Here is a 57,671-nt window from a genome sequence, read left to right as displayed (position 1 = left end):
GGTTGCGGCGACGAAGCGTCTCATGGACCCGTGCAGACGGTCCCCGAAGTCAGCGTCCAGACCATCACGCCGCATACCGTTGTGTCGAGCACCGAATTGTCCGGACGGCTCTCGGCGATTCGCGTCGCCGAAGTCCGGCCGCAAGTCGAAGGCATCGTCAGAAAACGCCTGTTTACCGAGGGCTCGCAGGTCGCGGCCGGCGCCGTGCTGTATCAGATCGACGCGTCCAGTTATCAGGCCGCCTATGACCAGGCGGTCGGCACGCTGGCCAAAGCAGTGGCGACGGCGAGCGCCGCGCAGACCAAGGCCACGCGCTACGCCGAGCTCTCGAAGATCCAGGGCGTGAGCCGCCAGGACTACGACGACGCCGTCGCCGCGCTGGACGAGGCGAAAGCCGACGTCGTCGCCGACCGCGCCGCGTTGAAGACCGCCGCGATCAATCTCGGCTACACAAAGGTGGTGGCACCGATTGCGGGCCGCATCGGCAAATCGAGCGTGACCGAAGGCGCGCTCGTGACCGCCGAGCAGACCACCGCGCTCGCAACGGTGCAGGCGACGAGCGAGATGTATCTCGACGTCACACGCTCCTCCGCGGACTGGCTGCGTCTGCAGAAGGAATTCGCGAGCGGTCAATTGCAGCAGGCCGGCACGGACGGCGCCGTCGTTCATCTGGTGATGGAAGACGGCAGCACCTATGCGCAGCCCGGCAAGCTGCTGTTCTCCGATATCACCGTCGACGCCACCACCGGGTCCGTGACCTTGCGCTGCGTATTCCCGAATCCGGACGGCGTGTTATTGCCCGGCATGTTCGTGCGCGCGCGACTCGAAGAAGGCGTGAACCAGCAGGCAATCACGGTGCCGCAACTCGCGGTCTCGCGTGCGTCGGACGGCTCCGCCAGCGTGCTCACCGTCGGCGCCGACAACAAGGTCGTGCAGAGAACCGTGACGGCCGACACCGCATCGGGCAGCGACTGGCTCGTCACGAGCGGCCTCAAAGCGGGCGATCGCGTGATCGTCGCGGGCTCGCAGAAAGCGCGCACCGGCTCGCTCGTCAAGCCCGTCGAAAGCCCCGGCACATCGGGCACCTCGGCCACGCCCGCCACCGCGGACAACACGTCGGCAGCCCATAGTTAAAGCGAGATTCTCATGGCAGGATTTTTTATCAACCGACCGATCCTCGCGTGGGTCATCGCCATCGTCATCATGATGATCGGCGGTGCTTCCATCGAGACGCTTCCGGTCGAACAGTATCCGAGCGTGGCGCCGGTTTCCGTGCAAATTACGGCAACCTATCCGGGCGCCTCCGCCGAAACCATCGCCACGACCGTCACGCAGGTGATCGAACAGAAGCTGAGCGGCATCGACCATCTGCTCTATATGTCGTCCACCAGCAGTTCGTCGGGACAGGCGCGCATCACGCTCACGTTTCAGCAGGGCACCAATGCGGATATCGCGCAGGTGCAAGTGCAGAACAAGGTCGAGCAGGCCAGTTCGTCGCTGCCTGAGACGGTTCAGGAGCAAGGCGTGCAGGTCGCGAAAGCGGCCAACGCGTTCCTGATGATCGTGTCGCTGTCGTCGAGCGACGGCAGCATGAATTCCATCGATCTGGGCAATATCATCGCGACGCAGATCGAGGACCCGCTCACACAGATCAACGGCGTGGGCGACGTCACGCTGTTCGGCGCGCAACACGCCATGCGCATCTGGCTGGACCCGGTGAAGTTGCAGGCAGTCGGACTCACCACCGCCGACGTTACTACCGCGATCACGAATCAGAACGTGCAACTCTCGGTGGGCCAGATTGGCGGCTCGCCGTCCACGAAAACGCAGGCCATCAACGCGACGATTTCCGCATCGAGCCTGCTCACCACGCCCGCGCAGTTCGGCGCGATCCTGTTGCGTGTAAATAGCGACGGCTCGAAAGTCATGCTCAAGGACGTCGCGCGCGTCGAGGTGGGCGGCGACGACTACAGCACGGACTCGCGCCTGAACGGCGCGCCGGCGGCCTCGCTCGCGGTCAAGCTCGCGAGCGGCGCGAATGCGATGAGCGTCGCGAAAGCCGTGCGCGCCAAGCTCGACGAACTGAGCGGGCAATTGCCGCGCAACGTGGTGGTCGACTATCCGTACGACACCACGCCGTTCGTGAGGATCTCGATCGAAGAAGTGGTGAAGACGCTGATCGAAGCGGTCATGCTGGTTTTTGTCGTGATGTACGTGTTCCTGCAGAACCTGCGCGCGACGCTGATTCCGACCATTGTCGTGCCGGTCGCCCTGCTCGGCACGTTCGCGGTGATGTCGGTGGTCGGCTTTTCGATCAACGTACTGTCGATGTTCGGGCTGGTGCTGGCAATCGGCCTGCTGGTGGACGACGCCATCGTGGTCGTCGAAAACGTCGAGCGGTTGATCGCCGAAGAAGGACTGTCTCCGGTCGAAGCCACGCGCAAGGCAATGAAGCAGATCACGGGCGCACTGGTCGGCATCACGACGGTGCTGATCGCCGTGTTCATTCCAATGGCGTTCTTCTCGGGCTCGACCGGCGCGATTTACCGGCAGTTTTCCGTGACGATCGTCGCGGCGATGCTGCTTTCCGTGTTCCTCGCGCTGACGCTCACGCCGGCGCTGTGCGCCACTTTGCTGCGGCGTAACGACGTCGAGCATCACGCGAAACGCGGCGTGTTCGGCTGGTTCAACCGCGTGCTCGCGCGCGGCACGGATCGCTATGACTCGGCGGTCTCGCGCGTGATCGGCAATCCGATGCGCTACATGGTGATCTATGTGTTGATCGCGGGCGTCGTGGCACTCCTCTTCATGAAGCTGCCTTCGTCTTACCTGCCCGACGAGGATCAGGGGATCATCATCACCTCGATTTCCGCGCCGGTCGGCACGCCCGCCGCGCAGACGCTGGAAACCGTGAAGAAGGTCGAAGCCTACTATCTCGGGCTTCCGCAGGTCGACAAGATCATCGCACTGACCGGGTTCAGCTTCAACGGTTCCGGACAGAACAACGCGTTGGCGTTCGTGAAGCTCAAGGACTGGAGCACCCGGCGCGGCAAGGACGGCTCGGCGGCGGCACTCATCCAGCACGCCAACATGCACTTCGCCGCCACGCGCGACGCGCAGATTTTCGCGCTCAATCCGCCGGCCATTCAGGAACTCGGCACACAGAGCGGCCTCGACTTCGAACTGGAAGACCGCGCGGGCCAAGGCCACGACAAGCTGATGGCCGCGCGCCAGCAACTGCTCGCGCTCGCGGCCAGAGACAGCGCGTTGTCCGGCATGCGTCCCGGCGGTCTCGACGACACGCCGCAGTTCCATGTCGATATCGACCGTGAGAAGGCGAGCGCGCTCGGGCTGTCCATTGCCGATGTGAACGACACGTTGCAGACGGCGTTCGGTTCTTCATATGTGAACAACTATGTCGATACGGGGCGCATTCAAAAGGTCTACGTCCAGGCCGACGCGCCATACCGGATGATGCCGTCGGACATCGGCCGATGGTATGTGCGCTCGAGCACCACGAGCAGTTCGGGCAGCACCACTTCGACGAGCACCAGCTCGACCAGCAGCTCAACTAGCAGTTCAACCACCAGCGGCTACGACGGCGAGATGGTGCCCTTCTCCGCCTTCGCCACCGGCAAATGGACCTTCGGGCCGCCGCAGATCGAGCGCTTTAATCGCACGCTGGCAATGGAAATGACCGCGCAAACCGGTGCAAATACAAGCACCGGCCAGGCGATGGACGCGGTCGATGCGCTCGTCAAGAAACTGCCCGCGGGCTACAGCATCGACTGGACCGGGCAATCGTATCAGGAGCGCATAGCCGGCTCGCAAGCGATCTATCTTTACGCGATTTCGCTGATCGTGGTGTTCCTCTGTCTTGCCGGCCTGTATGAAAGCTGGTCCATTCCGATCGCGGTGATTCTAGTGGTGCCGCTCGGCGTGCTCGGTGCGGTGTTGGGCGCGCATATCCGCGGGCTCTCCGACGACATCTATTTCAAGGTCGGCCTGCTCGCGACCATTGGCTTGTCCACCAAGAACGCAATCCTGATCGTCGAATTCGCCAAGGATCTGCAGGCGCAGGGGCGCGGGCTGATCGAAGCCACCATCGAGGCCGCGCGGTTGCGGTTGCGGCCGATTCTGATGACCTCGCTCGCCTTCATATTCGGCGTCCTGCCGCTCGTGATCAGCACGGGCGCCGGCTCGGCGAGCCGTCATGCAATCGGCACCGGCGTGATGGGCGGGATGATCGCCGCCACGTTCCTTGCGATCTTTTTCGTGCCGGTTTTCTTCGTCGTCGTGCGACGCCTGTTCGGCGAGCACGGCGACACCAAGCAACAGGAAGGTGTTGAATGATGGGACTCAAACTCGGTGCCTGTGCAGCGGCGCTCGCGCTCGCGCTGCTCGCGGGCTGCACGCTCGATCCGCACTATGAACGGCCCGCCGCGCCGGTGGCGGTGGCGTATCCGCACGGCGATGGCTACGAAAGCACGAGCGCCGCGGCGAGTTCGACAAGCGCGAGCAGCACGGGCGTCACACCGCCGCTGGCCGCCGATACCGCATGGCAAAGCTTCTTTCGCGATGAGCGTCTGCAGCGGTTGATCAGCATCGCGCTGGCGAACAATCGCGACCTGCGCGTGGCGGCGTTGAACGTCGCCGAGTACGAAGCGCAATACCGGATCACGCGCGCCGCGCTTGCGCCGTCGATCAGCGCGAGCGGCAGCCTGACTCGGGAGCGAACCCAAGGCGTGACGAGCAGTGTCAGCGATCTCAATGTCGGCACGACGTCGTGGGAAATCGATTTCTTTGGACGCTTGCGCAGCCTCAAGCGTCAGGCGCTGGAAAACTATCTCGCCACGGACGCGTCGCGCCAAAGCACGCAGATCAGTTTGATCGCGACGGTGGCGACCGACTACCTGACCTTGCTGTCCGATGAACGCCTGCTGCAATTAACCGAAGACACGGTCAAGGCGGATCAGTCGACCTACGAGGTCACGAAGCGTGTTCAGGAGTTGGGCAACTCTTCCCTGCTCGACGTGCAACAAGCCGAGAATTCGTTGGCGAGCGCGAAGGCCAGCCTGGCGGCTTACCGTCGTGCCGTCGCGCAAGACCGCAACAATCTGGTCGCTGTGCTCGGCGCGCCGATTCCCGACGACCTGCCGCCTGCCCGCTCATTCGACGACGAGTCCATGTTCGCCGACATCGGCGCGGGCGTGCCGTCCCTGTTGCTCACCCGTCGTCCTGACATCGTGCAGGCCGAGCATGCGTTGAAAGCGGCGAACGCCAACATCGGAGCCGCGCGCGCGGCGTTCTTCCCGAAGATCGAGTTGACGGCGACGGCCGGCACGTCGAGTTCGACGCTCTCGGGTTTGTTCAAGGCCGGCACGGGAGCATGGGCATTCGCGCCGAGCGTGTCGATGCCGATCTTCGATTACGGAAGCAACAAGGCATCGCTCGATGTTGCGAAAATCGAGAAGCAGATCGAGATCGCCGACTATGAAAACACGATCCAGACGGCCTTCAAGGAAGTATCTAATGCGCTCACCGCACGCGCCACCTACATCGACCAGGTGCAGGCGGATCGCGACTACGTCACGTCCTCGCAGCGTTACTACACGCTGGCCGAAGCGCGTTACAAGGCGGGTACGGACAGCTTTCTGACCTTCCTCGATGCGCAGCGCACGCTCTACACCGCGCAGCAGCAACTCGCGACCGACACGCTGTCCCGGCAGGCCAATCTCGTGACGTTGTACAAAGTTTTGGGCGGAGGTTGGGAGCAAGCCGAAAGCATTCGGTGAGAAGTGTTTCTCCGCCGACTTGCCAGACGTTAGTGGCTCGGTCGCCTCGAACGTATACCGTCAACCGATACCGAGAGACTGGTTTGATGGTATCGAACAAGGCCGTCCCAAAAAAAATGCCGGCACCATCACCGGTACCGGCATTTTCATCAGCCATTGCCCGGATCACAGCAGACCGAAACGGACAATAACCTTATGTTTTTTTAAATGGAAAAACATGGAAAACCGGACCTCCCCGAACGACCGGGAGCAGTCTGAATCATTCCCACTCGATCGTCGCCGGCGGCTTACCCGAGATGTCATACACCACCCGGTTGATGCCACGCACTTCATTGATGATCCGGTTGGACACATGCCCCAGCAGCTCATGCGGCAGATGCGCCCAATGCGCGGTCATGAAGTCGAGCGTCTGCACGGCGCGCAGCGCGACGACATACTCGTAAGTCCGCCCGTCGCCCATCACGCCAACGCTCTTCACCGGCAGAAACACCGCGAACGCCTGGCTCGTCAAATCGTACCAGGACTTGCCGGTTTCCTTGTCGATGAACGTGCGCAGCGTCTCGATGAAAATCGCGTCCGCGCGGCGCAGCAGGTCCGCGAAGTCGCGCTTCACTTCGCCGAGAATCCGCACGCCCAGACCCGGGCCCGGGAACGGATGGCGGTACACCATGGCCGGCGGCAAACCGAGCTTGACGCCGAGTTCGCGCACTTCGTCCTTGAACAGTTCGCGCAGCGGCTCGAGCAGCTTCAGATTCAGCGTCTCAGGCAGGCCGCCCACGTTGTGGTGGCTCTTGATCGTCTGGGTGGCTTTCTTGCCCTTGCCGGCCGATTCGATCACGTCCGGATAGATCGTGCCTTGCGCCAGCCACTTCGCATCGGTCAGCTTGCCGGCTTCCGTCTGGAACACTTCGACGAATTCCGCGCCGATGATCTTGCGCTTCGCTTCCGGATCGGTCACACCGGCGAGCTTGCGCAGGAACACTTCGCTCGCGTCGACGTGAATCACCTTCACGCCCAGGTGGTCCGCGAAGGTCGCCATCACCTGCTCGGCTTCGTTCAGGCGCAGCAGGCCATGATCGACGAACACGCAGGTGAGCTGATCGCCGATCGCGCGATGCAGCAGCGCCGCCGCCACCGACGAATCCACGCCGCCCGACAGACCCAGAATCACGTGCTCACTACCGACCTGCTCGCGAATTTTGGCGACGGCTTCGTCGATATAGTGGCCCATTTCCCAATCGGGCTGCGCGCCGCAAATCTGCAGCACGAAGCGTTCGAGCATGGCGCGGCCCTGCACGGTGTGCGTGACTTCCGGGTGCCATTGCAGGCCGTAGAAACGGCGCTTTTCGTCGGCCATTGCCGCGATCGGGCACGATTCCGTTGACGCCATCAGCGCGAAGCCCGGCGGCATTTCCAGCACCTTGTCGCCGTGGCTCATCCACACCTTCAGCATGCCGTGACCTTCCGGCGTGGTGAAGTCGCTGATGCCTTCGAGCAGGCTCGTGTGATTGCGCGCACGCACTTCGGCATAACCGAACTCACGCAGGTGGCCGATGTCGACCTTGCCGCCCAGCTGCTCGGCCATAGCCTGCATGCCGTAGCAGATGCCCAGCACCGGCACGCCGAGTTCGAACACGGCCTGCGGCACGCGCGGCGTGTCCGTTTCGGTGACCGAGCTCGGGCCGCCGGAGAGGATCACGCCCTTCGGCGCGAAGTCGCGAATGAACGACGCATCGACGTCGTACGGATGAATTTCCGAATACACGTTGGCTTCGCGAACGCGACGTGCAATCAGTTGGGTGACTTGCGAACCGAAGTCGAGGATCAGAATCTTGTCGTGCATGGCAGCGGACGGAGTCAAAGAGTAAGCGGATACGGAATGCCGCGCACAGCGCGCGGCGTTGAATTCAAAGCGGTCCACGTGGGGACGATCGAGCATGAAGCGTAACGATGCAGCGGTCTGGCGCGTGCGGCGCCACAGCCAGTTGCCTGCGGCGAGCGCGAACGAAATCCGGTCACTGCGGCGGATGGCGTGGCGCGCGACGCCTCAGCCATGAAACGGCGGCCGGGGCGCGTTGGCGGCGCCGTCGCGGGCTTCGTCACGCGCGGCAGCGGCTTCTGCCCGCGCTGCGCGTTCGGAGGCTGTCAGGCCGGCTTCGTCAGCCACCGGATGAAGCGGCGCTGCTGCGACAGGACTGGCGGGATTGACTGGACGCGTAACCGGCACCACGGGCTCGACGACCGGCTCGGCGTGATACACCGGAAAACCCGCGGTCACGCGATCCGGCTCGCGCCGGTTGGCTGCGTCTTTCGCCGCTTCTTTGGCCGCCTGCTTTTCGGCACGCTCAGCAGCGGCGGCCTCGACCAGCCGCACTTTCTCGCGCCGCCGCACCGCGCCCGACAAGCGCACGCCGCCCAGACCGATCACCAGCAGCACCACACCCGTCAGCACCGCGACGATCTGACCGAAACCGGTCAGCGCCGGCGTATGCAGACCGAGCAGCCAGACCAGCATCAGCACGCCGGTCAGCCAGTTCACATGGCCGACCGTCCGGGCGACCGAGGACGTGAGCGCGCCGTCGATCGACGCGTGCAAGGCCAGCCACGCGAGCCCGATCAGCGCCACGCCAAACCCCTGGCCGACCAGAGCCGGCTGGGTTTGCACCAGAAGCAGCGCGTTGTACAGCGAAGTCCACGGCGTCAGCAGAAACAGCAGGCCGAACGCAAGCAACAGCAAGGCATCGAGGATGAGTACACCGCGCAGCAATGGCTTCATTGGCGTTTAGTCCACGTGGTAGTTGGGTGCTTCCTTGGTGATTTGCACGTCATGCACATGCGACTCGCGCAAGCCCGCGCCCGTGATCTGCACGAACTCGGCCTTGTCGTTCATCTCGGCGATGGTGCGGCAGCCGCAGTAGCCCATGCTGGCGCGCACGCCGCCGATCAGCTGGTAAAGGATCGCGTTGACCGAGCCCTTGTAGGCGACGCGGCCTTCGATACCTTCCGGCACCAGCTTGTCGATGTTCGCGGAGTTGTCCTGGAAGTAGCGGTCAGCCGCGCCGTCTTTCATGGCGCCGACCGAGCCCATGCCACGGTACGACTTGTACTGACGGCCCTGGAACAGGAACACGTCGCCCGGCGCTTCTTCCGTGCCGGCGAACATGCTGCCCATCATCACGGCGTTCGCGCCGGCGGCCAGCGCCTTGCTGACGTCGCCGGAGAATCGCACGCCGCCGTCGGCGATGACCGGCACGCCCGTGCCCTTCAGCGCTTCGGAAACGTTCGAGATCGCCGTGACCTGCGGCACACCCACGCCCGCAACGATCCGCGTCGTGCAGATCGAGCCCGGGCCGATACCGACCTTCACGCCGTCCGCGCCATATTCGACGAGCGCCTTGGCAGCCGCCGCGGTGGCGATGTTGCCGCCGATCACTTCAACCTGCGGGAAGTTCTGCTTGACCCATTTGACGCGCTCGAGCACGCCTTTGCTGTGGCCGTGCGCCGTGTCCACGACGATCACGTCCACACCGGCCTGCACCAGCAGTTCCACGCGCTCTTCGTTGTCTTCGCCCACGCCGACTGCCGCGCCCGCGCGCAGCTTGCCGTGTTCGTCTTTACACGCGTCCGGGTGCTCGGTCTGCTTGGTGATGTCCTTGACGGTCATCAGGCCGCGCAGTTCGAATGCGTCGTTGATCACCAGCACGCGCTCGAGGCGGTGGCTGTGCATCAGCGCCTTGGCTTCGGCGAGCGGCGTGCCTTCCTTGACGGTGACGAGGCGCTCGCGCGGCGTCATGATGTTGCGCACCGGCTCGTCCAGACGCTCTTCGAAGCGCAGGTCGCGATTGGTGACGATACCCACCAGCTGCGCGCCTTCGACGACCGGGAAGCCCGAAATGCCATGCTGACGCGACAGCGCGATCACGTCGCGCACCTTCATTTGCGGCGGTACGGTGATCGGATCGCGGACCACGCCCGACTCGAAGCGCTTCACCTTGGCGACTTCACGCGCCTGCTCGGCAGCCGTGAGGTTCTTGTGGATGATGCCCACGCCACCCATTTGCGCCATGGCGATGGCGAGGCGGGCTTCGGTGACCGTGTCCATGGCGGCGGACACGAGCGGCATATTCAGGGAGATGTTGCGGGTCAGCCGGGTCTTGAGGCTGGTGTCGCGCGGCAGAACATCGGAGAAAGCCGGGACGAGGAGCACGTCATCGAACGTGAGTGCTGTTTGGATCAGACGCATGGCAAATCCTATAGGCGCAAAAGCGAATTATACGCGATACCTCCCTGGTTTTCACTGCACTAACAGCAGCTTAGCGAATTTCGGGCAGTTTTTTCGCATCATCGGGCCGCCGGGATTTCGCTTGTCTGTTCGCCTCGGGTTCGATCCGGTTTCGTTTGCGCGTTCGGGCGCAATGGGGCGCAAGCGGGCGCAAACGGGCGTCGCCGCGTCCCAATGCAGAATCGAACAAGACACCGAAGCCCCCGACCGGCTATTCTGCCGACCATTCCAGTTTTTTCTTGCAGGAGCAGTCGATGCAGCGCGGTGTGGTTTATGGAGTCCTGGCCGGAGCCCTATGGGGCATGGTTTTTCTGGTGCCGCGCGTGCTGCCCGATTTTTCGCCGCTGCTGCTGAGCGCCGGCCGCTACACCATGTACGGCGTGGTCTCGCTGGCCGCCGCGCTGCCCATGGGGCGCTCGCTCTTCAAACGACTGACCCGCGAGGATCTCGGCGCGCTGGTGAAGCTGGCGCTGGCCGGCAACCTGCTCTATTACCTTCTGCTGACGGCGGCCGTCCACCTGATCGGCATCGCGCCGGCGTCGCTGATCGTCGGCGTGCTGCCCGTCACGGTGACGCTGCTCGGCCGGCGCGATCATGGCGCGGTGCCGCTCGCCCGCCTCGCCTGGCCGCTCACGATGGTGATGGCGGGCATCGTCTGCATCAACATCGACGTGTTTACGGTCGCCGACAGCACGCCGGTGAGCGTCGCCACCAAGCTGCTCGGCCTCGCCTGCGCGGTCGGCGCGCTCGGCTGCTGGACGTGGTTCGCGGTCGAAAACGCCCGCTACCTGCAGCGTCAGACGCATTTCAGCGGCAATGAGTGGTCGGTTCTGTGGGGCGTGGTGACGGGCGCGCTCGGCGCGGCGCTGTGGCTCGTGGTTGCCGTGCTGCCGTCGGGCGGCCCGCAAGGCGAGCTGGCCGACGGTCGCTGGCACAGCTTCTGGATGCTCAATCTGGGCCTCGCGATCGGCGCGTCGTGGCTCGGCAACGGGCTGTGGAATGCCGCATCGAAACGGCTGCCGCTGACGCTCTCCGGCCAGATGATCGTGTTCGAGACGTTGTTCGCGCTGCTTTATGCGTTCATTTATGACGAGCGCCTGCCGCGCCCGCTAGAACTGGCGGCGATTCTGCTGCTGGTGGCCGGCGTGTGCTGGTCGGTGCGCCAGCATGCGGACGACGATACGCCCGACGTGACACGAATCAAGGACAAGCCGCAAGTGACGGCGCCTTGAGGCACCTTAAGGTGCCTCAAGGTGCGGCGAGGCGAAGCGCTGTGCGGAGCCGCGCGGTGAGATGCGGCGCAGTGAGGTGACGCGCGGTGAGCCGCGATGCGGCGCCGTGACGTGCGGCGAGGCGAGCCCGAAGTTGCCTGCCGGCGGCTTACCGCCTCGCACCGCGGCGGCCGCAGCGGATCGAGGCGGCTTTCCACCCCACCCGATCCAATCCACTTACCGCGAATCCTTGTTCTGCCAGCGGCGCCCTTCGATCGAGCCCGCCTTGCGGGTTTTCTCGACGCGGCGCTGACGCGACACCTTGGGATCGACCAGCAGCGGCCGGTAAATCTCCACCCGATCGTGGTCGGCCAGCACCGCGTCGAGCGGCTTGAGCTTGCCGAATATGCCCACCTTCTGCGTGGCGAGGTCGATCTGCGGGAAGCGCCGCAAGATGCCGCTCGCATCCAACGCCTGCTGCAGCGTGGCGCCTTCCGGCAGTTCCACGCCAATCAGCGCCTGCTCACCGGCTAACGCGTAGCAGACTTCGATCGACAAGCGCGCGCTCATGCCTTACCGTAGCGCTGATCGGCGCGCTTCACGAACGATTCGACGAACGTATTGGCGATGTGATTGAACACCGGCCCAATGATCTTCTCGAGAATGATGTTGGTGAATTCGTAGTGCAGCGCGAATTCGATCTTGCAGGCATCGGCCCGCAACGGCGTGAAGCGCCAGAAGCCGGTGAACTTGCGAAACGGGCCGTCCGCGAACTCCATGTCGATGCGCGTGGGCCGCTCCATGCTGTTGCGCGTGGCGAAGTGCTGCTTGATGCCCTTGAAGTTGATATCGATCCTCGCCTCCATGCCGGTTTCGTCCCGGCGGCGGATTTCGACTCCCCCGCACCAAGGCAGGAAGTTGGGGTAATCGGCGACGTCGGTGACGAGGTCGAACATCTGTTCCGCCGAATGGCGGATCAACACGGTTTTCTGGACATCTGCCATAAATTGAACAGCGCGTGGCAAGGGTGGACAAGCGCGGCGGGCTTTCCTTGCCCCGCTTTGCTAAAATCGTGATTTTAAACGAGTTGGGCACTTTCCATTCATGAGCATCATCGACAACAGAAAAGCCTTCTACGACTACTCGGTCGAAGAACGCTACGAAGCAGGGCTCGTGCTCGAAGGATGGGAGGTCAAGGCGCTGCGCGCCGGGCGCGGCCAGATCAAGGAAGGTTACGTGGTCATCAAGAATAACGAACTGTTCCTGATCGGCACGCACATCAGCCCGCTGCCCGAAGCCTCGACCCATATCAACCCCGACCCGGTGCGCACGCGCAAGCTGCTGCTCCATAGCGAAGAAATCAGCAAACTGATCGGCAAGGTCGAGCAGCGCGGCTACACGCTCGTGCCGCTGAACTTCCACTACAAGGGCGGCCGCGTCAAATGCGAGATCGGTCTGGCCAAGGGCAAGAAGCAGCACGACAAACGTGAGACCGAGAAGAAGCGCGATTGGGAACGTGAAAAAGCGCGTTTGATGCGCTCGCCGAGCTGATCGTCGGTTCGAGCGGACGCTGCGCGGATATGCCGCGCTTCGTTCGCCGCCAGCGCGCGGCAACGAACCTGCAAGCACTCAAATGAAATTGGCCCGCACAGTCTGCGGGCCATTTCTTTTTTCAGCAGCTAAAGCACGCTCAGCGCATCTCCGTCGTGCCCTTCCCTTTGTTCACGATCGTGAGCGCCGAGGCGATCATCGAACTCATATCCGCCAGATTGCCCGGCACGATCAGCGTAGTGCCCTGCTTCGCCAGATTGCCGAACGCGTTCACGTATTGTTCGGCCACCTTGAGATTGACCGCTTCCATCCCGCCGTTCGACTGAATGGCCGCGGCAATCTTCTGAATCGCCTGCGAGTTCGCTTCAGCCACGGCCAGAATCGCCGACGCCTGACCCTGCGCCTGATTGATCGCCGCCTGGCGTTCGCCTTCCGACTTCTGAATCGCCGCCTCACGCCCGCCGGACGCAATGTTGATCTGCTCCTGCTTGCGCCCTTCCGACGCGGCAATCAGCGCGCGCTTTTCGCGCTCGGCGGTAATCTGCGCCTGCATGGCGTGGAGGATCTCCTTGGGCGGCGTCAGGTCCTTGATCTCGTAGCGCAGCACCTTCACGCCCCAGTTCGACGCCGCTTCGTCGAGCGACGAAACAATGCTGTGATTGATGAAGTCGCGCTCCTCGAAGGTCTTGTCGAGTTCGAGCTTGCCGATCACCGAGCGCAGCGTGGTTTGCGACAACTGCGTGATCGCGAACACGAAGTTGCTCGACCCGTACGACGCCTTCATCGGATCGGTGACCTGAAAGTACAGCACGCCGTCCACCTGCAACTGCGTATTGTCGCGCGTGATACAGACCTGGCTTGGCACCTCTAGCGGAATTTCCTTGAGGATGTGCTTATAAGCAATCCGATCGACAAACGGAAACGCGAAACTCAAACCCGGTGTCAGCGTGCGGTGATAGCGGCCGAGGCGCTCCAGCACCCACGCATGCTGTTGCGGCACGATCTTGATAGTCTGCGCCGCCAGTACGATCACGATGATCAGAAGCACCGCCCCGACGATGGTCGAATCCATGACTGCCCTCCGGTCCCTGGTTGGAATAGTTGTGTGTGCGGCGAGAAAACTCAGGCCGTGGTGGCCCGTTTGGCTGAATGGCGGGCCGCCACGACGAGGAGGCAACTGCCACGCATTTCCGTGATTTCGTAAAGCTGCGCGTCTTCAGGTTCACCCGCGGCCAGTTCGACATCCCATGCCGCGCCGCGGTAATTGGCGCGCGCCCGGCGCTCGTGCCAGGCAGGCACGGTCAGCGTTTGACCGATGTCGAGATTGACGTCGGGGTTGCGCGACGCCTCCTTGCGCGTTTTGCGGCCAAACCGCGAACGCCTGAGCAGCAGCACCGCCGCCAGTGCGACCACGGCCGCGGCGGCGAACTGCACGTCGGCTGCGGCGCCCGCGAGGTGCGCGATGGCGGCCGCTACACAACCCAACGCGATCATTAGCAGATAGAACGTGCCGCTGAGCAACTCCAGCACGACCAGCACGCCCGCCCCGATCCACCAGAACAATCCACCTGGCGCCACGTCGACCTCCACAAAGCAAAACACCCCGGATCTACCGGGGTGTTTATAGCACGAAGCGAACGCATTTTAACGCGCGGTGCAGTACGGTTTATCGTGCAATGAGCGCACGTTTGAAATACCGCGTCGTGCGCTATGCGCGCCGTTATGCATGCTGCTTAGAAAGCGGCATGCTGCTCGCTTCACTTCGCCGACTTTGCCAGTTGCTGCCACGTCTCGACGATCGTATCCGGGTTCAGCGAGATCGACTTGATGCCTTCATCGGTCAGCCACTGCGCAAAGTCCGGATGATCCGACGGGCCCTGGCCGCAAATACCGACGTACTTGTCGAGTCGCAGGCAGGTGTCGATCGCGCGCTTCAGCAGGAACTTGACCGCCGGATCGCGTTCGTCGAAATCGACAGCCAGCAGTTCCATGCCGGAGTCGCGATCGAGGCCGAGCGTGAGCTGCGTCAGGTCGTTCGAACCGATCGAGAAACCGTCGAAGAATTGCAGGAATTCTTCGGCAAGGATCGCGTTCGACGGCACTTCGCACATCATGATCAGGCGCAGACCCTTCTCGCCGCGCTTCAGGCCGTACTTGGCCAGCAGCCCGACCACGCGCTCCGCCTGCTTCAGCGTACGCACGAACGGCACCATGATCTCGACGTTGTCGAGGCCCATCTCTTCACGCACCTTCTTCAGCGCGATGCATTCCATCTGGAACGCTTCGGCGAAGTCTTCGGCGATGTAGCGCGACGCGCCACGGAAACCCAGCATCGGGTTTTCTTCGTCCGGCTCGTAGCGCGAACCGCCGATCAGCTTCTTGTACTCGTTCGACTTGAAGTCCGACAGACGCACGATCACGGGCTTCGGATAGAACGCCGCCGCGATCGTGGCGATGCCTTCGGTCAGCTTGTCGACGTAGAACGCGCGCGGCGATGCGTGACCGCGAGCGACGCTTTCCACCGCCTTCTTCAGGTCCTGATCGATATTCGGGTACTCGAGAATCGCCTTCGGGTGAACGCCGATGTTGTTGTTGATGATGAACTCGAGCCGCGCCAGACCCACGCCTGCGTTCGGCAGTTGCGAGAAGTCGAAAGCCAGTTGCGGGTTGCCGACGTTCATCATGATCTTCACCGGAATCGGTGGCAGTTCGCCGCGCTGCACTTCGGTGATTTCCGTTTCAAGCAGACCGTCGTAAATCTTGCCTTCGTCGCCTTCCGCGCACGACACCGTGACCAGCGCGCCTTCCTTCAGCACGTCGGTCGCGTCGCCGCAGCCGACCACGGCCGGCACGCCCAGCTCACGCGCGATGATCGCCGCGTGGCAGGTCCGTCCGCCACGGTTCGTGACGATCGCCGACGCACGCTTCATGACCGGTTCCCAGTTCGGGTCGGTCATGTCGGCGACCAGCACGTCGCCCGGCTGCACACGGTCCATTTCCGACGGATCGTGAATCACGCGCACCGGACCCGCGCCGATCTTCTGACCGATCGCGCGGCCCGTAGCGAGTACGTTCGATTGACCCTTCAGCTTGAAGCGCTGTTCGGCCTTGCCCACCGCCTGGCTCTTCACCGTTTCCGGGCGCGCCTGCAGAATGAAGATCTTGCCGTCGCGGCCGTCTTTGCCCCACTCGATGTCCATCGGACGCTCGTAGTGCTTTTCGATGATGACCGCGTATTTGGCCAGTTCGATCACGTCTTCGTCCGTGATCGAGAAGCGGTTGCGCTGCTCGTGCGAGACGTCGACGGTCTTCACGCGGCCTTCTTCGCCCGCCTTGGTGAATTCCATCCTGATCAGCTTCGAGCCGATCGAGCGGCGGATGATCGGGTACTTGCCTTGGGCGAGCGTGGTCTTGTAGACGTAGAACTCGTCCGGATTCACCGCGCCTTGCACCACGGTTTCGCCGAGACCATAGCTCGACGTGATAAAGACGGCGTCCTTGAAGCCCGACTCGGTGTCGAGCGTGAACATCACGCCGGCCGCGCCGACGTCCGAGCGCACCATGCGCTGCACGCCAGCCGACAACGCGACTTCAGCGTGGGTGAAGCCCTTGTGGACGCGATACGAGATAGCGCGGTCGTTGTACAGCGACGCGAACACGTGCTTCATGCGATCGAGCACGTCGTCGATACCGACCACGTTGAGGTAGCTTTCCTGCTGGCCCGCGAACGATGCGTCCGGCAGGTCTTCCGCCGTTGCCGAAGAACGCACGGCGAACGACAGCTCTTCAGGCGAGCTGTTTTGCAGGGTTTCGAAGCCCGCGCGGATATCAGCCTCGAGTTGCGGCTGCAGCGGCGCGTCGACGATCCATTGACGGATCTCCTTGCCCGCTTCGGCGAGCGACTTCACGTCGTCGACGTCGAGCGCTTCGAGACGTTTGGCGATGCGTTCGGTCAGATTGTTGTGCTGCAGGAAGTCGCGGAAAGCCAGCGCCGTGGTGGCGAAACCGGTCGGCACGCGCACGCCGGCTTCAGCGAGCTGACTGATCATCTCGCCAAGCGACGCGTTCTTGCCACCGACAATCTCCACATCGGTCATCCGCAACTGCTCGAACGGAACTACATACGCCTTATCCTTTGCGACGGTAACTGCGTTAGTCATACAAGCCCCTAAGTGTGAAAGAAATTCACGGCTGTGCAAGTGGGCTCGAACGCGAGACGCCCATTGGAAGCGTGACCTCGCGTCTTGCACAACCTGTTGGAGAAGCAATCGCTGCACATTGCCCGAAGCACCGGATGCGCGACGAAGAAGGCGAATGGACGAATTTACCGATCGATCCACCACGTTCGCCGCAACTTGGCGACTAAAATACCGATTAAAAGCGAGGCGTTGAACGACCGTTCACGGTAAGTTAGACGCCAATCGCCTGCAATTGCTTATCCAACAGGTTGCCGCTATTCTACCGTGCCGACTTTGAAAATGTGACTGTCGGACGAGAATTGCGCCTCGAAACGCGCCCCGGACCGGCCAGCGGGCTTTTGCGAGGCCCCGCCACCATCCGGGCGCAGTTGCGGTGCCCACGGCGCGCTGGTTGAACGCCGCTGCAGCCTCCGGTTAGCCACCGGGCAGCGGCGTCGATACAGCGATGTTTCATTCGAGCGATTTTCCCCGCTCACGTTCCCCAGCCCCACTGATGCCGCCCACCGTATTCATCGTCTCCGACGGTACCGGGATCACTGCCGAAACCTTCGCGCATTCGATCCTCTCCCAGTTCGACCAGAAATTCCGCCTGGTTCGCGTGCCTTTCGTCGACTCGACGGAAAAGGCCTATGCCACGCTCGAAAAGATCAACGAGGCGATCCAGCAGGACGGTCGCCGCCCGATCGTGTTCACGACGCTGGTGGACAGCGCGTCGAATCAGATCGTCAAAGGCTCGAACGCGCTCGTGCTGGACATGTTTCAGACGTTCGTGGAGCCGCTCGAACAGGAACTGGAACTGAAGTCGAGCCACGCGATGGGCCGCGGCCACCAGAACGCGGACACCGAGGAGTACAAGAACCGGATCGAGGCGATCAACTTCTCGCTCGCCCACGACGACGGCCAATCGAACCGCAATCTGGCCGACGCCGACGTGATTCTGGTCGGCGTGTCGCGCAGCGGCAAAACGCCGACGAGCCTCTATCTGGCCATGCAGTATGGCGTGAAAGCAGCCAACTATCCGCTGATTCCGGAAGATTTCGAGCGCGGCAAATTGCCTACGCCGCTACTCGCGCATCGGCAGAAAATGTTCGGATTGTCGATCGATCCACAGCGGCTTTCGGAGATTCGCAACGAGCGTCGTCCCGGCAGCAAGTACGCGGCGCCGGAGAATTGCCGCTATGAGATCAACGAGGCCGAAACGATGATGCGGCGGGAAGGGATCAAGTGGCTGTCGTCGACGCACAAGTCGATCGAAGAGATTGCAACAACCATCCTGCAGGAAATCAAGCTGGACCGGCCGGCTTATTGAACCGCCGCGTCAGCCCGGCAGCCTGAAGAGGAGACACGCGCGGCAGCGCGCGCGTGTCAAAAAACGGCGTCGAGCGAGAGGCGTCAAGCGCGCCCGCGCTGCTGGCGGCACTGCTCGAACATGCATACAGCCGCCGCAGCCGCCACATTCAACGACTCCATGCCGCCCGGCTGGGGAATCGTCACCCGCAACGAGACCGCGTCGCGCCAGATCTGCGAAACGCCCGCCCCTTCGTTGCCGAACACCCACGCGAGCGCTCCGCTCAGGTCGCAGTCGTAGATCGCCTCGGCGCCGTGCGAATCCGTAATGACGATCGGCACCGCGAGGCGCTCGACCAGCGCCTGCGCTTCCACGTCCTCGTGAATCTGCAAGAGGAAATGCGCGCCCATGCCGGAGCGCAAGACCTTCGAGGACCACGCGTACGCCGTCCCCGGCGCGCAGAACACCTGCTGAATACCGGCGGCCGCCGCGCTGCGCAGAATCGAGCCGACGTTGCCCGCGTCCTGCACGCCGTCGAGTACGAGGCAGGTTTGCGCGACGTTGTCGGGCAGCGGCGTGTCGAGCTTTTCGACCAGCAGCAGTATGCCCACACCGTGCACGACATTCGACAACTGCCCGAATAAAGCGTCCGGCAGCGTCACGACACGGTGATCTTCGATGCGTGCAACGATCGCCTGCGCTTCGTCATGGCGCAGCGCGCCGTCGGTGACGATGCACATTTCCGGTTGCCCGGCGACGTCGAGATACGCGCTCGCGAGATGAAACCCTTCGAGCAGCGCGTGGCCGCTCTTGCGCTGTTGATGCGTCGAGCCGGCCAATGCCTTCAGGCGTTTATAGAGCGGATTGTCCCGCGAGGTGATGGCTTTCACAGGCAGCGAAGACAGTGAGAATGAGGAAAGGGTTGTGACACGCGCCGCTAATGAAGCGCTCGCGCGACGTTCGCGTCAAGCTCAGACGGCGCTGCTGCGTTCGCCGAAGGCGTCGTCGTCGAACATCACTTCGGATACGACGATCACGTCGCCGGCCGCCAGCGGCACGCCGGTGCGCAACCGCAGATGCGCCTCACGCACCGGCGCGAACGAACGCCGATGATGCTCGCAAGGTCCATGTTCGCGCAACGCCGCGAGATGCTGCGGCGTGCCGTAACCGGCATGCGCATTGAAGCCGTAGACGGGATACGTCTGGTGCAATTCGAGCAGCATGCGGTCACGCGTGACCTTGGCAAGAATCGACGCCGCGGAGATGCTCTTCACGAGCGCGTCGCCGCCGATCACCGCTTCACTGCGAACGCTCAGTGTCGGACAGCGATTGCCGTCGACTTTCACGAGCGTCGGTACGACGGACAGGCCTTCCACGGCGCGCTTCATTGCCAGCATGGTGGCGTGCAGAATATTAAGCGAATCGATTTCTTCGACCGATGCCGAAGCGATGCAGTAGGCGAGCGCACGGTCGACGATCTTGTCATACAGCTCGTCGCGCTTCTTCGCGGTCAGCGCTTTGGAATCGTCGAGGCCGCGAATCATCGGCTTGGCCGGATCGAAAATCACCGCCGCTGCCACCACCGGGCCGGCTAGCGGTCCGCGCCCCGCTTCGTCCACGCCGCAGACAATGTCCTCCGGCGTCTCGAAGTTCAGGCCGACCTGCTGGGCCGCCGCTCCGGCAACGGTTTTGCGGCGCGGTGCGCGTGCGCCGGTCACGGCCGCCCCTTGCGCTTTTCGATGACGCTCGCCACGACTTCCGCCGCACGCTGCGCGGTGTTCTGCTTCAGCACGTGATGCATCTCCGTGAAGATTTCCGTCAGCGTGCGCCGGTTGGTCTCGTCGCGCAACTGTTTCAGCGTGGCTTCGGCCAGCGCCTGCGGCGTGGCGAAGTGCTGCAGGATCTCCGGCACCACGAACCGCCCCGCCAGGATGTTCGGCAGACCGACATAGGGCAGATACCCTTGACGGCGCATGATCTGGCCGGTCAGCCAGGGCACCTTGTACGAGATCACCATCGGCTTTTTCAGCAGCGCGGCTTCCAGCGTCACGGTGCCGCTCTTCACGAGGATCGCGTCAGCCGCGGTCATGGCGAGCTGCGACTGACCGTCGGTAATCGTCAGCGCGAGACCGGGGTGCGAATCCACCAGCGGCCGCAGCATCTCGCGCAGCGCCGGCGTGGCCGCCGGCATGACGAAGCGCAGACCGGGCTCCTGGTGCTGCATCATCTCCATCGCGGCGAAGAACGTCGGGCCGATCAGATCGATCTCCGAGCGCCGGCTACCCGGCAGCACCGCGATGATCGGGCCCTCTTCGGCCAGCCCCAGCGCCCGGCGCGCGCCGAGCGTGTCGGGTACGAGCGGAATCTCGTCGGCAAGCGGATGCCCGACGTACGATGCCGCGACGCCCGCCTTTTCCAGCAGCGCCGTTTCGAACGGGAACACGCACAGCATGTGGTCGACCGCCTTGGCGATCTTCTTGATGCGGCCACCGCGCCACGCCCAGATGGACGGACACACGAAGTGAACGGTCGGAATGCCGGCGTCGCGCAACGGATGCTCGAGCCCGAAGTTGAAATCGGGCGCATCCACGCCGACGAACACCGAGGGCGGCTCGGCCAGCAACTGGCGCTTCAGTTCGTTGCGGATGCCGAGAATGCCGGGAATGTGCTTCAGTGCCTCGACATAGCCGCGCACCGACAGCTTTTCCATCGGAAAATGGGCGTCGAAGCCCGTGGCGATCATGCGCGGGCCGCCGATTCCATAGTACTGGGTGCCGGCCGGCAATCGGCTTGCGAGACCGTCGAGCAGCGACGCCGCCAGCAGGTCGCCGGACGGTTCGCCGGCCACCATCGCCACGCGCAGTGGACTGGGTTGCAAAGCCATCGGTTAGCGGATGATGCCGCGTTGCGACGCTTCGACGAACGCGAGCAGCGTCTGCACCGGTTCGTCACCGTCGCCGCCCGCGGACGCGAGTTCGCGCAGTTGCACCTTCGCCTCTTCCAGCGACAGGCCGTTCTTGTACAACACGCGATAAGCCGCGCGCAGCGCCGAGATGGCGTCCGGCGAAAAACCGCGGCGGCGCAGGCCTTCGACGTTGATGCCGTGCGGCTCCGCCTTGTTGCCGGCGGCGATCACGAACGGCGGAATGTCCTGAACCAGCGCCGAGGCGCCGCCCAGCATGGAATGCGCGCCGATGCGCACGAACTGATGCACGCCCGACATGCCGCCGACGATCGCGTGGTCGCCAATCGTGACGTGGCCGGCCATCTGCGCATTGCTCGACAGAATGACGTTGCTGCCCACGTGGCAATCGTGCCCGATGTGCACGTACGCCATGATCCAGTTGTCGTCACCGAGCGTGGTGACGCCCGCGTCCTGCACCGTGCCGGTGTGGATCGTGGTGAACTCGCGGATCGTGTTGCGATTGCCGATGACGAGCCGGGTCGGCTCGTTGTTGTACTTCATGTCCTGCGGACGGCCGCCAACCGATGCGTAGTGGCCGATCCGGTTGTCTTCGCCGAGCGTGGTGTGACCTTCGATCACGCTGTGCGAACCGATCGTGGTCCGCGCGCCGATCGTCACATGTGCGCCGATCACGGCATACGGTCCGACTTCGACGGATTCGTCGAGTTGTGCGCCCGGTTCGACGATCGCAGTGGGATGAATCCTGCTCATGCGTCCTCGCTTCTGATTCTGTTGCGTTGTCTGGATGGGCATCTGGCGAAGCGGCCAGCGTGTGTATCACGCCGCCGACCGCCCGGACACTGGCTAGCGCGTCAAGCGTCCTTGTCCGTGTGCCGCACCGCGCACATCAGGTCGGCTTCCGCCGCTACCACGCCATCCACTTCGGCGCGCGCCTTGAACTTCCAGATGCCGCGCATATGACGCTCGAACGTGCAGTTCAGGATCAGCTGATCGCCCGGTTCCACCACGCGCTTGAAGCGCGCGTTGTCGATGCCGACGAACAGATACAGCGTGTTCGACGGGTCGCTCGGCTCTTCAGAAAACGTCAGCAGAGCCGCCGTTTGCGCGAGCGCTTCGAGAATCAGCACACCCGGCATCACCGGACGCGTCGGGAAGTGCCCCTGGAAATACGGTTCGTTGATCGACACGTTCTTCAACGCTTTGATGCTCTTGTGCGGCTCAAGTTCGAGCACCCGGTCGACCAGCAGGATCGGGTAACGATGTGGCAGCAGCGTGAGAATCTTATGAATGTCGAGATTGATTTTTTCGGTGCTCATGGTGTTTCTACTCGCGCATTGACTGCGCGATGATGACTGCGGATGCTGGTGCAGGTGGGTTGATAACGCATGCTGCCGGCGCTCGCCATGACCCGGCGGCCGTGCCACCCGGTCACGGCAACCGACTTTGCTTCCTGATGCTCGCCCGCTATTTTACGCGGTGCCGGCAGGTTGCCCTGCGAAATGCATGGCGAATTGTCCCGCGAGTCGGCCTAAGAGTTACCCTGGTGCCTCTCAGGCCTGGTCGTCTGCGGAACGGCTTGCTGCATTGGCGGCCGGGCTGCCTTCCTTCTCAGCCGCGGCGTTTTCAAGCGCCTTGATACGATCGCGGAGTTTGTCGATGTTACGCAGCAATGCCGCGCTCTTGTTCCAGTCTGCATGGTTCACGGCCGGGAAGGCACTGGTGTACATACCAGGCTTCAACAGCGATTTCGAAACGCCCGACTTGGCCGTGACGATCACGTAATCGGCCAGCGTGACGTGACCGGCGATCCCGACCGCGCCGCCGATCATGCAATGGCGGCCGATCGTGGTACTGCCCGCAATGCCCGCGCAGCCGGCGATCACCGTATAGGCACCGACCTTGCAGTTGTGACCGATCTGCACGAGATTGTCGATCTTCACGCACTCTTCGATGATGGTGTCCGCCATTGCGCCGCGGTCGATGGTGGTGTTCGCACCGATTTCGACGTCTGCCGCGATCGACACGCCGCCCACCTGCGGAATCTTCACCCAGCTGCCGGTGCGCGCGTCACCCTCGCCGACGAAATCCGGCGCGAAGCCGAAACCGTCCGAGCCGATCACCGCGCCCGCGTGCACGATCACGCGCTCGCCGAGCTTGCAACCGTAGTACACCGCGACATTGGGATAGAGATGTGAACCCGCGCCAATGCGCGTGCCACGGCCGATCACGACATTGGCGTCGAGCCGCACGTTTTCGCCAATCACCGCACCCGCCTCGACCGTGACGTGCGGACCGATCACCGCGCTCGCGGCAATCTGCGCCGACGGGTCGATGGTTGCGCTCGGATGCACGCCTGGCACCGCCTTGGGCGATGCGAGGTCGATGAAGGTCTGCGCGACCCGCGCAAAGTAAGCGTACGGATTCGGCGTGACGATGAAGTTACGATTCTCGCGGGAAGCGAGTTTGGCGAGGTCGTCGGCGTTGATCAACACCGCGCCCGCACGGGTCGTTTCGACCTGCGACAGGTACTTCGGATTGGCGAGGAACGCCAGCTGGTCCGGGCCTGCCTGGTCGAGCGGCGCGAGACTGCCGACGCGCTGCGAACCGTTTCCGACTACTTCACCGCCGAACCGTTGGACGATGTCCTCGAGCGTAAATGCCATGCCTATCCTGTCTCCTACCGTTCAGTCCAACTTGTCAGATCTTCTGTTGCCGGGCGACCTGCCCCACTGCAGCACTCAGTTACCCGACGCCGCCAGCGCCTTGAGCACCTGATCGGTGATGTCGATGCGCGGGCTCACGTACACGGCTTCCTGGACGATCAGGTCGTAGTGCTGGGCCTCTGCGATCTGCTTGATCACCTTGTTGGCGCGGTCGAGCACCGCCGCCAGTTCTTCGTTGCGGCGCTGGTTCAGATCCTCGCGAAACTCACGTTGCTTGCGCTGGAAATCCGTGTCCAGTTGCGACAGATCGCGCTGTTTTTGCGCGCGATCGGCGGGCGACATGGACGCGCCGTTCTTGTCGAGGGAGTCGGACATCGACTTCAGCTTCTGCGCCATGTCGGCCAAGTCCTTGTCACGCTTGGCGAACTCTGCCTCGAGCTTGACCTGCGCGGCCTTCGCAGCAGCGGATTCGCGCAGGATACGGTCGGAGTTGACCGCCGCGATCCTCGCCTCCTGCGCATGCGCCACCCCGACCCCCAAGGTCATTGCCAGCGCCAGCGCGCACGCCACACGTTTCGAAAACATACCGGTTAGCAAAGTCATCCTCTCGATACTGTAGTTTGGCCAGCCGCTTCTGGCCCAGCCGCCAGCCGCCCGATCAGAACGCCGTCCCGATCTGGAACTGGAATTTCTGATACTGGTCGCCCGTATGCTTCGTGAGCGGGAAGCCCAGGCTCAGCTTCAGCGGACCGATCGGCGAGATCCACGCCAGACCGACACCATAGCCGTAACGCAGACCGTTGGCGCCGATGCTGTTACCTTCCGTGCCCCACACGTTACCAGCGTCGAGGAACGTGAAGACACGCAGCGTGCGGTCGTAACCCGTGCCCGGCAGCGGGAACGTCAACTCGACGTTACCCACCAGCAGCTTCGAGCCGCCGATCGGGTCGTTCGTCTTGGCGTCGCGCGGACCCAGCGAGCTCGGCTCGTAGCCCCGCACCGAACCGATACCGCCCGCATAGTAGTTCTTGAAAATCGGATAAGGCTTGCCGCCGAGGCCGTTACCGTAACCGCCCTGGAAGTTGAAGCCCAGCACGAACCCGCGCGAGAACGAGTAATAGTACTGCGCGTTGATGTCGGCCTTGTAGTACTGCGTGCCACCGATCGGCGTGCCGTATTCGGCGTTCGCCTGCGTGAAGTAACCGCGGCTCGGCACCAGTGCGCTGTCACGCGCGTCGCGCGACCAGCCTACCGTGATCGGCACGTTGTTCGACACACGGCCGAATTCGTGCACGTAGTCGATATAGCTTTGCGGCGTGTTCGAGTCGATGTCGAGCTGGTTCTGCTCGAGGCCGGCGCCGAAGTAGACCGTGTCCACTTCGGAGAACGGAATACCGAACTTCAGGTCACCACCGATCGTGACGATCTTGAAGCTCGAATCCGTGGAGTAATACAGCGGCTGATACGTACGGTAATAAACGTCGGTAATCCGCTTGATACCGTCGACCGTAAAGTACGGATCGACTTGCGTGACCGTCAACGTGCGGTACGTCTTCGCGGTATTCACGTTCACCGCGAGACTCGTACCCGAGCCGAACACGTTGTCCTGCGAGACGCCTGCCGAGAGCACCACCTTGTCGGTCGACGAAAAGCCCGCACCCAGCGTGATCGCGCCAGTCGGCTTTTCGGCCACCTTGACGTCCACATCGACCTGGTCTGGCGTGCCTTCCACCGGCACCGTGGTCACGTCGACGTCCGTGAAATAGCCGAGACGGTTGATCCGGTCTTTCGACAGCGCGAGGCGGTTCGAATCGAACCACGAGCTTTCGAGCTGGCGCATTTCGCGGCGCACCACTTCGTCACGCGTGCGGGTGTTGCCCACCACGTTGATGCGGCGCACGTAGACGCGGCGGCTCGGGTCCACCTGCAGCGTCAGGTCGACCTTGTGGTTGGACTGATCGATCTGCGGCTGCGCATTGACGGTGGCGAACGCATAGCCGTATTCGCCCAGCTTGTCGACGATCGCCTTGGTGGTGGCTTGCAGCTTTTCAGCCGAGAAGCGGTCACCCGGTTTGATCTTGATGAGCTTGGCCAGCTCCGGCTCGCGGTCGAGCAGATTGCCTGCCAGCTTGATGCTCGAAATCGTGTACGGCTCGCCTTCATGCAGCGTGACCGTCAGATACATGTCCTTCTTGTCCGGCGAGATAGAGACCTGAGTCGAGTCGATGTTGAATTCGAGGTAGCCGCGATTCAGGTAATACGAGCGAACGTTTTCGAGGTCGCCGGTGAGCTTGTCTTTCGCGTACAGGTCGTTCTTCGTGTACCACGAGAACCAGTTCGGCGTGGACAGCTGCATTTCGTCGCGCAGCGTACCCGTGCTGAACGCCTTGTTGCCGATGAAGTTGATCTGGCGGATCTTCGCGCTCGGACCTTCGGCCACCGAGAACAGCACCGACACGCGGTTGCGGTCGATCGGCGTGATCGTGGTGGTGACCTCGGCGGCGTAATAACCGCGCGTGAGGTACTGACGCTTCAGTTCCTGCTCGGCCTTGTCGACGAGCGCCTTGTCGTAATAACGGCCCTGCGACAAGCCGACCGCGCGCAGCGCCTTGGTCAGGTTTTCCTTGTCGAACTCATGAATGCCGGCGAAGTCGATCGTGCCGATAGCCGGACGCTCCAGCACCTGCACGATGACGACATTGCCTTCGGTCGCGATCTTGACGTCGTTGAAGAAGCCCGTGGCATACAGGGCGCGAATGGCCTCCGATGCCTTGTCGTCGCTGAAGGTGTCGCCCTGCTTGATGGGCAGGTAGGCGAACACGGTACCAGGTTCGACGCGTTGCAATCCCTCGATCCGGATGTCTTGCACCACGAAGGGCGTCGTTGCGTGAGCAACCAGCCCATGCGCGGCGAATGCCGCGGCTATAACCGTCTTTGGAACAAAGCGATGAGGTTTAAACAACGTGCTTCCCCAGTGTGTATAGCTGCATCAGGTCGGGCGGTCGCCATCGTGAACGCCGCCGAACACTTTAAAAATGGATTAAACGAGCCAGATCGTTGAACAGCGCGATCGCCGACAACGCGACGATGCAGGCGAGACCCGCCCTCTGAAAAACGAGTTGCCAGCGATCGGAGACAACTTTACCGGTAACAGCTTCAACCAAATAATATAACAGATGACCCCCGTCCAATACCGGAATTGGTAACAGGTTCAGTACGCCAAGACTAATACTGACAAGGGCCAGGAACGACAGGAATGCAGAAGGACCTAGACGTGCGCTCTTTCCTGCGTAATCGGCGATCGTCACCGGCCCGGAAAGATTCTTGAGCGATGCTTCGCCCACGATCATCCTGCCGAACATCCGCACCGAATACACCGCGAGATCCCACGTGCGGCGCGCGCCCAGTTGCAGGCTTTCAACCGGCCCATAGTGCACGTCGATCGACGGCACCTGGGTAGCCAGTTCCGCGCCGATGCGACCGATCTGCTGGCCCGTCGCTTCGTCACGCTGCGCCTGCGGGACGATGTTCACGTCTTCGAGCTTGCCCGCCGCCTTACCTCCGCGCTCGACCTGCAACGTGACTGGTTTGCCGGCGTGCGATTTTACATAAGCGATAAAGGCCGTGGCATTTTCGGTCGGAATTCCGTCGACGGCGCGCAGACGATCGCCGGCGACGAGCCCAGCCTTTTGCGCCGCGCTGCCCGGCTGCACACCGGCCACCGTCAGCTTGCCACCACCCGGCTCGAAACCGAGATGCGACATGAAGTCGTCGTCGACGTCTTTTTCGGTGAGGCCGCGCAGATCGAGTTGAAAGTCCGACGTGCCGTGCGCGTCTTTCGCGCTCAGAACGACGCGCTTGTGATCGAATGCCGCACCCAGCAGTTTCCACCGCAGGTCCGACCATGAGCGCACCGGCTCGGATTGGCCGGCGTTCTCGGCACGCACGGCAACGATCGTCTCGCCGCCGTCGAAGCCGGCGAGCGCCGCGGGTGTATTCGGCGCGGGCGCCGCGACCACGGCCGCCGGCTCCGTCACGCCGGTGGCGAAGACGAGCGCGAACAGCACGATCGCCAGAAGGAAGTTCGCGACCGGGCCGGCCGCGACAATCGCAAAACGGCGCCACACGGACTGCCGGTTGAACGCATGCGGCAATGCTTCCACGGGAATCGGCTCGGCGCTGTTTTCGCGCTCGTCGAGCATCTTCACGTAGCCGCCGAGCGGCAGCGCGGCAATGGTCCATTCGGTGCCCGTCTTCGGGCTCACCCACTGGAACAGCGGCTTGCCGAAGCCAATCGAAAAGCGCAGCACCTTGACGCCGCACAGGCGCGCCACGCTGTAATGCCCGTATTCGTGGACGACCACGAGTACGCCAATCGCGACCGCGAAGGCGAGCAGTTCGATCAGCAGGTTCATGAGCGCCTCACTGGACGGCGCGTTCCGTGCGACGGGCGCCGTCGGGCAGACGCGCGATGAATTCGGCAGCGGCGCGACGCGCGGCGGCATCCGCTTCGATCACGTCCTCGAGCGCGTGCGCGCTGCGGTTCGGCAGCGCGTTGAGCACCGCGTCGACCACCTGGGCAATCGCCATGAAACCGATCTGGCGCGCGAGGAACGCCTCCACCGCTATTTCGTTCGCAGCGTTCAGCGCCGCGCTCGCGAGGCCTCCCTCGGCGAGTGCCTTGACTGCAAGGGCGAGACACGGAAAGCGCGTGTAATCCGGCTTTTCGAACGACAACGACGCGACCTGCAGCAGATCGAGTTGCGCCACGCCCGAATCGACGCGATCCGGAAACGCCAGCGCATGGGCGATCGGCGTGCGCATGTCGGGATTGCCAAGCTGCGCGAGCACCGAACCGTCGGCGTACGAGACCATCGAGTGGATCACGCTTTGCGGGTGAATCAGCACGTCGATGCGCTCGCCCGGCAGATCGAACAGCCAGTGCGCCTCGATCACTTCGAGGCCCTTGTTCATCATGGTGGCCGAGTCGACCGATATCTTGCGGCCCATGACCCAGTTCGGATGCTTACAGGCTTCTTCCGGCGTGACGTCGACAAGTGTGGCCGGTTCGCGCGTACGGAACGGGCCGCCCGAAGCGGTCAGAATGATCTTGGAGACGCCGCCGTGCAGCGCGGCTTCGCGCGGCAAGCATTGGAAAATCGCGTTGTGCTCGCTGTCCACCGGCAGCAGGACGGCGCCGTTGTCGCGCACCGCGTCCATGAAGATCGCGCCGGACATGACCAGCGCTTCCTTGTTGGCGAGCAGGATGCGTTTGCCGGCGCGCGCGGCGGCAAGGCTCGGCGCGAGGCCGGCCGCGCCGACGATCGCCGCCACCACCGTATCGCAGCCGTCGCTCTTCGACACGTCGACGAGCGCCTGCGGTCCGTACGTGACCTCGGTCTTGCAACCCGCCTCGCGCAATTTCGCGGCGACGCTGGCGGCCGTGTCGGCGTCGCCGACCACCGCGACTTCGGGCTGAAAGCGCAGGCATTGCTCGACGAGCTTGTCGCCGTTGCGATGCGCGCTCAGCGCATACACCGAAAAACGCTCGGGATGACGCGCGACGACGTCGAGCGTGCTGTCTCCAATCGAGCCCGTGGAACCGAGCAGTGTCAGACGTTTTTGCATATCTCTTTCTCTAGCCGAGCAGCAGCATGGCAAGCGGCAGCACCGGCAACAATGCGTCGATGCGGTCGAGCACGCCACCGTGCCCCGGCAACAGGCCGCTTGAATCTTTCACACCGGCCTGGCGTTTCATCATGGATTCGAACAGGTCGCCCACCACACTGAAAACGACCAGCAGGGTCAGGGCGAGCAACGTGCGCACGGCGCCCCAATGCGCCAGCAACGCAGAATACAGGGTCGGCTCGAACGCATGCAAAAAGACCGCCGCCGCCGCGACGATCATCACCACCAGCCAGCCGCCGATCGCGCCCTCCCAAGTCTTACCCGGACTGATGGCAGGTGCCAGCTTGTGTTTTCCGAATGCTTTTCCCGAGAAGTATGCGCCGATATCGGCCAGCCATACCAATAGCAGCAACGACAGCACGAACGGCACACCCTGCATGCGCGCGGCGACGAGAGCATGCCAGCACGCGACGAATACCACAATGCCGGCAACAAACAGAAAGGAGCGCCATGCGCCCTGGGCGAGCGTGGGCTTGCGCAACAGCACGAACGGACCGGCGATCACCCAGAAAATCGCGGCCGCCTGAAAGAGCGGCCTCGCCTGCTCGATACCGGTGCCAAGGCGCGTGCTGGCGACGAGCGCCACCGCGGCCACCAGCGCATAAATGACCGGGCCCGCGCCGCCCAGCTTGAGCAGGCGCGCCCACTCCCATGCGGCGAACACGACGACGAAGGCGATAAGCGCGCCGAACGCACCCACCGGCGCGAACAACGTCACCGGCAGGAAGACCGCCAGCAGGATGATCGCCGTGATGACACGGGTTTTTAGCATGGAAGCGAATCGACGTTTTGCGATTGCGGCTCGAGTTGAGCACTGGTGCGGCCGAAGCGGCGTTCGCGCTCCGCGTACGAAGCGATGGCGTGGCCGAGCGCGTCGGCGTCGAAATCCGGCCAGAACGTGTCGGTGAAGTAGAACTCGGTGTAAGCGAGCTGCCACAGCAGGAAGTTGCTGACACGGCGCTCGCCGCCGGTGCGGATGAACAGATCCGGCTCCGGCGCATAAGCCATGGAGAGGTGCTCGGCGAACGATTCCTCGGTCACCTCGACCGCCTTGCCCGCCAGCGCCGACTGTTCGGCGAGCTTGCGGGTGGCCTGCATGATGTCCCAGCGGCCGCCGTAGTTCGCGGCGATCGTGAGTGTAAGGCGGGTATTGCGCGCGGTCTTGGTCTCCGCGCGCTTGATCAGGTCGCGGATGCGCGTATCGAAGCGCGACAGATCGCCCACTACCCGCAAACGGATGCCGTTGGCGTGCAGTTTGCCGATCTCGCGCTCCAGCGCGGTCACGAACAGGCGCATCAGGAACGACACTTCGTCGTTGGGACGACGCCAGTTTTCCGAGCTGAAAGCGAACAGCGTCAGATATTCGACACCCTGACGGGCGCACGCCTCGACGGCCGCACGCACCGCGTCGACGCCGCGCGTATGGCCCGCCACGCGCGGCAGACGCCGCTGGGTGGCCCAACGGCCGTTGCCGTCCATGATGATCGCGATATGTCGCGGCACCGCGGCGACATCAGGCACGCGCACGGTTGAGCTGGTATAGGTCATGGCCGTCGGGACAGTGACTGCAAATAAAGAAGTGGAAACCCTGAAAGTACCGAGTGCCCCCAAACCTGGCGCTTCACACCAGCCGCCCGAGGGGGCAATCCCCGAAGGGGATGTCCTGCGGGGCGGAAAACCTGGGGCGGCCCGGCGTTTTTCTGAGAGGCGACCGGCCTCAGACCGTCATGATCTCGGCTTCTTTCGTCACGACGAGTTTGTCGATTTCGGCAACGAACTTGTCCGTCAGCTTCTGAACGTCGTCACCGGCACGACGCTCGTCGTCTTCCGAAATTTCTTTGTCCTTCACGAGCTTTTTCAGTTGCTCGTTTGCATCACGGCGCAAATTGCGCACGGCGACCTTGGCCGTTTCCGCTTCGCTCTTGACCACTTTGGTCAGTTCGCGGCGGCGCTCTTCGGTCAACGCGGGCATCGGCACGCGAATCACGTCGCCTTGCGTGGCCGGGTTCAGGCCGAGGTCCGACTCGCGGATCGCCTTTTCGACGACCTGAACCATCTTCTTTTCCCACGGCTGCACGCCAATCGTGCGGGCGTCGATCAGCGTCAGGTTCGCGACTTGTGAAATCGGCACCGGCGAACCGTAGTAATCGCACTGGATGTGATCCAGCAGGCCCGTATGCGCACGGCCCGTGCGGATCTTCGACAGGTCGTTCTTGAACGCGTCGATGGAGCGCTGCATCTTTTGTTCAGCGCCCTTTCGGATATCAGCCACAGACATTTTTAAACCTCCGAACCTTCAAAACGGTGCGAGCCGGCCAGCGCGCGCAAGATGCGGCGACCCGGGCTCGCGTCAAAGCCCACGTTATGTGAACGAGAGTTTACACGTGGACGAGAGTGCCTTCGTCCTCACCTTGTACGATGCGCTTGAGCGCGCCCGGCTTGACGATCGAAAACACCCGGATCGGCAGCTTCTGGTCGCGGCACAGTGCGAACGCCGTGGCGTCCATGACCTGCAGATTGCGGCCGATTGCCTCGTCGAAGCTGATCGTGGTGTAACGGGTCGCGCTCGGGTCTTTCTTCGGGTCGGCGGAGTAGACGCCGTCCACCTTCGTTGCTTTCAGCACGACTTCCGCGCCAATTTCCGAGCCGCGCAGCGCTGCGGCCGTGTCGGTCGTGAAGAACGGGTTGCCGGTGCCGGCCGCGAAAATCACGACTTTGCCTTCTTCGAGCTGGCGAATCGCGCGGGGCCGGATGTACGGCTCGACCACCTGGTCCATGCGCAGCGCCGATTGCACGCGCGCCTCGATACCGGCGTGGCGCATGGCGTCCTGCAGCGCCAGGGCGTTCATCATGGTGGCCAGCATGCCCATGTAGTCGGCCGTGGCGCGATCCATACCCGCCGCGCCGCCTGCGACGCCGCGGAAAATATTGCCGCCGCCGATCACCACGGCCAGCTGCGTTCCGAGACGGACCACTTCGGCCACGTCCGCCACCATTCGTTCGATGGTCGCGCGATTGATGCCAAAGGCATCGTCGCCCATCAGAGCTTCACCGGAGAGTTTGAGCAGGACGCGTTTATAGGCAGTGGGCATAGGGGTATCCAGATCGCGCAGAACAGGGCAACAACAAGGGACTAATGTAGGGGTGAAATGCTGATTCGGGCAAGCGTCGCCAAATTGACGAACCCTGGGGTTCGCCAGCGGCGGCTGCGCCACGAGGGTCAACCCGCGCGCAGCCTTGCGGCGCTGCCGACCGCGGCAAAGTCTTGCTCTGCCGCGGGTCCAACGATACAACAGTGATGCTTGGGTGCGACTTATTGTTGCTTTGCAGCAGCGACTTGAGCGGCCACTTCAGCTGCGAAGTCGTCCTGCTTCTTCTCGATGCCTTCGCCGACCACGAACAGTGCGAACTTCTGCACGCTCGCGTTGCCGGCCTTCAGCATCTGTTCGATCGTCTGCTTGTCGTTCTTAACGAACGTCTGGTTCAGCAGCGACACTTCCTTCAGGTACTTCTGCACGCTGCCGTCGACCATCTTGGCGACGATTTCAGCCGGCTTGCCCGATTCGGCGGCCTTCTGTTCAGCAATGCTGCGTTCCTTGGCGATCAGATCCGCCGGCACGTCGTCCGACGACAGCGAAACCGGCTTCATTGCGGCGATGTGCATTGCCACGTCCTTGCCGACCTGCTCGTCCGCGCCCGTGTACTCGACCAGCACGCCGATACGCGTGCCGTGCAGGTACGCTGCCAGCTTGTTGGCGGTGTCGAAGCGCACGAAACGGCGGATCGACAGGTTTTCGCCGATCTTGCCGACCAGCGCGAGACGCACTGCGTCGACCGTCGAGCCGTCCAGCGGCAGTGCCGACAAAGCAGCGACGTCAGCCGGGTTTTGCGTAGCGACCAGCTCAGCGACCTTCTTCGAGAAAGCCAGGAAGTCGTCGTTCTTCGAAACGAAGTCGGTTTCGCAGTTCAGCTCGACCAGCGAACCTGCATTGCCGCCGATGAACGATGCGACCACGCCTTCAGCCGTCACGCGCGACGCTGCCTTGCTGGCCTTGTTGCCCAGCTTCACGCGCAGCAGCTCTTCAGCGCGCGCCATGTCGCCGTCGGCTTCCGTCAGCGCCTTCTTGCATTCCATCATCGGCGCGTCGGTCTTTGCGCGCAGTTCTGCAACCATGCTTGCGGTAATTGCCGCCATCATTTGCTCCTTGAGTTCCGTCTGTCACACGCCGCCCGCATTTCGATGCCGGCGGCAAGAATTCGTTTCAGCGTTGCGCGTACTTTTTTACGGACAACGCCTGGGCACCGCTCGGAAGACTGCCGGCCGCACCCTACTACAATATCGCGGCTTAAAAAAAGGGGGCCTGTAGAAAGCCCCCTTTTTTGCCGGACACGGGGCAGCTTTACGCTTCCGCGTTGACCTCGACGAACTCGTCGCCGTCGCCACCACGTGCAGCCTGCACCACTTCGTTGACCGCGTTCGCACGGCCTTCAACGATCGCGTCAGCCACGCCAGCCGTGTACAGAGCGACAGCCTTCGAGGCGTCGTCGTTACCCGGGATCACGTAGTCGATGCCTTCCGGCGAGTGGTTCGTGTCGACCACGGCGATGACCGGAATGCCGAGCTTGTTGGCTTCGGTCACGGCAATCTTGTGGTAGCCGACGTCGACCACGAAGATCGCGTCCGGAATGCCGCCCATGTCCTTCACGCCGCCGATCGACTTTTGCAGCTTGGCCATTTCGCGTTCGAACAGGAGCGCTTCCTTCTTGCTCATGCGTTCGGTTTCGCCTGCTTCCAGCGCCGCTTCCATGTCCTTCAGGCGCTTGATCGATACCTTCAGCGTCTTGAAGTTGGTCAGCATGCCGCCGAGCCAGCGAGCATTGACGTACGGCATACCAGCGCGTTGTGCTTCTTCAGCGATGGTGTCGCGCGATTGACGCTTCGTGCCAACGAACAGGATCGTGCCGCGGTTCGCTGCCAGTTGACGCGCGTACTTCAGCGCGTCGTTGTACATCGGCAGCGTCTTTTCGAGGTTGATGATGTGAATCTTGTTGCGATGACCGAAAATGAACGGGGCCATCTTCGGGTTCCAGAAGCGCGTTTGGTGACCGAAGTGGACACCGGCTTCCAGCATTTGACGCATGGTAACTGCCATGAAAATCTCCGCGAGGGTTGGGTCTTAAGCCGGCTGCCGTATCGGCCGCGCCGCCATTTCATCTATCTGGCTGAACGCGACGGACACCCTGGGTGCGCCGGCTTGCGAGTCTGCTGCCTTGTCATGCTTTACTACCTCATAGCGCAGGCAACCAGCGCCATGAGAAGCCGCTCCCGCCAAACTTTTCACTCACATGGAGACCATATGAAGCAATAAAGCAAGACAGAGATCGACTTAGCCAAAGATTATAGCACGCGACTATTGCACGACTCAACCTGCTCCGGTAGCTCCTGTCTGACGCCGCCGGTTGCACCCGCGTACTCGCCGCCCGCCCCCGATCGACCAGCCCGAGCCAGCCGACCCAACCCGCCCTGGCATGGTGCAATGCCGACTGCGGCGCGCCTTCGACACTGAGCGGCATTGCGCCACCGCGGCGAAAGCCGCCTGCTCAATGGACCACCTCAGGGACCACCTCAGGGACTCGCGCACGAGCCCTCGACAGGCGTCACTCCCGTCGCAAAAGCCTGCGGCGGCAGGAATATGGTGCGATAATCTCGCAATAAATCGCATTTCAGGCCCGACTCATGGCTATTACGCTCAAAAACGAACACGATATCGCGCAGATGCGCGTCGCTTGCAAACTCGCGAGCGAAGTGCTCGACTACATCACGCCGTTCGTCACGGCGGGCATCACCACTGGCGAACTCGACCGCCTGTGCCACGAATACATGCTGAAGGAACAGGGCACGATTCCGGCGCCGCTGAACTATCAGCCGCCCGGCTACCCGCCCTACCCGAAAGCCACCTGCATTTCCGTCAACGACGTGATCTGCCACGGCATTCCGGGCGACAAGACCTTGAAGAACGGCGACGCGCTGAATATCGACGTCACCGTCATCAAGGAAGGCTATTTCGGCGACACCAGCCGCATGTTCATCGTCGGCGAAGGCTCGATCCTGGCCAAACGTCTGGTTCAGACCACCTTCGAATGCATGTGGCTCGGCATCGACCAGGTGCGTCCGGGCGCCCATCTCGGCGACATCGGCTATGCGATCCAGAAACATGCGGAAGGCCAGGGCTACAGCGTGGTGCGCGAATATTGCGGTCACGGCATCGGCACGGTGTTCCACGAGGACCCGCAGATCCTGCACTACGGCCGCCCCGGCACCGGGCTCGAGCTGCAAACCGGCATGATCTTCACGATCGAGCCGATGATCAATGCCGGCCGCCGCGACATCCGCACCATGCCGGACCAGTGGACCGTCAAAACGAAAGACCGCAGCCTGTCGGCGCAGTGGGAGCATACCGTGCTCGTCACCGAAACCGGCTACGACGTGCTGACCGTTTCGGCCGGCACGCCCGCGCGTCCGCCGATCGTCGCGGCCACCGCCTGACTGACTTCCGAACCCACCGCCGCCTGCCAATGAGTAGTGTTCCAGCCCTCGCCCAATCCCCTGCCAGGTCGCTCAAGGCGGAGTACAAAGTGGCCAAAGCCCAACTGCTGGAACGCTTCAGGACGGCCACCAACGTCGAGGCGCTGATGGCCTCGCTCGCGCGCGCCACCGACGATTCCCTGAGCGCCGTCTGGAACACCTGCGACCTGCCGCCCGAGCTGGCCTTGCTGGCGGTGGGCGGCTACGGGCGCGGCGAACTGGCGCCGCACTCCGACATCGACATTCTGGTGTTGCTGCCCGACGCGCCGATCGGGCATCTGGAAGCCCGCATCGAACGCTTTATCAGTCTCGCCTGGGATTTGGGGCTCGAACTGGGCAGCAGCGTACGCAGCGTGTCGCAATGCCTCGATGAAGCCGCCAACGACGTCACGGTGCGCACCTCGCTGCTCGAAGCACGGCGCATAACCGGCAGCGCGGAGTTGTTCGACGACTTCGCGAAGCGTTACCGCGACGCGCTCGACCCCAAAGCCTTCTTCCAGGCCAAAGTGCTGGAAATGCGCCAGCGCCACGCCAAATTCCAGGACACGCCTTACTCGCTCGAACCCAACATCAAGGAGAGCCCGGGCGGCCTGCGCGATCTGCAACTGATTCTGTGGATCACCCAGGCGGCCGGTTTCGGCAGCAGCTGGCGCGAACTCGAAGCGCGCGGCCTGATCACCGAGCGCGAGGCGCGCGAACTGCGCCGCAACGAGAGTTTCCTGAAAGCGCTGCGTGCGCGGCTGCATGTGATCGCCGGGCGTCGTCAGGACATCATGGTGTTCGACCTGCAAACGGCGGTGGCGGAGAGCTTCGGCTACAAGCCGACCGCCACCAAGCGCGCGAGCGAACAGCTCATGCGCCGCTACTACTGGTCTGCCAAGGCTGTCACGCAACTCGCCACGATCCTGATCCAGAACATCGAGGCGCAACTCTTTCCCAGCACGAGCGGCGTCACGCGTGTGCTGTCGGACCGCTTCGTCGAGAAGCAGGGCATGCTGGAAATCGCCAGCGACGACGTGTTCCAGCGCGAGCCGAACGCGATCCTCGAGGCTTTCCTGCTGTACGAACAGACGCCCGGCGTAAAAGGCCTGTCGGCGCGCACCCTGCGCGCGATCTACAACGCCCGCGACGTGATGGATCAGCATTGGCGGCGGGACCCGGAAAACCGGCGCCTCTTCATGGACATCCTGAAGCAGCCGGCCGGCATCACGCACGCACTGCGCCTGATGAACCAGACCAGCGTACTGGGGCGCTATCTGCTCAACTTCCGGCGCATTGTCGGGCAGATGCAGCACGATCTGTATCACGTCTACACCGTCGACCAGCACATTCTGATGGTGCTGCGCAATCTGCGGCGCTTCGCCGTGGCCGAGCACGCGCACGAATATCCGTTCTGCAGCCAGCTGATCGCCAACTTTGACCGGCCGTGGGTGCTGTACGTGGCGGCGCTGTTTCACGACATCGCCAAAGGCCGCGGCGGCGACCATTCCACGCTCGGCATGGCCGACGCGCGGCGCTTCTGCCGCAATCACGGCATTCTCGGCGACGACGGCGAACTCGTCGTGTGGCTGGTCCAGCAGCATCTGACCATGAGCCAGGTCGCTCAGAAGCAGGATACGAGCGACCCGGAAGTCATCAAGCGATTTGCCGAACTGGTCGGCACCGAGCGCCGCCTCACGGCGCTCTACCTGCTGACCGTGGCCGACATCCGCGGCACCAGTCCGAAAGTCTGGAACACGTGGAAAGGCAAGCTGCTCGAAGATCTGTACCGCGCCACCCTCTCCGTACTCGGCGGCGCACGCCCGGATGCGCATTCGGAACTGAAGTCCCGGCAGGAAGAAGCGCTTGCGCTGCTGCGCCTCGAAACCGTGCCGGAAGGTGCGCAGAGGGCGCTATGGGACAAGCTCGACATCGGCTATTTCCTGCGTCACGACGCGGCGGATATCGCGTGGCAAACACGTGTGCTGTATCGCCATGTCGAAACGCCGACGCCGATCGTGCGGGCCCGTCCGTCGCCGATCGGCGAGGCGCTTCAGGTGCTGGTCTATGTGAAGGATCAGCCCGATCTGTTCGCCGGCATTTGCGCGTATTTCGACCGCAATGGCTTGTCGGTGCTCGATGCGCGGGTCAGCACGACCCGTCACGGTTACGCGCTCGATAATTTCCTCGTCGCGCATACCGAAGAAGACGTGCATTATCGCGATATTGCCAATCTGGTCGAACAGGAACTGACCGCTCGCCTCACGGGTGACGGCACCCTGCTTCCGGGACCGTCGAAAGGCCGTCTGTCACGGCTGTCGCGGACCTTCCCTGTTACGCCGCGCGTCGATCTTCGGGCCGACGAGCGCGGCCAATATTACATCCTGTCCGTGTCGGCGAACGACCGGCCAGGCCTTCTTTATTCGATTGCGCGCGTGCTGGCCGAGCATCGGGTCGGCGTCGCTTCGGCGCGGATCAATACGCTCGGCGAACGCGTCGAAGACGTGTTCCTGCTTGATGGACGCGGCCTGTCTGACAGCCGCCTGCAAATTCAGGTCGAGACCGAACTGCTGCGCGCGATTGCAGTGTGAGATTTCATGCGAGTCAAATTAACAGCCAAGCACCCGCGGCCGGCTTCGTCCGAACGCGCCCCTGTCCGTACCGGAAGTCCATCGGCGCGTAAGCCGACGCGCCCGGCGGGGCCGAAGCCTTCTGAGTCGACGGCGGGTATCGGCGGAGCCCGGAGCGAACGCACTGGCGCGCCGGCTGGAAGCGGCAAGCGACCGGCCGGCGGCAAGCCGGCGGGCGCTGGCGCTCGTCCGGCAAAGGCCGAAGGGTCGTTTTCGCGCGAGCGGACGGCCGGTGGGACTCAGCGGGCCGCGTCGGATCGGCCGCCGCGCCGCGAAGGCGCCGGCAGTACGGGTGCGCCGCGCCGGTTTGAAGGCAGCGGCGAGCGCGCTCCGCGTCGCGACGATGGTGAACGCGCCCCGCGCCGGTTTGAGGGCAGCGGTGATCGTAGCGAACGTGGGCCGCGCAGGACCGAGGGCGAGCGGGCACCGCGCCGCTTTGAAGGTGGCAGCGAACGTGCCCCGCGCCGCGCCGAGGGAGAGCGCGCGCCACGTCGGTTTGAAGGTGGTGCTGACCGCAGCGAACGCCCACTCCGTCGCACCGAAGGTGAACGTGCACCGCGTCGCTTTGAAGGTGGCGCTGACCGCAGTGAACGCGCACCCCGCAGGGCTGAGGGTGAACGTGCACCGCGTCGGTTTGAAGGCAGCAGCGAGCGCGCCCCGCGTCGCGACGATGGCGAACGCGCCCCGCGCCGGTTTGAAGGCAGTGGTGATCGTAGCGAACGCGCCCCGCGCCGCGCTGAGGGTGAACGCGCCCCACGTCGGTTTGAAGGTGCCAGCGATCGCGCCCCCCGTCGCACCGAGGGTGAACGCCCGCCACGTCGGTTTGAAGGTGCCAGCGACCGCGCCCCGCGCCGCGACGATAACGAACGCCGCCCGTTCAGCGGTGCGCGTCCTGGCACGGGCCGTCCGTCCGAAGGCTCGTCGCGCGGCGATCGTCCGGAACGTCGTGAGCGCGATGCGTCCGACCGTCCGCGCTTCGGCAGCGACCGTGGCGCTCCGCAAGAGCGCCGTGGCGGTGAGCGCGGGCCGCGCAACGACAGCGCGCCGCGTCGTTTCGAAGGCGAGCGCGGTTCGTCCGAACGCGGTGAACGCAGTTTTGCCAAGCCCGTCAAGAGCGGCTACGGCGAGCGCTCCGACCGTCCGGCACGCGCTCCGCGCGACGAGCGCGGCGATCGCGCGCCGGCCAAACGCGAATTCGGCGACCGTCCTGCGCGCGGCGCGGAGCGCACCGAGCGCCCTGCCCGCAGCTTCGACAAGACCTTGCCCGCCGCCGGACGCCGCTTCGGCGACGAGCGGCCCGCGCGCGCCGACAAGCCGCGCGGCGCAGCACGAAGCGAGCGCGATTCCGAAGTCGATGCCACGCCGCGCACGCCGCGTCGCGATTACGAAGACGCGCCGGGCACTTTGCGCCTGTCCAAGCTGATGTCGGAACTCGGTATGTGTTCGCGCCGCGAAGCCGACGAGTGGATCGAAAAAGGCTGGGTGATGGTGGACGGCGAGCGCATCGACACGCTCGGCACCAAGGTTCGCCCGGACCAGCGTATCGAGATCGACCCCGCCGCCGAAGCCGCGCAAGCAAGCCAGGTGACAGTGCTGATCCACAAGACAGTGGGCTTCGTCTCCGGTCAGGCGGAAGACGGTTATCAACCGGCCATCACGCTCGTTACGCCGGAGAACCGCTGGGAAGGCGACCGCTCGGACATTCGCTTTTCGGTCGCGCATTTGCGCCAGCTCGCACCGGCCGGCCGTCTGGATATCGACTCGACGGGCTTGCTGGTACTGACTCAGGACGGCCGTATCGCGAAGCAGCTGATCGGCGGTCATTCGGAAATCGACAAGGAGTATCTCGTGCGCGTGGCGTTCGGCGAGCACACCACCGACGTCGAAAGCCACTTCCCGCCGGAAAGTCTGGCGCTGCTGCGGCACGGCCTCTCGCTCGACGATGTGCCGCTCAAACCCGCGCAGGTCAGTTGGCAGAACGGCGAACAATTGCGTTTTGTGCTGCGTGAAGGCAAGAAGCGCCAGATTCGCCGCATGTGCGAACTGGTCGGCCTCGAAGTGATCGGCCTGAAGCGCGTGCGCATGGGCCGTGTGATGCTGGGCGCGCTGCCGCCTGGGCAATGGCGCTACCTGTCAGCCGACGAATCGTTCTGACTATGTGTCCGGTGCTGAGGGCGCGGTTAGATCCTCACCCGGTCGATAGCCTGGCGGCGGTGCAAAACGACCCCACGTTTGTTCGAAAACGTGGGGTTGTTTGCTAATGAGCCGGTCCTTCCGACGCCCTGCCGCCTGTCAGCGTGGACGACGCTGGACGAGTCTCACGCTTCACCAGGTCCGAGAGACGCGCCAGTTTGCCGCTATCCGTCAATTCTGCTTCGACTTCAATGGTTCCGCTATAGGAACACCCGCGGCGGTTCATCACCCCGCGGCACATCACCCCAACAGCTTCAATCGTCGCTATTCGGATCCATATCCGGAAACAGCACTTCCGTGAACCCGAACTTCGCGAAGTCGTTGATCCGCATCGGATAGAGCTTGCCGATCAGGTGATCGCACTCATGCTGCACGACGCGCGCGTGAAAACCCTCCGCGACGCGATCGATAGGTTTGCCGTACTGGTCGAATCCGTGATATTTGATCATCGAAAACCGGCTCACCGCGCCGCGCAAGCCCGGCACAGACAGGCAGCCTTCCCAGCCCTCTTCCATGTCCTGCGAGACCGGCGTGATGGTCGGATTGATCAGCACCGTTTCCGGCACCGGTGGCGCATCCGGGTAGCGCTCGTTGTGGCCGAAGCCGAAGATCACCACCTGCAGATTGACGCCGATCTGCGGCGCGGCGAGGCCCGCGCCATTGGCGTCATGCATGGTCTCGAACATGTCCTTCACGAGCTCATGCAACTCGGGCGTGTCGAAGTGATCGACCGGATCGGCAATACGCAAAAGGCGCGGATCGCCCATCTTAAGAATTTCGCGGATCATAACTGCCCCTCCAGGAGCTTACGCATACCATCTTCGTCGAGTACGGGAATGCCGAGTTCCTCGGCCTTAGCCAACTTGCTGCCGGCTTCGGCTCCCGCCACCACATAGTCCGTTTTCTTCGACACGGATCCGGCCACTTTCGCGCCGGCGGCTTCCAGCATTTCCTTTGCCTCTTCGCGCGCGAGGCTCGGCAAGGTGCCGGTCAACACGACCGTCTTACCGGCCAGCACGCCTTGCGGCGCTTTCGGAGCGGGCGGCCCTTCCGCCCACGTGACTTTGCCCGGCGCGCGCAGTTGCTCGATCACCGTACGGTTGTGCTCTTCGGCGAAGAACTGATGAATCGACTCGGCCACTACCGGCCCGACGTCGTTGACCTCCAGCAAGGCTTCCACCGACGCGTCCATGATCGGATCCAGCGAGCCGAAGTGCTTGGCCAGGTCTTTGGCCGTGGACTCGCCCACATGGCGAATACCGAGCGCGTAGATGAAGCGCGCCAACGTGGTGTGCTTGGCCTTTTCGAGCGAGTCGAGCAGGTTTTGCGCGGACTTTTCCGCAAAGCGGTCGAGTTCGGAGAGCGTCGCGAAGCCGACATTGAACAGATCGGCCGGCGTACGCACGAGATTCTGCTCGACCAGTTGATCGATGATTTTTTCGCCCAGTCCGTCGATATCCAGCGCGCGCCGCTGCGCGAAATGCCACAGCGCCTGCTTGCGCTGCGCGGGACAGAACAGTCCGCCGGTACAGCGCGCAATCGCCTCGTCCGGCAAGCGCTCGATATTCGAGCCGCACACCGGGCAATGCGTGGGCATGACGAACTCGCGCGCATCCTCAGGACGCCGGTCGAGCAGCGCGCTCACCACTTCGGGAATCACGTCGCCGGCGCGCCGCACGATCACCGTGTCGCCGATGCGGATGTCCTTGCGGCGCACTTCGTCTTCGTTATGCAGCGTGGCGTTCGTGACCGTCGCGCCGCCGACGAACACCGGCTCGAGCCGCGCCACCGGCGTAATCGCACCGGTACGGCCGACCTGCACGTCGATCGCGACGAGTCTGGTGAGCGCCTCCTGCGCGGGGAATTTGTGCGCGAGCGCGAAACGCGGCGCGCGCGACACGAAACCGAGCGCCTCCTGCTCATCGCGCCGGTTGACCTTGTACACCACACCGTCGATGTCGTACGGCAGCTTCTCGCGCTTCTCGCCAACGGCGTGGAAAAACCCCAGCAAGCCCTCTGCGCCCCGCACCACCGCGCGTTCGCCATTCACAGGCAAGCCGAGTTCTTTGTACCAGTCGAGCAGTTCGCTATGCGTGGCCGGCATGTCCATGCCTTCGAGCACGCCGATTCCATAAGCGAAAAACGACAGCGGCCGCTGCGCGGTGATTTTCGAATCGAGCTGCCGCAAACTGCCCGCCGCCGCATTGCGCGGGTTGGCGAACTCCTTCTGTTCAGCAGCCCGCTGACGTTCGTTCAGACGCTCGAAATCGCGCTTGAACATCAGCACTTCGCCACGCACGTCGAGCACGGCCGGCACGCGTTTGCCCTTGAGCTTGAGCGGAATGGAGCGGATCGTGCGGACGTTTTCGGTAACGTTCTCGCCGGTCGTGCCGTCGCCGCGCGTGGACGCCTGAACGAACACGCCGTCGACGTAACGCAGCGAGATGGCAAGGCCGTCGAACTTCAGTTCGGCCGCGTAATCGACCGGCACCGGGGGCTCGCTCGCGTTCTTGCCGAGCGCATCGCCGATACGCTTGTCGAATGCAACGATGTCTTCGTCCGCGAAACCGTTGTTTAGCGACAGCATGGGCTGGTCGTGCACGACCGGCTCGAAACCGCTGGCCGCCTCGCCGCCCACGCGTTGAGTGGGCGAATCCGGCACGATCAGGTCAGGATGTTCCGTCTCGATGCGCTCGAGTTCCTTGAACAGCCGGTCATATTCCGCGTCGGGCAGGTCCGGCTGGTCGAGCACGTAGTACGCGTAATTGGCGCGTTCGAGTTCCGCGCGCAGCCACGCGGCGCGCTCTGCCGGGGCACTGCTTGCGGAGGGTGAGACGGGGGTTCGGGCCATGCTGTCGGAAGGTTCTTCAGTGAAAATCAGACATTGGATTATCGCAGGAAGCGTGCCCCTTTACATCGGCCGAATGGCCAGTTTCGGCACGGGGTGCTCCCGGTCGCCGGCTGCGCGTGAAACCGCCGCCTGAAACGACAACGGCCGCACATCGTGCGGCCGTTGCGGACATCGGTAAAAACGTAAAAGCTTACTGGCTGAACAAGCGCCGCGTGGCCGGCGAACCCGCGGGAATTCCCGCCTGTTCGAGCTTCGCATAGAGCGTCATCAACTGCTTTTCGATCGCGAGCAACGCGGTCTCCGGCAACGGACGGCGGCCGTCGTCGACCACCCGCCCGCCGATACGCTCGGCCAACGATTTTGCGTAGTCGCACATCAGGCGGAACGGCAGGATGTCTTCGTCGGCCACCGGCACGTCGAGCACCAGCGTGATCATCTGGCCGCCCTTGTAGGTCAGGTCGTCGCGCAGGAAGTTGGTGTCGCCGAATTGCAGCATGAATACCGGGCTTTGCCGCGCGTCGAGCTTGACGAAACGCGTACCGTCGCGCGACAGCAGCAGCCCGTCTTGCGACGCGATCGCCTGCACGTAGTTGGCGGACCAGGGCGCGCCGTCGGAGAGCACGTTGATCGACAATTGCGCGTCGCACTGCGCGGCGAAGCCGTCGAGTTCGCGCGCCATCGCCACCGTTTCGAGCATGTCGGGGAATTCCGGCGACGCATCCAGCGCGTCGGCAAATTGCTGTACGCCGGTCACGAACTCGGAGAACTCCAGTTCGTTCAACGCGCCGCTGCGATTGGCCAACTGCGCGGCCGCGCGCAACTCTTCGTAGCGCGCGCCGTTCTGCAGCAGTTCCCACGCGCCGCCTTCGAGCTTGCCCTCGATATGCACCGGCTTGCTGCCCGCGCGGCGCAGACGCTGCGCAAGCGGGATCACCTTGTCGCCAGCGACCGGGCCATTCAAACGAATCGGCACGATACAGTCGATGCGGCGATCGACGATAGCCGGCGGCGCGGACGAAATCGTCGTGGCGGCTGGCAGAATCGGCTCGGCCGGTTCGTCGGTCTGGTGAGCGGCTTGCGCGGACTTGCCGGCCTGCGCGTGCTCGCCGCCTTCGGCTTCAGCCACGCCCTCGGCTTCCGGGTAGCCGTTCGGCGTGGTCGTCTCGGCCTGAATATCGGCCGGCGTATCGAGTGGCGCAGCCACTGTAGCGGGCCCGCCGAAAGTCGGCTCGACGCGCGCCGCCGCGGTTTCTCCTGCCGCTTCGGCGCCCACCACCGGCTCGCGGCGCGTGGTCGGCCGGGCCGGCTCGATGAACGGGCTCTGTTCCTCCTGATCGTCCCGCGCGAAGTTCTCGGCGGTGTCGGCCGGCATTGGCCGCGGCATCTTGCGGCGCACCTTCGCGCCCTGCCACGCGTTGTACACGACCACGCCCCCGACCACCACGGCACCCGCGCCGATCAAACCGAGTGTCAACTCGTCCATGCATGCTCCATCAGCAATTCTTTTATCTGCGCGGCTTCTACGCCCGGCTCACGTGTCGCGCGGCCAACGGCCGCTGCGCTGAACGCGGACACCCGCGAATGTCGACTCAAAAGCAATTCAAGCGCAAATCAAGCGCAACTCAAACGATATTCTGGGCGAAACCCGCAGCCGTTTCCATGTCGACGGCAACGATCCGCGACACGCCCTGCTCCTGCATGGTCACGCCGATCAACTGCTGCGCCATTTCCATCGCGATCTTGTTGTGCGAGATGAAAAGGAACTGGGTTTTGTCCGACATCGCACGCACGAGGTTCGCGAAACGTTCCGTATTGGCGTCGTCGAGCGGCGCGTCCACTTCGTCGAGCAGACAGAACGGCGCGGGATTCAGCTGGAACATCGCAAACACCAGTGCCGTGGCGGTCAGCGCTTTCTCGCCGCCCGACAGCAGGTGAATCGTCGAATTCTTCTTGCCCGGCGGCTGCGCCATGACCTGCACGCCGGCGTCGAGAATCTCGTCGCCGGTCATGATCAACCTCGCCTGGCCGCCGCCGAACAGACGCGGGAACAGTTCGCCGAAATGCTGGTTCACCTGGTCGAAGGTGCCTTGCAACAGCGTGCGCGTTTCCGCGTCGATCTTGCGGATCGCGTCTTCGAGCGTTTCGATCGCGCTGTTCAGGTCGGCCGATTGCGAGTCGAGGAACGACTTGCGCTCGGTCGCCGCCTTCAGTTCGTCGAGCGCGGCCATGTTGACCGGACCGAGCGCGGTGATCGCGTTGTTGATGCGCGTGACTTCGCCCTGCAGATACGACGGCTTCATGTCCGGCGTGAGCTTGGCCTGCAATTGCGCCTCGTCGACACCGGCCGCGGCCAGTTGCTCGATGAACTGCTCGCCGTTCAGGCGCGCCGCCTGTTCCTTCAACTGCAATTCGTTGATCCGGTCGCGCAACGGCTGCAGCGCGCGCTCGGCCGTGAGACGCGTTTCGTCGGCGGCACGCAGCTTGGCGGTGAGATCGTCGAGTTCGAGGCGCGCGGCGTGCAGCGCTTCTTCCTTGACGGCGCGAATGTCGAGCGCGTCCTGCAAGCCGGTGTGCGCGGTCTGCTCGTTGATCGTTTCCAGCTCGGCGCGCGCGTCTTCCAGCGACGCCGCGACACGCTCGCTCTGCTCGTGCGCGACCTGAATACTGCGCTTCAATTCGTCGATGCGGTTCGCCATGTTGCGCGCGGCAAAGCGCGCGTCGGTGGCGGCGCGGTCGAGATCGCGGGCCTGAGCGCGCGCGGCGGTGAGTTGTTCGTCGAGCGCCTCGAACGCCAGTTGATGATCTTCGAAACGCGCCTGCAATTCGGCCAGCTCACCATCGTGACGCTCGAAGTTCGCTTCCGACTCCGCACGCATGGCGCGCTGCTCTTCGATCTGCGCGGTGATCTCTTCGAGTTCCTCGCGAATCTGCGTGCTGCGCTGCGTGTAACGCTCGTGCGCCTGGGTGAGTTTGAGCACGTCCATCTGCAAGGCGTGCACCCGCTGCGTGGCGCGCTCCGCCTGCTGACGCACGTCGGTCAAGGCTTGGGCGGCTTGCGTGTGCGCGGCTTCGGCGCGGATCGCAGCGGCCTTCGCCTCGTCGGCGAGCAAGGCTTGTGCGCGAACCTGGCGCGCCAGATTTTCGATTTCCTGCTGACGGGCCAGCATGCCGGCCTGTTCGGAGTCGGCGGCATACAGCTGCACGCCCACGCGCGTCACCACATGGCCCGCCTTGACGACAAACGAGCCGCCTTCCGGCAACTGCGAGCGCATGGCGAGCGCCTGCTGCAGATCGTCGGCGACGAACGCGAGACCGAGCCAGTCGTTGAGCACCGCGCGGATGCCCGCGTCGTCGATCCGCACCAGCGACAGCAGCGGCCGCAGCGCGGGCGGCGTGACGGACGGCTGCCCGGCCACGGGCGGCGCGTAGAAGGCGAGCTTGGCGGGCGGCGCGTCGGTGGCGAATGCCTTGACCCAGTCGAGGTTCGACACTTCCAGCGCGGCGAGCCGCTCGCGCAGCACGGCCTCGAGCGCGGCTTCCCAACCAGCTTCGACATGCAGCTTTTTCCACAGACGCGGCAAGCCGCCCAGTTCATGCTTTTCGAGCCACGGCTGGATCTTGCCTTCGGTCTGGACGTTTTCCTGCAACTGCTTGAGCGCGGCGAGGCGCGCGTCGAGCTGATGAATCTGCGCGCTTTCCGCCTGCACGCGCTCCTGCGCGGCGCGGCGTTCGCCGTCCAGACGCGGCAGCGTTTCCTGCGCGTCGGCAAGACGCGTTTGCGCGTCGTGCAGGATTTCTTCGTGCTCGGCAAGCTGCATGCGCAAGTCTTCGAGTTGCGCTTCGTCGGGGGCGTCGAGACCGCCTGCTTCCGACTTCAAACGCTCGTGACGCGCCTGCAATTGCTGCAATTGCTGATCGGCATTGCGCTGATGCGCGGCTTCGAGCTTGAGCGCCTGTTCGGTTTGCGCGATCCCGCCGCGCTCGGCGTTCAACTCCGTTTGCGCATCGCGCCAGCGCGCTTCGAGCGCGGGCATCGCGTCATGCTTGGCGGCGGCTTCGTCTTCGGCCAGCGCGGCTTTTTCTTCGGCAACGGCCAGTTGTTCTTCGGCGTCCGCGAGATCGTCTTGCGCTTTTTGCGCCTGCGACTGCCACTGCTCACGCTGCGCATTCAGCGCGGCGATCTGCGCCTGCACGCGATTGCGCGATTCGACGATGAACTTGATCTCGGCTTCGAGCCGACTGACTTCAGAATTTGCCTCGTAGAGCGCGCCTTGCGCGCCCTGCATCGCGTCGCTCGCGGAGTAATGCGCGACGCGCAGCGTTTCGAGTTGCGCTTCGACTTCGCGCAGCTTCGCAGTGTGCGCTTCGAGATCGATCTGGGCCTGTTCGATCGCACGCTGCTGGCGTTCCTGCTCGCTGCCGGCTTCGTTCTTGCGCAACAGCCACAAGAGCCGTTGCTTCTCTTCGCCGTCGGTCTGCAATTCCTTGTAACGCGTGGCGACCACCGCCTGCGCTTCCAGCTTCTCGAGGTTCGCCCCCAGTTCGCGGACGATGTCCTCGACCCGCGTCAGATTCTCGCGCGTGTCGTGCAACCGGTTCTCGGTTTCGCGGCGGCGTTCCTTGTACTTCGACACACCTGCGGCTTCTTCGAGGAACACGCGCAACTCTTCCGGCTTCGCCTCGATCAGGCGCGCGATCATGCCCTGCCCGATGATCGCGTAGGCGCGCGGCCCGAGACCGGTGCCGAGGAAGATGTCCTGAATGTCCCGGCGACGCGCCGGCAGATTGTTGATGTAGTAGCTCGAGGTGCCGTCGCGCGTGAGCACGCGCTTGACGGCGATTTCGGCATACTGCCCCCACTGGCCGGCGGCACGTCCGTCGGCATTGTCGAACACGAGTTCGACGCTGGCGCGGCTACCCGGCTTGCGCGCGGTCGAGCCATTGAAGATCACGTCCTGCATCGATTCGCCGCGCAACTCGGAGGCGCGCGATTCGCCGAGCACCCAGCGCACGGCGTCGATGATATTGGACTTGCCGCACCCGTTCGGTCCGACCACGCCGACTAGCTGGCCCGGAACCTGGAAATGCGTGGGATCGACGAATGACTTGAAGCCAGCGAGTTTGATCGAGGTCAGACGCACGGCGATTTCGCTGTTTGAAAAGGGAAAAAATGGGTGGCTCGTGAAGGCCGCGCCAGCCGTTCGCCGAAAGAGCGACACGGCCCGCGAAACCCAACGAACCCTCGGGACACGGGTGCCGGCTTCACGCAGTGAGGCATGTGCCGGCTAATGAGGGGCAATCATACCATCGCGCGTGGAGGGTTCTTGCCGTCCTTGTGCTCGCCGAGGTCTGCATTGCGTTCATTCACGAGGCTTTCTTCCTGAATGGCCGGATCGGGCGGCATGGCCTTGGTCCGATGCACCCAACTGGACAGCGCCGAGGCCAGCACGATGCACACGCCGCCGGCCCATTCGCGCGGACCGGGCGTCTCGCCGGCGAACAGCCACGCCGACAACGCCGTGACTACGATCTCGAACAGCATGATGATCGAAGCGCGGTTGGCCGGCACGCGCGCGAGCCCGTACTGCACCAGCATATTGTTCGACGCGAGCAGAAAACCGAGGCCGAGCACCAGTAACGCGGCCGTGCCGAGATGCGCGCCGGTGGGCGGCGCGGGCATCGCCTCGAATAGCGAAGCACAGGCGCCGAAAATCGCCGCGCCGCCGAAAATCGTCGCGGTGCGCATTTCCGGCTTCATATCAGGCAACACGCGGCTCGTCTTGAGAATCAGCACGTTGCTCATGGCAAAGCCCATGCCGCCCGCGAGGCCCGCCCATTCGGCGAGATTGCCCGGCACGGGAATGCCCAGTTGCGGCGACCACAACATGGTCATCGCGCCGGCTAGCGACAGCGCGGCCAGCCCCGCCCCCGACCACGTGAGCCGCTCATGCAGGATGAAGTGCGCGAAGAGCGCGGTCCACGCCGGGGTGAGATAGAACAGCAGCAGCACACGCATCACCTCGCCATGAATCGAGCCCCACACGAAGCCGAGGTTGGTGATGCCCGCGGCCAGCGCGAGAGCGGGCAACAGCCAGTGCCAGCGCACAGTCTTGAGCGCGCGATACCGCACCAGCAGCACGAACAGGCAGCCGGCGCCGCTCGTCAGCGCGCTGGCTGCCGTGCCAGTCACGCCGAGCGCATTCAGCATGCGCAATGGATACCAGATCATTCCCCACACCGACGCGCCCAGCATGATCGCGAGCGTGGGCCAACCGTTGCGAAGCCAGTTGGTCATGGTGCGGAACTCCTTGCGGAGGCGTTCGGGGTGTGTCTGTCACGGACCGCGGCGCTCCTGCGCCTGTTGTGTCCGGATGTCTCCGGGGCTGCTGCGTACATTGCTGCTCCTGCTTCTTGCTTGCGCGAACCGTCTGCGGTTCGCGTCGTTCCCGCTGCAGCGCATTGCCTGCGCCGCCTGGCGGGTTGCGCCGGTGCTTGCCGGCGCGATGTCCCTAATCTGCTTAACCGCTCAACTGACCGGGCCTGTCCTGGCCCGGCGCCGCCAGGTCGGCAGCCCGCTGAACCCTGCGCCACGGTAGCGCCGACACGCCAGGCTCACCACGCTATAATCATCCGCCCGCCGCTGCTGCCGTCTTTCGAGCGTGTTTTTGCGCTTTATCGCCGCCAGCGCGTGCGCCGCTTCTTTCTGCATCCGTCAGCGCCCATCTTCGATCAGGCTCGATCCGCCCAGTGAACCCGCTACTCGACTCCCTTCAGCCCTACCCGTTCGAAAAGCTGCGCGCGCTTTTCGCGGACGTCACGCCGAACGCCGGCCTCGCGCATATCAGCTTCGGCATCGGCGAGCCGAAACACCCCACGCCGGCGCTGATTCGCGACGCCGTGGTGGCCTCGCTCGGCGGTTTGTCCGCGTATCCGGCCACGATTGGAACGCCTGCTCTGCGCGAGTCGATCGCGAAGTGGGTTACACGGCGCTACAACCTGCCGCCGGTCGATCCGGCCACCCAGGTGCTGCCGGTATCGGGTTCGCGCGAGGCGTTGTTCGCCCTCGCCCAAACCGTGCTCGACCCGAAAAAGAATGCTGACAGCGAGCCTGCGATCGTACTCTGTCCGAACCCGTTCTACCAAATCTACGAAGGCGCGGCGATTCTGGGCGGCGCGCAGCCGTACTTCGTCAATAGCGACCCGGCGCGCAACTTTGCCTGCGACTATTCGGCGGTGCCGGCCGATATCTGGGCGCGCACGCAGCTGCTTTACGTCTGCTCGCCCGGCAATCCGACCGGCGCGGTGCTCACGCTCGACGACTGGCGCGAGCTGTTCGCGCTGTCGGACCGCTACGGTTTCGTGATCGCCTCGGACGAGTGCTACTCCGAAATCTATTTCGACGAAGCCAGCCCGCCGCTCGGCGGTCTGGAAGCGGCCCACAAGCTCGGCCGCGGGTTCGAGCGGCTCATCATGCTGTCGAGCCTGTCCAAGCGCTCGAACGTGCCGGGCATGCGCTCGGGATTCGTCGCGGGGGACGCGGCGATTCTCAAGAGCTTCCTGCTATACCGGACATACCACGGCGCGGCCTTGTCGACCGTGTTCCAGAATGCCAGCATCGCGGCCTGGAATGACGAAGCGCACGTGCGCGAGAACCGCGCGAAGTATGTGCAGAAGTTTTCCACGGTCACGCCAATGCTCGCCGAGGTGCTCGACGTGCGCCTGCCGGATGCCGCGTTCTACCTGTGGGCGGACGTCTCGCGCACCGGTCTCACGGACACCGAGTTCGCCCAGCGCCTCTACGCCGACTATAATGTGACGGTTCTGCCGGGCTCGTTCCTCGCGCGCACTGCGCATGGTGTGAACCCCGGCCGCAATTTCGTGCGCATGGCGCTCGTCGCCGACGTCGACGAATGCACGCAAGGCGCGCAGCGGATCGTCGACTTTTGCCGTGCGCTGGCGGGTTGAGTCTTCACTGATTGCAACCCTCGCGCACCGCACCCCTTCTTCAGACTTCAACTCTTCGATAAAGCACGCATATGTCGCAACAACTTCAGCAGATCATTGACACCGCCTGGGAAAACCGCGCCGAACTGTCGCCGAAGGCCGCTCCGGCCGACGTGCGCGAAGCCGTCGCCCACGCCATCGAGCAACTGGACAAGGGCGCACTGCGCGTCGCCGAGAAGAAAGACGGCGACTGGGTCGTCAATCAGTGGCTGAAGAAAGCCGTGCTGCTGTCGTTCCGCCTGGAAGACAACGCGCCGATGCCGGCCGGCGGTTACTCGCAGTTCTACGACAAGGTGCCGTCCAAGTTCGCCAACTACACCGCTGAAGACTTCGCCGCCGGCGGCTTTCGCGTGGTGCCGCCCGCCATTGCGCGCCGCGGCTCGTTCATCGCGAAGAACGTCGTGCTGATGCCGTCGTACACCAACATCGGCGCGTACGTGGACGAAGGCACGATGGTCGACACGTGGGCCACCGTCGGTTCGTGCGCACAGATCGGCAAGAACGTTCACCTGTCGGGCGGCGTGGGCATCGGCGGCGTGCTGGAGCCGCTGCAGGCGAACCCGGTCATCATTGAAGACAACTGCTTCATCGGCGCGCGTTCGGAAGTGGTGGAAGGCGTGATCGTCGAAGAGAATTCGGTGATCTCGATGGGCGTGTACCTCGGCCAGAGCACCAAGATTTACGACCGCGAAACCGGCGAAGTCACGTATGGCCGCATTCCGGCGGGTTCGGTGGTGGTGGCGGGCAACCTGCCGTCGAAAGACGGTTCGCACAGCCTCTACTGCGCCGTGATCGTGAAGAAGGTCGACGCCAAGACGCGTGCGAAGGTCGGCCTGAACGAGCTGCTGCGAGGCGACTGATGGCGCGCGGCACCAAAACTGTCGTCTACGGCATCCCGAACTGCGACACCGTGAAGAAAGCCCGCGTGTGGCTGGAAGAACACGGCGTCGAGTTCGAGTTCCACGACTTCAAGAAGCATGGCGTGACCGAACCGCTCGTGCAGGACTGGCTGAAAGACGTGAAGCTCGACGCGTTGCTGAACCGTCGCGGCACCACGTGGCGCGCCCTGTCCGACGACATGAAGGCGGCCGCGGACACGCAATCGGGCGCGATCGCGTTGATGATCCACAAGCCGTCGGTGATCAAGCGGCCGGTGCTGGTGGTCAACGGGCGCGTGAAATCGCTCGGTTTTTCCGCGGACGAGTACGAAGCGCTGTTTGCGTAAGAGCAGCACTGTTCGTCGGATCCGGCGCGCGGAGTTGAGCGCCGCCGGATCTGCTAGCCGTCTGGCGCGAGTCCATGCGCCGGCGCCGCGAACGCAAAACGTAGTAAAACGCGACCCTGGTCGCGTGGCTCAAAAGCTGTTGCCGGCTGCGGTGTTCAACCGCCAGCCGGCATTTTTTCATTTCAAAGTGGCTTGTATCGAATCCATGTCCGGCACCCTCGCCCTTACCGAACAACTGATCGCGCGCGCGTCCGTCACGCCCGACGACCAGCATTGCCAGCGCCTCCTGATCGAACGCCTGGCCGCGCTCGGCTTCGAGCACGAGACGATCGAATCGAACGGCGTGACCAACCTGTGGGCCGTGAAACGCGGCGTCGACGGCACTGAGGGCAAACTGCTCACATTCGCCGGTCATACCGACGTGGTGCCGACCGGCCCGCTCGAACAGTGGCACTCGGCGCCGTTCGAGCCGACCCAGCGTGACGGCAAACTGTACGGCCGCGGCGCGGCGGACATGAAAACGTCGATCGCGGGCTTCGTGGTGGCGAGCGAGGAGTTCGTCGCCGCGCACCCGGCGCACCGCGGCTCGATCGCGTTCCTGATCACGAGCGACGAAGAAGGCCCCGCCACCGACGGCACCATCAAGGTCGTCGAGGCGCTGCAGGCGCGCGGCGAACGCATGGACTACTGCATCGTCGGCGAACCCACTTCGAGCGCGCAGCTCGGCGATATGGTGAAGAACGGCCGGCGCGGTTCGATGTCCGGCAAGCTGATCGTCAAGGGCGTGCAAGGCCATATCGCCTATCCGCATCTGGCGAAAAATCCGGTGCATCTGCTTGCGCCCGCGCTCGCCGAACTGGTGGCGGAGCGCTGGGACGACGGCAACGAATATTTCCCGCCCACCACGTGGCAAGTGTCGAACATTCACAGCGGCACCGGCGCGACCAACGTGATTGCGGGCCATGCGGACGTGATGTTCAACTTCCGTTTTTCGACGGCGAGCACGGTGGAAGGTTTGCAGGCGCGCGTGCACGCGATCCTCGACAAACACGAGCTCGATTACGATCTGCAATGGACCGTGAGCGGGCTGCCGTTCCTCACGCCGCGCGGCGATCTGTCGAACGCGCTTGCCAAGGCGATCAAGGACGAAACCGGCGTGACCACCGAATTGTCGACGACCGGAGGCACCTCGGACGGCCGCTTCATCGCGCGCATCTGCCCGCAGGTGATCGAATTCGGCCCGCTGAACGCCAGCATCCACAAGATCGACGAACATATCGAAGTCGCACACATCGAGCCGCTGAAAAACGTGTACCGCCGCGTGCTCGAACAACTGATTGCGTGACCCAAGGACTATTGCGATGACGCTCCCGTTTTCCACCGTTCGCGACCTGCTGCGTTTCGCGGTTTCGCGTTTCAACCAGGCCGATCTGTCGTTCGGCCACGGTTCGGCCAATGCTTACGACGAAGCCGCCTATCTGATCCTGCACACGCTGCATCTGCCGCTCGATCTGCTGGAGCCGTTTCTCGACGCGCGTTTGAGCGCCGCTGAAGTCGACGCCGTGCTGAACGTGATCGAGCGCCGCGCCACCGAGCGCGTGCCGGCCGCCTACATCACGCAGGAAGCCTGGATGCACGGCTTCCGCTTCTATGTGGACGAACGCGTGATCGTGCCGCGCTCGTTCATCGGCGAACTGCTGCAGGACGGTTTGCAGCCCTACGTGGAAGATCCCGAACAGGTCAGCGCCGTGCTGGAGTTGTGCACCGGCTCCGGCTGCCTCGCGATTCTCGCGGCCCATGCGTTCCCGAACGCGGATATCGATGCGGTGGATCTGTCCGCGCCCGCACTGGAAGTCGCCACGCGCAACGTCACGGACTACAAGCTCGACGACCGCATCGCCCTGTTCGAAGGCGACCTGTATGCCCCGCTCGCCGAGCGCCGCTACGACGTGATCATCACCAACCCGCCGTACGTGAACGCGGCGTCCATGCAGGAACTGCCTGCCGAGTACAAGCACGAGCCGGATATGGCGCTGGCAGGTGGCGCCGATGGCATGGACATCGTGCGCCGGATCATCGCCGAAGCGCGCAACTGGCTGACCGATGAAGGCGTGCTGGTGGTGGAAATCGGCAATGAGCGCGCGCACGTGGAAGCGGCGTTCGGCGGCCTCGATCTGGTCTGGCTGTCGACCAGCGCCGGCGACGACAACGTGTTCCTGATTCAGGCGGCTGATTTGCCGGTCTAAAGTTTTGCTGCGCTCGCGCAGCAAAACCACCCGCCTCGAGCCGCACGCGCCCCGAATGCACGCGCGTTCGGTAAGATGGGCGAGCTCAGCTACCCGGCGCTCATCGAGCCAGCCAGGCCAGCCCCTCGCCAACCCTTCGTCCACCTATGCAATTCGACCTGCTTCACATCGGCACGCTGGTCGGCCTCTGCCATATTCTCGGCGTGGTCGCGGCGTGCCATGCGATTCTGAACACCCGCACATCGCAAGGCGCGATTGCGTGGGCCGTGTCGCTGGTCGCAATGCCCTATCTGACGCTGATCCCGTATCTGTTCCTCGGCCGCAGCAAGTTTGCCGGCTATGCGGATGCGCGCCGCGTCGAAAACGAACTGCTGCGCACACGCGCGCATCCGCCGGAATGGGACACGCGCGCTTCGTCGGCGAACCTGCCCACGCTGGAGCTGGGCGGCAGGCTCGTGCATTCGCTCACGCGTCTTGGCGGCATGCCGTTTCTGCCCGGCAACACGGTGCGCACGCTGGTCAACGGCGCGGCGACTTTCGAGGCCATCTTCGAAGCGATCGAGAACGCGCGCCGTTACGTAATCGTGCAGTTCTTCATCGTGCGCGACGACGCGCTCGGCGAGATGCTCAAAGACGCACTGATTGCGAAAGCAAAACAGGGCGTGCGCGTCTACTTCCTGTACGACAGCATCGGCAGCTTCGATCTGCCTCACCGCTATGTGGCGGCGCTACGCGCGGGCGGCGTGGAGACGCATCCGTTCGCCACCCATCGCCGTTTCGTCAACCGTCTGCAGGTGAACTTCCGCAATCACCGCAAGATCGTTTCGGTGGACGGCGAACGCGCGTTTGTCGGCGGACACAACGTGGGCGTGGAATATCTCGGCGGCAAGCCACCACTTTCGCCATGGCGCGATACGCATATCGAAGTGCGCGGCCCAGCGGTTGCAAGCATTCAGTTCGTCTTCACCGAAGACTGGCACTGGGCCACGCAGCAGTTGCCCGAATTCGACATGCCGCCCCCTCCGGCCATCCAGCCTGATGGCGGCCAGGGCATGCATTGCCTCGTGGTGCCGAGCGGCCCGGCGGACAAGCAGGAGACCTGCTCGCTCTTTTTCGTCGAAGCGATCAATGCGGCGCGCGAGCGGATCTGGATCACCTCGCCCTACCTGATTCCCGATGAAGCCGTGTTCTCGGCATTACGGCTCGCGGCGCTGCGCGGCGTGGACGTACGCATTCTGATTCCGAGCCGGCGCGATCACCTCGTCGTGTTCGCGGCCTCGAAGCTGTATGCGTATGACTCGCTGCGCGCGGGCATCCGGATCTTCCGCTACCAGCCGGGCTTCCTGCATCAGAAGGTCGTGCTGATCGACAGCGTGGCCGCGGCAGTCGGCAGCGCCAACCTCGACAACCGCTCGTTCCGCCTGAACTTCGAGATCATGGTGCTGACCGTGGATCGCGGCTTCGCCGAAGAGGTCGAAACGATGCTGCTGGCCGACTTCGCCGAATCGCGCGAAATCGACCGCAACGAGTACCGGCAGGCAAGCGCTTTAAAGCGCGTGCTCATGCATGTGGCGCGGCTCTTTTCGCCAATTCTGTGAGGCCGCGCTGCTGCAAACAGCGCTGATTCGCCGCAACGGCGTGAATCTGAAGTCGGCGCCCGCGCCCAGCCGGCCGGCTGCCGATTCTAAGCAGTCCAGCAAGGCAGCCGCGCTAAGGACTCACGCCCAGGACTAACCCAAGGCCGTAAGGGCGCTTGCGCTGCAGCCGTGTCGCAACAGTACCGGCCTTTAGCGACGACGCGAGGCCAACTCTTGTTTCCCACCGCGTCTCACAGCAGCTTTTCGATATCCTCGGTAATCGCCTCGGGCTTCGTCAGCGGCGCGTAACGCTTCACCACGTTGCCGTCACGGTCGATCAGAAACTTGGTGAAATTCCACTTGATCGCCTCCAGACCGAGCACACCCGGCGCTTCACCGGTCAGGTAGCGGAACAGCGGATGCGCGTTCGCACCGTTCACGTCGACCTTGTCGAACATCGGGAAAGTCACGCCGTAATTCTTTTCGCAGAAGCTGCCGATCTGCGCGGCGTCGCCCGGCTCCTGCTTGCCGAACTGGTTGCAGGGAAAACCGAGTACCGTGAGCCCGCGCGCCGCGTAGGTGTCGTACAGCTTTTGCAAGCCGGCGTACTGCGGCGTGAACCCGCATTCGCTTGCCGTATTGACGATCAGCAAAACCTTGCCGTCATACTGCCCAAGGCTCACTTCCTCGCCACCCAGCGTGCGCGCCGAAAACGAATAAATCGATGCCATGTGCTCCCCCCGTAAAAGCCGTCAGTCTATGCCAAAAGCTTCGCCG

45 protein-coding genes (1 of these 45 cut by a window edge) are annotated in these 57,671 nt (G+C 63.6%); 15 read left to right on the top strand and 30 right to left on the bottom strand.

Features of this window, described 5'->3' with window-relative positions; genetic code table 11:
* The 3 genes in view from BLW71_RS04085 to BLW71_RS04075 are tightly spaced (at most 12 nt apart) and all read left to right on the top strand, a layout consistent with a single transcriptional unit that may run on beyond the window.
* Positions 1-1,134, top strand: partial view of an efflux RND transporter periplasmic adaptor subunit gene (locus tag BLW71_RS04085; protein ID WP_091793376.1) — the 3' portion only. The gene continues 96 nt to the left of window position 1, outside the view; only the last 1,134 of its 1,230 coding nucleotides appear in the window; the start codon falls outside the window, past its left edge; the stop codon is at positions 1,132-1,134.
* Between the two features lie 12 nt (positions 1,135-1,146).
* The gene (locus BLW71_RS04080; protein ID WP_091793374.1) at positions 1,147-4,353 is read left to right on the top strand and encodes an efflux RND transporter permease subunit; all 3,207 of its coding nucleotides are present in this window, start codon (positions 1,147-1,149) and stop codon (positions 4,351-4,353) included.
* Complete coding sequence (locus BLW71_RS04075; protein WP_091793372.1) at positions 4,350-5,795, top strand: efflux transporter outer membrane subunit; 1,446 nt, start codon at positions 4,350-4,352, stop codon at positions 5,793-5,795. Before BLW71_RS04080 ends, BLW71_RS04075 begins: the two co-directional genes overlap by 4 nt.
* 259 nt (positions 5,796-6,054) lie before the next feature.
* Here BLW71_RS04075 and guaA read toward each other — a convergent pair whose 3' ends face one another.
* The 3 genes from guaA to guaB all read right to left on the bottom strand — a co-directional run bounded on the left by guaA (position 6,055) and on the right by guaB (position 10,038).
* Positions 6,055-7,638, bottom strand: a complete 1,584-nt coding sequence (gene guaA, locus BLW71_RS04070) for a glutamine-hydrolyzing GMP synthase (RefSeq protein WP_091800376.1) — start codon at positions 7,636-7,638, stop codon at positions 6,055-6,057.
* Between the two features lie 204 nt (positions 7,639-7,842).
* Positions 7,843-8,571, bottom strand: coding sequence for a hypothetical protein (locus tag BLW71_RS04065; protein ID WP_091793370.1), 729 nt, complete (start codon positions 8,569-8,571; stop codon positions 7,843-7,845).
* 6 nt (positions 8,572-8,577) lie between these two features.
* A complete protein-coding gene (gene guaB / locus BLW71_RS04060; RefSeq protein WP_091793368.1) occupies positions 8,578-10,038 on the bottom strand; it encodes an IMP dehydrogenase in 1,461 nt (486 codons plus the stop codon).
* A 293-nt stretch (positions 10,039-10,331) separates the two neighbouring features.
* Between guaB and BLW71_RS04055 the strand changes: the two genes are divergently transcribed.
* Entirely contained in the window at positions 10,332-11,309 is a 978-nt protein-coding gene (locus tag BLW71_RS04055; protein ID WP_091793366.1) for a DMT family transporter, read from the top strand.
* Positions 11,310-11,525: 216 nt separating this feature from the next.
* Here the strand turns inward: BLW71_RS04055 and BLW71_RS04050 are convergent, their stop codons facing one another.
* On the bottom strand, positions 11,526-11,858 hold the full coding sequence (locus BLW71_RS04050) for an RnfH family protein (protein WP_091793364.1): 333 nt from the start codon (positions 11,856-11,858) through the stop codon (positions 11,526-11,528).
* Positions 11,855-12,292 (bottom strand): type II toxin-antitoxin system RatA family toxin, encoded by a 438-nt coding sequence (locus BLW71_RS04045; RefSeq protein WP_091793362.1) that lies wholly within the window; start codon positions 12,290-12,292, stop codon positions 11,855-11,857. The genes BLW71_RS04050 and BLW71_RS04045 overlap by 4 nt, the downstream gene beginning before the upstream one ends.
* A gap of 100 nt (positions 12,293-12,392) precedes the next feature.
* Between BLW71_RS04045 and smpB the strand changes: the two genes are divergently transcribed.
* Positions 12,393-12,839: an SsrA-binding protein SmpB gene (gene smpB, locus BLW71_RS04040; protein ID WP_042323149.1), complete on the top strand. Its 447-nt coding sequence runs from the start codon at positions 12,393-12,395 to the stop codon at positions 12,837-12,839.
* 139 nt (positions 12,840-12,978) lie between these two features.
* Here smpB and BLW71_RS04035 read toward each other — a convergent pair whose 3' ends face one another.
* From BLW71_RS04035 to ppsA, 3 genes are all read right to left on the bottom strand, one after another.
* Complete coding sequence (locus BLW71_RS04035) at positions 12,979-13,911, bottom strand: SPFH domain-containing protein (protein WP_091793360.1); 933 nt, start codon at positions 13,909-13,911, stop codon at positions 12,979-12,981.
* Positions 13,912-13,961: 50 nt separating this feature from the next.
* Positions 13,962-14,417, bottom strand: a complete 456-nt coding sequence (locus tag BLW71_RS04030; RefSeq protein ID WP_091793358.1) for an NfeD family protein — start codon at positions 14,415-14,417, stop codon at positions 13,962-13,964.
* Positions 14,418-14,596: 179 nt separating this feature from the next.
* Complete coding sequence (ppsA, locus tag BLW71_RS04025) at positions 14,597-16,999, bottom strand: phosphoenolpyruvate synthase (RefSeq protein ID WP_091793356.1); 2,403 nt, start codon at positions 16,997-16,999, stop codon at positions 14,597-14,599.
* Between the two features lie 532 nt (positions 17,000-17,531).
* Between ppsA and ppsR the strand changes: the two genes are divergently transcribed.
* Positions 17,532-18,347 (top strand): posphoenolpyruvate synthetase regulatory kinase/phosphorylase PpsR, encoded by an 816-nt coding sequence (ppsR, locus tag BLW71_RS04020; RefSeq protein WP_091793354.1) that lies wholly within the window; start codon positions 17,532-17,534, stop codon positions 18,345-18,347.
* 83 nt (positions 18,348-18,430) lie between these two features.
* Here the strand turns inward: ppsR and BLW71_RS04015 are convergent, their stop codons facing one another.
* The 16 genes from BLW71_RS04015 to rpsB form a co-directional block, all read right to left on the bottom strand.
* Positions 18,431-19,216, bottom strand: coding sequence for a TrmH family RNA methyltransferase (locus BLW71_RS04015; RefSeq protein WP_091793352.1), 786 nt, complete (start codon positions 19,214-19,216; stop codon positions 18,431-18,433).
* Between the two features lie 81 nt (positions 19,217-19,297).
* On the bottom strand, positions 19,298-20,044 hold the full coding sequence (rnhB, locus tag BLW71_RS04010; protein WP_091793350.1) for a ribonuclease HII: 747 nt from the start codon (positions 20,042-20,044) through the stop codon (positions 19,298-19,300).
* Entirely contained in the window at positions 20,041-21,210 is a 1,170-nt protein-coding gene (lpxB, locus tag BLW71_RS04005) for a lipid-A-disaccharide synthase (RefSeq protein WP_091793348.1), read from the bottom strand. Before lpxB ends, rnhB begins: the two co-directional genes overlap by 4 nt.
* Before the next feature lie 3 nt (positions 21,211-21,213).
* On the bottom strand, positions 21,214-22,002 hold the full coding sequence (gene lpxA, locus BLW71_RS04000) for an acyl-ACP--UDP-N-acetylglucosamine O-acyltransferase (RefSeq protein WP_091793346.1): 789 nt from the start codon (positions 22,000-22,002) through the stop codon (positions 21,214-21,216).
* 101 nt (positions 22,003-22,103) lie between these two features.
* A complete protein-coding gene (gene fabZ / locus BLW71_RS03995) occupies positions 22,104-22,568 on the bottom strand; it encodes a 3-hydroxyacyl-ACP dehydratase FabZ (RefSeq protein WP_006048683.1) in 465 nt (154 codons plus the stop codon).
* Between the two features lie 234 nt (positions 22,569-22,802).
* Positions 22,803-23,915 (bottom strand): UDP-3-O-(3-hydroxymyristoyl)glucosamine N-acyltransferase, encoded by a 1,113-nt coding sequence (gene lpxD / locus BLW71_RS03990; protein WP_091793344.1) that lies wholly within the window; start codon positions 23,913-23,915, stop codon positions 22,803-22,805.
* 75 nt (positions 23,916-23,990) lie between these two features.
* Positions 23,991-24,512, bottom strand: coding sequence for an OmpH/Skp family outer membrane protein (locus BLW71_RS03985; RefSeq protein WP_177205078.1), 522 nt, complete (start codon positions 24,510-24,512; stop codon positions 23,991-23,993).
* A 61-nt stretch (positions 24,513-24,573) separates the two neighbouring features.
* Complete coding sequence (bamA, locus tag BLW71_RS03980) at positions 24,574-26,877, bottom strand: outer membrane protein assembly factor BamA (protein ID WP_091793340.1); 2,304 nt, start codon at positions 26,875-26,877, stop codon at positions 24,574-24,576.
* Positions 26,878-26,944: 67 nt separating this feature from the next.
* Positions 26,945-28,330 (bottom strand): RIP metalloprotease RseP, encoded by a 1,386-nt coding sequence (rseP, locus tag BLW71_RS03975; protein WP_091800373.1) that lies wholly within the window; start codon positions 28,328-28,330, stop codon positions 26,945-26,947.
* Positions 28,331-28,337: 7 nt separating this feature from the next.
* Positions 28,338-29,543 (bottom strand): 1-deoxy-D-xylulose-5-phosphate reductoisomerase, encoded by a 1,206-nt coding sequence (locus tag BLW71_RS03970; protein ID WP_091793338.1) that lies wholly within the window; start codon positions 29,541-29,543, stop codon positions 28,338-28,340.
* 10 nt (positions 29,544-29,553) lie between these two features.
* Complete coding sequence (locus tag BLW71_RS03965) at positions 29,554-30,375, bottom strand: phosphatidate cytidylyltransferase (RefSeq protein ID WP_091793336.1); 822 nt, start codon at positions 30,373-30,375, stop codon at positions 29,554-29,556.
* Positions 30,369-31,151 (bottom strand): polyprenyl diphosphate synthase, encoded by a 783-nt coding sequence (gene uppS / locus BLW71_RS03960; RefSeq protein ID WP_091793334.1) that lies wholly within the window; start codon positions 31,149-31,151, stop codon positions 30,369-30,371. The genes BLW71_RS03965 and uppS overlap by 7 nt, the downstream gene beginning before the upstream one ends.
* 169 nt (positions 31,152-31,320) lie before the next feature.
* Positions 31,321-31,881, bottom strand: coding sequence for a ribosome recycling factor (gene frr / locus BLW71_RS03955; RefSeq protein ID WP_012433445.1), 561 nt, complete (start codon positions 31,879-31,881; stop codon positions 31,321-31,323).
* A 100-nt stretch (positions 31,882-31,981) separates the two neighbouring features.
* The gene (gene pyrH, locus BLW71_RS03950) at positions 31,982-32,695 is read right to left on the bottom strand and encodes a UMP kinase (RefSeq protein ID WP_011488865.1); all 714 of its coding nucleotides are present in this window, start codon (positions 32,693-32,695) and stop codon (positions 31,982-31,984) included.
* Positions 32,696-32,916: 221 nt separating this feature from the next.
* The gene (gene tsf / locus BLW71_RS03945; protein ID WP_091793333.1) at positions 32,917-33,798 is read right to left on the bottom strand and encodes a translation elongation factor Ts; all 882 of its coding nucleotides are present in this window, start codon (positions 33,796-33,798) and stop codon (positions 32,917-32,919) included.
* Between the two features lie 205 nt (positions 33,799-34,003).
* Positions 34,004-34,756 (bottom strand): 30S ribosomal protein S2, encoded by a 753-nt coding sequence (gene rpsB / locus BLW71_RS03940; protein WP_007181432.1) that lies wholly within the window; start codon positions 34,754-34,756, stop codon positions 34,004-34,006.
* Positions 34,757-35,340: 584 nt separating this feature from the next.
* Between rpsB and map the strand changes: the two genes are divergently transcribed.
* From map to BLW71_RS03925, 3 genes are read left to right on the top strand one after another with little or no spacing between them, the layout of a single operon-like run.
* Positions 35,341-36,150 carry a type I methionyl aminopeptidase gene (map, locus tag BLW71_RS03935; protein WP_091793331.1) on the top strand — a complete coding sequence of 270 codons (810 nt, stop codon included), beginning with the start codon at positions 35,341-35,343 and terminating at the stop codon, positions 36,148-36,150.
* Positions 36,151-36,179: 29 nt separating this feature from the next.
* Positions 36,180-38,759 (top strand): [protein-PII] uridylyltransferase, encoded by a 2,580-nt coding sequence (locus BLW71_RS03930; protein WP_091793329.1) that lies wholly within the window; start codon positions 36,180-36,182, stop codon positions 38,757-38,759.
* A gap of 6 nt (positions 38,760-38,765) precedes the next feature.
* A complete protein-coding gene (locus BLW71_RS03925; RefSeq protein ID WP_091793327.1) occupies positions 38,766-40,952 on the top strand; it encodes a pseudouridine synthase in 2,187 nt (728 codons plus the stop codon).
* A gap of 293 nt (positions 40,953-41,245) precedes the next feature.
* On the opposite strand, the gene def is transcribed toward BLW71_RS03925, so the two are convergent.
* The 5 genes from def to BLW71_RS03900 all read right to left on the bottom strand — a co-directional run bounded on the left by def (position 41,246) and on the right by BLW71_RS03900 (position 50,137).
* Positions 41,246-41,779, bottom strand: coding sequence for a peptide deformylase (gene def / locus BLW71_RS03920; RefSeq protein ID WP_007181426.1), 534 nt, complete (start codon positions 41,777-41,779; stop codon positions 41,246-41,248).
* Positions 41,776-43,842, bottom strand: coding sequence for an NAD-dependent DNA ligase LigA (ligA, locus tag BLW71_RS03915; RefSeq protein WP_091793325.1), 2,067 nt, complete (start codon positions 43,840-43,842; stop codon positions 41,776-41,778). Before ligA ends, def begins: the two co-directional genes overlap by 4 nt.
* Before the next feature lie 190 nt (positions 43,843-44,032).
* Positions 44,033-45,325, bottom strand: a complete 1,293-nt coding sequence (locus BLW71_RS03910; RefSeq protein WP_091793323.1) for a cell division protein ZipA C-terminal FtsZ-binding domain-containing protein — start codon at positions 45,323-45,325, stop codon at positions 44,033-44,035.
* A 139-nt stretch (positions 45,326-45,464) separates the two neighbouring features.
* The gene (gene smc, locus BLW71_RS03905; RefSeq protein WP_091800370.1) at positions 45,465-48,983 is read right to left on the bottom strand and encodes a chromosome segregation protein SMC; all 3,519 of its coding nucleotides are present in this window, start codon (positions 48,981-48,983) and stop codon (positions 45,465-45,467) included.
* Between the two features lie 158 nt (positions 48,984-49,141).
* Complete coding sequence (locus BLW71_RS03900; protein ID WP_091793321.1) at positions 49,142-50,137, bottom strand: DMT family transporter; 996 nt, start codon at positions 50,135-50,137, stop codon at positions 49,142-49,144.
* Between the two features lie 452 nt (positions 50,138-50,589).
* Here BLW71_RS03900 and dapC point away from each other — a divergent pair, with 452 nt between their 5' ends.
* The 6 genes from dapC (at position 50,590) to cls (ending at position 56,915) form a co-directional block, all read left to right on the top strand.
* Positions 50,590-51,807 (top strand): succinyldiaminopimelate transaminase, encoded by a 1,218-nt coding sequence (dapC, locus tag BLW71_RS03895; protein WP_091793319.1) that lies wholly within the window; start codon positions 50,590-50,592, stop codon positions 51,805-51,807.
* A 71-nt stretch (positions 51,808-51,878) separates the two neighbouring features.
* The gene (dapD, locus tag BLW71_RS03890; protein ID WP_027213332.1) at positions 51,879-52,706 is read left to right on the top strand and encodes a 2,3,4,5-tetrahydropyridine-2,6-dicarboxylate N-succinyltransferase; all 828 of its coding nucleotides are present in this window, start codon (positions 51,879-51,881) and stop codon (positions 52,704-52,706) included.
* The gene (locus BLW71_RS03885) at positions 52,706-53,071 is read left to right on the top strand and encodes an ArsC family reductase (RefSeq protein ID WP_091793317.1); all 366 of its coding nucleotides are present in this window, start codon (positions 52,706-52,708) and stop codon (positions 53,069-53,071) included. The genes dapD and BLW71_RS03885 overlap by 1 nt, the downstream gene beginning before the upstream one ends.
* Before the next feature lie 205 nt (positions 53,072-53,276).
* Entirely contained in the window at positions 53,277-54,416 is a 1,140-nt protein-coding gene (gene dapE, locus BLW71_RS03880; RefSeq protein WP_091800367.1) for a succinyl-diaminopimelate desuccinylase, read from the top strand.
* 16 nt (positions 54,417-54,432) lie between these two features.
* Positions 54,433-55,317, top strand: a complete 885-nt coding sequence (gene prmB / locus BLW71_RS03875) for a 50S ribosomal protein L3 N(5)-glutamine methyltransferase (protein WP_091793315.1) — start codon at positions 54,433-54,435, stop codon at positions 55,315-55,317.
* 146 nt (positions 55,318-55,463) lie between these two features.
* Positions 55,464-56,915, top strand: a complete 1,452-nt coding sequence (cls, locus tag BLW71_RS03870) for a cardiolipin synthase (RefSeq protein ID WP_091793313.1) — start codon at positions 55,464-55,466, stop codon at positions 56,913-56,915.
* 230 nt (positions 56,916-57,145) lie between these two features.
* Here cls and BLW71_RS03865 read toward each other — a convergent pair whose 3' ends face one another.
* Entirely contained in the window at positions 57,146-57,625 is a 480-nt protein-coding gene (locus tag BLW71_RS03865) for a glutathione peroxidase (protein WP_091793311.1), read from the bottom strand.
* Positions 57,626-57,671 lie beyond the last annotated feature (46 nt).

Source organism: Burkholderia sp. WP9 (assembly GCF_900104795.1).
In the GTDB taxonomy this organism is placed as follows: domain Bacteria; phylum Pseudomonadota; class Gammaproteobacteria; order Burkholderiales; family Burkholderiaceae; genus Paraburkholderia.
The sequence above is the reverse complement of the archived record's forward strand: the minus strand, read 5'-3'. Positions and strand labels throughout refer to the sequence as shown.

Bases quoted from the DNA above. Each gene is read 5' to 3' on its own strand.
- BLW71_RS03865 (WP_091793311.1), bottom strand. From the start codon at position 57,625: ATGGCATCGATTTATTCGTTTTCGGCGCGCACGCTGGGTGGCGAGGAA.
- BLW71_RS03970 (WP_091793338.1), bottom strand. From the start codon at position 29,543: ATGCAAAAACGTCTGACACTGCTCGGTTCCACGGGCTCGATTGGAGAC.
- BLW71_RS04080 (WP_091793374.1), top strand. From the start codon at position 1,147: ATGGCAGGATTTTTTATCAACCGACCGATCCTCGCGTGGGTCATCGCC.
- BLW71_RS04035 (WP_091793360.1), bottom strand. From the start codon at position 13,911: ATGGATTCGACCATCGTCGGGGCGGTGCTTCTGATCATCGTGATCGTA.
- tsf (WP_091793333.1), bottom strand. From the start codon at position 33,798: ATGGCGGCAATTACCGCAAGCATGGTTGCAGAACTGCGCGCAAAGACC.
- BLW71_RS04065 (WP_091793370.1), bottom strand. From the start codon at position 8,571: ATGAAGCCATTGCTGCGCGGTGTACTCATCCTCGATGCCTTGCTGTTG.
- guaB (WP_091793368.1), bottom strand. From the start codon at position 10,038: ATGCGTCTGATCCAAACAGCACTCACGTTCGATGACGTGCTCCTCGTC.
- def (WP_007181426.1), bottom strand. From the start codon at position 41,779: ATGATCCGCGAAATTCTTAAGATGGGCGATCCGCGCCTTTTGCGTATT.
- BLW71_RS03925 (WP_091793327.1), top strand. From the start codon at position 38,766: ATGCGAGTCAAATTAACAGCCAAGCACCCGCGGCCGGCTTCGTCCGAA.
- rpsB (WP_007181432.1), bottom strand. From the start codon at position 34,756: ATGGCAGTTACCATGCGTCAAATGCTGGAAGCCGGTGTCCACTTCGGT.
- guaA (WP_091800376.1), bottom strand. From the start codon at position 7,638: ATGCACGACAAGATTCTGATCCTCGACTTCGGTTCGCAAGTCACCCAA.
- smpB (WP_042323149.1), top strand. From the start codon at position 12,393: ATGAGCATCATCGACAACAGAAAAGCCTTCTACGACTACTCGGTCGAA.
- BLW71_RS04045 (WP_091793362.1), bottom strand. From the start codon at position 12,292: ATGGCAGATGTCCAGAAAACCGTGTTGATCCGCCATTCGGCGGAACAG.
- map (WP_091793331.1), top strand. From the start codon at position 35,341: ATGGCTATTACGCTCAAAAACGAACACGATATCGCGCAGATGCGCGTC.
- BLW71_RS03885 (WP_091793317.1), top strand. From the start codon at position 52,706: ATGGCGCGCGGCACCAAAACTGTCGTCTACGGCATCCCGAACTGCGAC.
- BLW71_RS04050 (WP_091793364.1), bottom strand. From the start codon at position 11,858: ATGAGCGCGCGCTTGTCGATCGAAGTCTGCTACGCGTTAGCCGGTGAG.
- BLW71_RS03930 (WP_091793329.1), top strand. From the start codon at position 36,180: ATGAGTAGTGTTCCAGCCCTCGCCCAATCCCCTGCCAGGTCGCTCAAG.
- BLW71_RS04075 (WP_091793372.1), top strand. From the start codon at position 4,350: ATGATGGGACTCAAACTCGGTGCCTGTGCAGCGGCGCTCGCGCTCGCG.
- cls (WP_091793313.1), top strand. From the start codon at position 55,464: ATGCAATTCGACCTGCTTCACATCGGCACGCTGGTCGGCCTCTGCCAT.
- lpxA (WP_091793346.1), bottom strand. From the start codon at position 22,002: ATGAGCAGGATTCATCCCACTGCGATCGTCGAACCGGGCGCACAACTC.
- pyrH (WP_011488865.1), bottom strand. From the start codon at position 32,695: ATGCCCACTGCCTATAAACGCGTCCTGCTCAAACTCTCCGGTGAAGCT.
- BLW71_RS03910 (WP_091793323.1), bottom strand. From the start codon at position 45,325: ATGGACGAGTTGACACTCGGTTTGATCGGCGCGGGTGCCGTGGTGGTC.
- rseP (WP_091800373.1), bottom strand. From the start codon at position 28,330: ATGAACCTGCTGATCGAACTGCTCGCCTTCGCGGTCGCGATTGGCGTA.
- lpxD (WP_091793344.1), bottom strand. From the start codon at position 23,915: ATGGCATTTACGCTCGAGGACATCGTCCAACGGTTCGGCGGTGAAGTA.
- lpxB (WP_091793348.1), bottom strand. From the start codon at position 21,210: ATGGCTTTGCAACCCAGTCCACTGCGCGTGGCGATGGTGGCCGGCGAA.
- prmB (WP_091793315.1), top strand. From the start codon at position 54,433: ATGACGCTCCCGTTTTCCACCGTTCGCGACCTGCTGCGTTTCGCGGTT.
- dapE (WP_091800367.1), top strand. From the start codon at position 53,277: ATGTCCGGCACCCTCGCCCTTACCGAACAACTGATCGCGCGCGCGTCC.
- BLW71_RS03965 (WP_091793336.1), bottom strand. From the start codon at position 30,375: ATGCTAAAAACCCGTGTCATCACGGCGATCATCCTGCTGGCGGTCTTC.
- ligA (WP_091793325.1), bottom strand. From the start codon at position 43,842: ATGGCCCGAACCCCCGTCTCACCCTCCGCAAGCAGTGCCCCGGCAGAG.
- ppsR (WP_091793354.1), top strand. From the start codon at position 17,532: ATGCCGCCCACCGTATTCATCGTCTCCGACGGTACCGGGATCACTGCC.
- BLW71_RS04055 (WP_091793366.1), top strand. From the start codon at position 10,332: ATGCAGCGCGGTGTGGTTTATGGAGTCCTGGCCGGAGCCCTATGGGGC.
- fabZ (WP_006048683.1), bottom strand. From the start codon at position 22,568: ATGAGCACCGAAAAAATCAATCTCGACATTCATAAGATTCTCACGCTG.
- dapD (WP_027213332.1), top strand. From the start codon at position 51,879: ATGTCGCAACAACTTCAGCAGATCATTGACACCGCCTGGGAAAACCGC.
- BLW71_RS03900 (WP_091793321.1), bottom strand. From the start codon at position 50,137: ATGACCAACTGGCTTCGCAACGGTTGGCCCACGCTCGCGATCATGCTG.
- ppsA (WP_091793356.1), bottom strand. From the start codon at position 16,999: ATGACTAACGCAGTTACCGTCGCAAAGGATAAGGCGTATGTAGTTCCG.
- frr (WP_012433445.1), bottom strand. From the start codon at position 31,881: ATGTCTGTGGCTGATATCCGAAAGGGCGCTGAACAAAAGATGCAGCGC.
- uppS (WP_091793334.1), bottom strand. From the start codon at position 31,151: ATGACCTATACCAGCTCAACCGTGCGCGTGCCTGATGTCGCCGCGGTG.